Source organism: Cupriavidus phytohabitans, from assembly GCF_017815025.1.
Taxonomy (GTDB): Bacteria; Pseudomonadota; Gammaproteobacteria; order Burkholderiales; family Burkholderiaceae; genus Cupriavidus.
Window position 1 is genome coordinate 1 of the sequence record NZ_JAGIQB010000053.1, and the last position, 47400, is coordinate 47400.

Genomic DNA, 47400 nt, shown 5'->3' on the forward strand with positions numbered 1-47400 from the left:
TGTGAAAGTAGGTCATCGCCAGGCTCTTATTGTGCAAAACCCCTCGACAGCGTTCGCTGCGAGGGGTTTTTGCTTTTTGGATTTTGATTTTTGTTGCAAGGTGGTTGGTGGCATGTCACCAACAGCGACAGCGCGCGCGCTTAAACACCCGACAGCATGTCGCCAACAGCGATCGCCGAGGCACAGCTCAAAAACCTCCGATACCATAAACTTGGCAATCCCCGCCACGCCAAGCAAAACCATGCTAGCCATCCTGCGCAAAACCACCGACGCGCTGTTCGATACAAACCGGCGCTTTCGGCAAGCCAGGCTGTTCCACGCCACGCGCGTCGCGCTGGCATTGCTGGCATCAATTGCCCTGACCACCGGCATCGATATCCCCCACGGTGAGTGGGCCACCATCACCGTACTGGTTGTCATCGGCGGCCTCCAGCACCACGGCAATATCCGGCGCCGCGCCGCGGAACGCGGGATCGGTACCCTGATCGGGGCACTCATCGGCCTGGCGCTGATCGTGCAGCAGTCCTTCTTCGGCTGGCCGCTGCTGACCTATGCGCTGCTGGCGCTGATCTGCGGTTATTGCGCGTACCATGCCATTGGCCAGGGCGGCTATATCGCACTGCTGGCGGCGATTACCGTGGTGATCACAGCTGGCCATGGCGAACAGAATATCGCCGATGCGTTCTGGCGCACCGCTGACGTGTTTATCGGTACCGCGATCGCCCTGGTGTTTTCCTTTGCATTGCCCGCCTACGCCTCATATTCCTGGCGCATCCGGCTGGCGGGTCTGTTGCGCGCCAGCATGGCGGTCCATACGCGGATGCAGCACGGTTTTGCCGACGCCGCCGAGCTGCGCGCCGCGATGGTGGATTTGGGCGTGAAGCTGATCCCGCTGCGCGGGCTGATTCCCTCTGTCGCCAAGGAGACCGGCGTGCCAGCCGCCGAGTTCGAGGAAATCCAGCATGGCGTGCGTGTCTGTATCAGCGCGCTGGAACTGATGGCGACTATCGAGTTTGAAGGTGGTTTGCGCGAGGGCGGCGATCCGGGTATCGACACGACCTTGCTGGCCCTGGCCGATGCGCTCGAGACCGGCAAGACGCCATTGCCGACGCCATCGCCGCGAGCCGCAGTAGTGGAAGCGGAGCCAGGGCCGCTGCCGATCATGGCACGGCAGCTGGCCGGCGAACTGGCCACCCTGCGCGCCAGGCTTGACCGGCTAAGCAGGCAGTATGGCTTTCCGTACGCCGTACGCCTCTAGCCCTTGTCAACGCGGTTTGTTGGCCTGCTCGTCGACCTGCGCGCGCAGCCGCTCTTCCTGTTCGCGCAATTCGGGCGTGAATTCGGCGCCGAAATCCTCGGCCTCAAACACCGGACGGATCTCGATCTCGGACTCACCCTCCATGGGATTGGGGCAGCGCTTGACCCATGCGATGGCCTCGTCCATCGACTTGACCTGCCACAGCCAGAATCCCGCAATGAGTTCGTCGGTCTGCGCAAACGGGCCGTCGGTCACGGTCCGCTCCTTGCCCGAGAAGCGCACGCGCTTGCCCTTTACGCTCGGATGCAGGCCCTCGCCGGCGAGCATGACGCCAGCCTTGACCAGCTCTTCGTTGAAGTTGCCCATTGCCGCCAGCAATTCAGTGCTCGGCATCTTGCCGGCTTCGGAATCGCTCGTTGCCTTGACGATCACCATGACGCGCATTGTCTTGCTCCTTGAAGGGCTGGCTGCCGCTACACGGCAGCAGGAGCAAGTCAGCATAGGAGAAATTCAAAGCACCTTCAAATGACGCCACGGGCACATGGGAAGGCCGCGACTCACCCGGCGATCACCCCGCGATCAGCTTGAGGCCCGCGGGCAGCGCTTCTCCGAATACCCGTCCCTCGTCCGCGGCACTGAGCTCGACGACTTCGCGGACCATGGCGATCCAGCTTTGTGGCGCGTTGACGGCTTCGAGCCGGCGCAGCACATCGGCCCGGGTCTCGTCGGGCAGGTCGCGGGTGCGGTCGCCGGTCATGCGCGCGATCTGCACCGCGGCGAAGGCGGCCGGCTCGACCTTCTTCCAGTCGAGCGCGAGGATTGCGTCGATCCATTGCGTGGCGATCTCCGCCGGCACGACGCTGTGCGCGCTGCCATAGAACGGCATGCGCGCGCCGATGCGGCCCACCGCCCACCAGGCCAGGTTGTTTTCCGATGGCTTGCGCAGCCGTGTCAGCAGCCAGCCGGCAAGCTCGATCTTGGTGTCGGCCGACAGGCGTTCGAGCGATCCCGCCAGGCGAACCATGTCGGCATACCCGCCCCGAGTGGGACCGGGCGGTTTCTTGTAGTGTCCGCTGCCGGGCGGCTGCAGGTAGAACGCCATGTCCTCGAACAAGCGCAGTTGCGCGCTTTCATCGAGACCACCGGCGGCGCGCCGCCACAGCGTCCACCATTCCGACCAGTTCTGGGTTTCGTTGACATACTGGATGCCCTGGTCGTACTGCGACCAGAGCTGCTCGACGCGCCATTCGTCCAGCGGATAGCCGAAGCCCGGCCGCACGCAATAGCCGGCCAGGTTCAGCCACAGGCGTTCATGGTCGGCCGTGCGGCGACGGCGTTTGGCGCGCTCCCAGAAGGCACCGAACAGCTCGCGCAGCAGGGCACTGTCCCATTGCTCGCGCGGGCCCAGCATCTGCTCCAGCTGCGCGCGCAAGCGCTTGACCTCCTTGGGGCCCACATCCTGCGAGCGTGCGCCAAAGGTGCGGTCGATCGCCTCGATGGCTTGCGGCAGCGACGGGTGCGCTGTCGCGGGTGCCGGCGCTTCCGCCGGGGCGTCGTTGCCGCGCAGCTGGAACTCCAGCCGCCAGCGTTGCGCGGCGTCGGCGATATCGATGCAGTGGACTTCGAGCGTGCCCACCTCGGTCAGCGAGGTGCTGATCTGCACCGGCGTCTCGCGCGGACCGCGGGCGCCGCGCGGCGGCACAACGGTGGCGATCGGCGGCAGCCGCACGAAGTCGCCCGCCGACAGGTCGACCAGTTCGCCTGGTTGATAGACGGTATCGGCGACGGACGACACAAGGTGGAATTGCACCGGGTGCCCGACCCGCAGCGCAAAAGTACGGTCGCTGAGGTGGACTTCATGGCCTTCCTCGGTGCCCTTGGGCAGCAGGCAGATGCCTTGCTGGCCCGTCGCACCGTCGTCGAGGACGAGGAAGTAGCTGCGCGGCGAACCGCCACCGATGCGCGGCGCCTGGCCGCTGCGTGCCCTTGCATAAGCGACCGCGCCGCGCGCCACGGCGATGTCGGGGTCGGCGTTATGCAGCACGTGCAGCGGCGCACCGCGCCATGCGCCCAGTGTCTCGGCGATGCGGCCTGCCAGCGCTTGCGCGCGGAACACGCCGCCATTGAGCAGCAGCGTGTCGGGTACGGGCAGGGCATCGTCCTGCACGGGCGGCGCCTCCAGCGCGATGCGCGACTGCGCGGCGTGCTGCGCCAGAAAGCCGGCGACGTGTCGCGTTACGGCGGGGTCGGACGCATAGGGCAGGCCGAACTCGACGATGGCGCCACGCGCGCGGCCGGGTCGTTCTCCGGATGCAACCCTGGGAAAGAAACCGTCGACAACGAGTTGCTCGACTTCCTCCCGCGCCACCTCCACCGATCGCGCGCCGCCGACCAGCTTCGAACCTGCACCGAGCAGCGTGACCGTGACGGAATCCGGCGCCTGCACGCTGAGCAACTGTTCCTTGGCCGCACGGCTGCGAGCCACCAGTTGCGACAGGCTGGAGGCCGACAGCCGCTGGCCCGCGCCGAGGCGCGCTTCGACCAGGTGCGCCAGCGCCAGGTCCATGTTGTCGCCGCCAAGCATCAGGTGGTTGCCCACACCAATGCGCGTCAACTGCGGCTGTCCGTCTTGCATCTCCACCCGGATCAGCGTGAGGTCGGTGGTGCCACCACCGACGTCGCAGATCAGCACCAGGCGCGTCTGCGCGAGCTCCGTATCCAGCGTCTGGCGATGATGGAAGAGCCAGTCGTACAGCGCCGCCTGCGGTTCTTCAAGCAGGCGCAGCGCCGGCAACCCGGCCAGGCGCGCTGCTTCGAGCGTCAGCGCGCGCGCGCCTTCGTCGAACGAAGCAGGCACGGTAAGCACCACGTCCTGCTGCTCGAGCGGCGCATCGGGGAAACGGTGGTTCCATGCCGAGGCGACATAGCCAAGGTAGCTGGCGCTGGCGACCACCGGCGAGATCTTGTCGGCGTCGTCGGGCCCGCCCCACGGCAGGATGGGCGCGGTGCGGTCGACCGATGCGTGCGACAGCCAGCTCTTGGCGCTGGCGACAAGCCGGCCGGGCACCTGCGCGCCCAGCGTCGCCGCCAGGCGGCCGAACACGGTCCGGCGCGCGGCGGCGCTGGCGGCGGTCTGCCAGGGGAGCTGCAAATCGTCACCGCTGAGTTCGCCCGGCGCCGCGTGGTAGCGCACCGAGGGCAGCAGCGGGCGTGCCGCGACTTCGCCGGGGCTGACCAGCTGGTCGATATCGAACACACGGATATCGTCCGACCCGGCCTTCGCGTAGGCGACGACCGTATTGCTGGTGCCGAGGTCAATGCCGACGACGTACTGCTTCGCCGGCGCGGACGCTGCCTCAGGCATCGGCGCTGCCGCGCACGTCGAACTCGACCTTCCAGCGCTCGCCGTTGCCGCGCGGCACGGCTTCCAGCTCCAGCGTGCCGGCTTCGGTCACGCGCGCATGCAGCCTGACCGGCACGACTTCACCGGCGGTGCGGCCTTCGGCGGGCAGGGTCGCCTGGATTTCCTCCAGCTCCTGCAGTTCTTCCGGACCCCAGAAGTCGAGCAAAGTGCCGACCTGGTCCTGGCGGCGCACCGACGAGCCGAAGAAGCGGAAATGCACCGGCTCGCCCACCACCAGGCCGAATTCCTGCGGCGGCAGCGCGGCGTCGGTGCCTTCTTCCATGCCGAACGGCGCCACGCACAGCCCCTGGATCGGCGGTTCGAACCCGGGCACGGCCGGCATCGACGATTCCACCGCGACATAGTAGGAACGCGCGGTACCGCCACGGATGCGCACGCCCTTGCCGCGCCGCACGTAGCCGTAGTACGCCGCGCCGCGTGCCACGGCCAGGTCCAGCTCGGCGCCGCCCAGCAGCCGCGCGGGTGCGGCGTTTTCGCCGGCGAGCCAGCCGTTGAGGGTCTGCAGGATGCGCTCGACCAGCAGTTCCGACTTGAACACGCCGCCGTTGAACAGCACCGCGGTCGGATGCAGCAAGGTCGCGCCTTCCGGCTGCGCGCCCTGGAAGCCTTCCAGTTCGGTCAGCGCGGCTACCTGGCGGCCCAGGAATGCGGCCAGGTGGCGCGTGATGGCCGCATCCTGCGCGTACGGCAGGCCTAGCTGTGTCAGGCCGGCGCGCGCGCGGCTGACCGGGCGTGCCGAGGCGTCGACCTGCGGGAAGAAGCCTTCCAGGATGGTCTGCGTCAGCTCGGCGCGGGTCAGGTCCGTGCGGATCGATCCGCCGATCAGCTTGGAGCCGCGGCTCGGCACGACCAGCGGCACGGTGTCGGTGGTGGGGTCGGTGAGCAGCGTTTCCTTGGCAGCGCGGCAGGCGTAGGTCAGCGCGCGCAGCTGCCACGGATCGGCCTGCGTGCCTTGCGCGGCCAGCTTGCGCGCCACCACGTGGGCCAGCGCCAGGTCCATGTTGTCGCCGCCGAGCAGGATATGGTCGCCCACGGCGACACGGTGCAGCTCCAGGTTGCCGTCGCGCTCGATCACAGCGATCAGCGACAGGTCGGTGGTGCCGCCGCCGACGTCGACGACCAGGATGATGTCGCCGACCTTCACCTGCTTGCGCCACTGGCCGCCGCTTTTCTGGATCCAGCTGTACAGCGCGGCCTGCGGTTCCTCCAGCAGGGTCATGCGGGCATAGCCGGCCGCGGCTGCCGCTTCGGCGGTCAGCTCGCGTGCGGCGGGGTCGAACGATGCGGGGATCGTGACCGTGATGTCCTGCTCGCCGAACGGCGCGTCGGGATGGGCCTGGTTCCAGGCCTCGCGCAGGTGGCTCAGGTAGCGCACCGATGCTTCCAGCGGCGACACGCGCGACACTTCCGGCGGCGCGTCGGCGGGCAGGATCTGCGCGCGGCGGTCGACGCCGGGGTGGCACAGCCAGCTTTTCGCGCTGGACACCAGCCGGATCGGCGTGGCCGCGCCGCGGGTGCGTGCCATCTCGCCCACGGCGAAATCGCGCTCGGCGGTCCATGGCAGCGCCAGGTCGCCGGGCGACAGCTCGCTCGCGTGCGGCAGGTACAGGAAGGAGGGCAGCAGGTCGAGATCCTCGACGGCGCCCGGCGCGGTCAGCTGCGCGATGGCCTGAACGTCCTGGCTGGTCTTCTCGCCATCGCTGGCGGCCAGGTCGACGTAGGACAGCGCGCTGTGGGTGGTGCCCAGGTCGATGCCGATGGCGTAGCGGGCTTCGCTCATAGCTCGACCTCGGCCGGCGCGATCACGGTGGCGTCATGGCGCTCGGCCACGCGCGGCAGGCGCACTTCCTCGACCTTCCAGCCGCGGTGGCTGATGCTGCCGTGGAACGGCGCGCTGCCGACCACGTTGCCGGTGAGGCGGATGGCGGTGGCGTCGAAACCGTCGGCCACCGTCACGCGGCTGCCTTCGGCTTCCTCGCGCACCGGGCGGATGGTGAAGTGCTCGCGCAGCACCGCGCGGCAGCCGTCGTGCACCAGGCGTGCGGCGGCGCCGATTTCCGCGTCGGAATAGCGGGCAATGTCTTCCTCGACGAAGTCGACGAAGCGGGCGTCGCGCTGCAGCAGGCCCAGCAGCTGCAGTGCCGCCACCGGGCTGGCTTCCTTCAGCGTGGGGGCCTCGGGCGCCGCTGCCGGGACCGGCGCGGCGACGGGGGCCGGCGCTGCCGGCGCGGCGCTCTCGCCGCTGCGCAGCCGCTTGATGCCGGCCGCGAGCTGGCCGTCGCCGAGGATGGCGAAGAAGGTGCCCACGGCAAGCGAAACCCTGCCGAAGAAAGATAGGTTCGAGTCAGTCATGAAAAAGCTCCCGTGGCCCCGTCGGGCCACCCAGACCGGGATTTTGCCCTAACAAGTGTGTCAGCCGGCCACATTGCGACGAACCGGCACGGCAGCTTCCCATGCGCCGCCCGGTACACGCCGGCCGGCCGGAGATCAGGCGTCCCGCAGGTAGGTCATCAGGCGGTCGGCGCGGCTCGGGTGCTTGAGCTTCTTCATGGCCTTGCTCTCGATCTGGCGGATCCGCTCGCGCGTGACGTCGAACTGCTTGCCGACTTCTTCCAGCGTATGGTCGCTGGCCATGTCGATGCCGAAGCGCATGCGCAGCACCTTGGCCTCACGTGGGGTCAGCTCGTCGAGCATCTCGCGCACGACTGCGCGCAGGCCCGCCTGCAGGGCGGCATCGGCCGGCGTGGCGTTGTCCGAGTCGGCGATCATGTCGCCCAGGCTGGTGTCGCCGTCCTCGCCCACCGGCGTTTCCATCGACACCGGCTCCTTGGCGATCTTCATGATCGAGCGGATCTTCTCTTCCGGCATGTCCATGCGCTCGGCCAGCACGGCCGGATCCGGCTCCTTGCCGGTCTGCTGCATGATCTCGCGCGACAGGCGGTTGAGCTTGTTGATCTGCTCGATCATGTGGACCGGCACGCGGATGGTCCGGGCCTGGTCGGCGATGGCGCGCGTGACGGCCTGGCGCACCCACCAGGTCGCGTAGGTGGAAAATTTCCAGCCGCGGCGGTATTCGAACTTGTCCACCGCCTTCATCAGGCCGATATTGCCTTCCTGGATCAGGTCCAGGAACAGCAGGCCGCGGTTGGTGTACTTCTTGGCGATCGAGATCACCAGGCGCAGGTTGGCCTGCGTCATTTCGTGCTTGGCCTGACGCATCTGGCGCTCGGCGGCCAGCATCTTGCGGTTGACCGACTTCAGCTCGGCCAGCGACAGCGTGGCGCGGGCCTGGATGTCGATCAGCTTCTGCTGGTGCGACTCCAGGTCGGGCAGGGCGCGCGCCACGGCGGCGCTGTAGGGGCGGTTTTCCGCCACCAGTGCCTGGCCCCAGGCGAGGTTGGTTTCATTGCCGGGGAAGCGGGCCACGACGTCCTCGCGCGGCATGCCGCAGCGCTCGACCAGCAGCTGCAGCACCTGGCGCTCGACGGCGCGCACGGCATCGACCATCGACTGCACGTCGGCGCACAGGCGCTCGATGGTCTTCGCGGTGAAGCGGATCGTGCGCAGTTCTTCGCGCACCGCGTCGCGGGCGGCCAGGAACGCCGGCGACTGGGTGCCGTCGGCCGCCTCTTCGCTGCGCATCACTTCGAACTGCGCGGCCACGCGCGCAAACCGCTTCAGGCATTCCTCGCGCAGCTGCGCCGAGTCGGTCTCGGCGCCGCCGGCCTGCTGGGTCGAGCCTTCGTCGGCATCGTCTTCGTCGCCGTCTTCGTCATCGGCGCTGACGCTGGTGTCTTCGACCTCATCGTCGGCAGCGGGGGCCGCGGCGGCTTCCGCAGTGCTCTCGTCGCTCAGGCCGTCGACCAGGTCGTCGATCGCCATCTCGTTGGCGGAGACCCGTTCGGACAGTTCCAGGATCGTCGCGATCGTCGACGGGCACGCCGAGACCGCATGGATCATGTTGTTCAGGCCGTCTTCGATGCGCTTGGCCAGCTCGACTTCCTGCTTGCGCGTGAGCAGCGTGGCCGAGCTCATCTCGCGCATGTACATGCGCACCGGGTCGGTGGTGCGGCCGAATTCAGAGTCGACCGTGGACAGCGCCACCTCGGCCTCTTCTTCGGCCTGGTCGTCGGAGGCGACCACCGGACTGTCGCTCAGCAGCAGCGTCTCGGCATCCGGGGTCTGCTCGTAGATCTTCACGCCCATTTCGGCGAACGTGTTGACGATGCTTTCCATCGCCGCCGTGTCGGCGAAATTTTCCGGCAGGTGGTCGCTGATGTCGGCGTGGGTCAGGTACCCGCGCTGCTTGCCCAGCTGGATCAGGGCGCGCAATTGCTGGCTACGCGCGGCGGCCTCGGCCGAGGGATCAAGCTGTGCCGCGGACCCGCCGGGGGTCTGGCCTAGGCCCTTGATGGCTCCTGCATCTCGTGATTTGGCTGCCGTACGTTGTGCGCCGCTTGTCATTGACTGCTTTTTCCTTCGTGAATGGCAATTCGACGGCAGCGCGCACGATCACGTGCATCGCGTCCTGCTGTCGAGGCAAAAGAGGGGGTTCGCGATGGCGAGGGGCCGCAAATCAGGGGCGCGCCATGGCCTTCGAATCGGGGTCCGACATTGTACAGCCATTGGTGCGTCGCAGCACCTTGCAGTCGTAAGGAAGGTACTGTCGACTTGCCGGAACGGCGTAATCGGTGTATGCGCGGGGTATGCGCCGGCCCGCTTTTTCGGGTGCTCAGAAAGCCATGAGAGGGCAAGATGCGGCACATCGATGTCGGCTCCGGAGGCGGATCGCGGTTATAGCTTAGGCGACCCGGCTAAAATCAAGCACGCGGCACAGCTGGCTGCCGCGTCGAAAAAGGCCCCCGAATGCTCATGAACCCCAGAACGATCACGATAGCGCTGCTGCTGGCCGCATGCAGCGTCCCGGCCTATGCAAGCCTGGCGTCTGATGCGCGCGCGTTCAAGCACAACGTCAAGGCGGCGGGCAAGCAAGGCGGCCACGCGGTGCGCGATGCGGCGCATGCCGTCGGCCGCGGGGCCAAGGAAGCCGGCCATGCCGTCGGCTCTGCGACAAAGCAGGGCTGGCATGCGACGAAAAAGGCAGTCAAGGGCAGCGACTAGCCCGTGCCGGCCGTTCACCAACGCTCCGAGATGAATGCCATCCGTGCCCGGGACTGGCTGGACTTCAGTGCGCCTGTAGCCGCCGCGCGGGCTGCGGGCCGCCCCGTGGTTGCCCTTGAATCGACCATCATCGCGCACGGCATGCCTTATCCCGAGAACGTGCGCACCGCCCGCGAAGTGGAGGCGCTGATCCGCAGCCTCGGCGCCGAGCCGGCGACCATCGCGGTGATCGGCGGGCGCATCCGCATCGGCCTGTCCGACGACGAGCTGGAACTGCTGGGCCGCTCCGGGCAGGCGCACAAGGTCAGCCGGCGCGACCTGCCGGCGGTGCTGGCCAGCGGCGAACCCGGCGCCACCACCGTGGCGGGAACGATGATCTGCGCCGCGCTGGCGGGCATCGAGGTCTTCGTCACCGGCGGCATCGGCGGCGTGCACCGCGGCGCGCAGGAAACCTTCGACATTTCGGCCGACCTGCAGGAACTGGCCAGAACCTCGGTGGCGGTGGTCTGCGCCGGCGCGAAATCGGTGCTGGATATCGGCCTGACGCTGGAATACCTGGAGACGCATGGCGTGCCCGTGCTCAGCTGCGGGCAGGACAACGTGGCGGCGTTCTACAAGCGCGACAGCGGTTTCCGCGCGGATTACCGGCTCGATGACCCGGCGCAGCAGGCGCGCTTCATCCGCGCCAAGTGGGACCTTGGCCTGGCGGGCGGCGTGGTGCTGAGCACGCCGGTGCCCGAAGCGGCGGCCATGGCCTCTGCGGAGATCGATGGCCTGACCGCACAGGCGCTGGCCGAAGCCGCCGCGCAAGGCATCACCGGCAAGGCCGTGACGCCGTTCCTGCTGGCCCGCATCAAGGCGCTGACCGGCGGCCGCAGCCTGGCGACGAATATCGCGCTGGTCAGGCACAACGCCGAGGTGGGCGCGCGGCTGGCCCTGGCGCTGGCGGCCACCGGCCCGCTGGCCAGCCAGGCCAGCCAGGGCTAGCCATGAGCGCCAGTGCTCCCGCACCGCTGCATTCCGACGACCTGGCCTGCTTTGTCTGCGTGGCCGGCACGGGCAGCATTTCGCGCGCGGCGCTGGAGCAGGGCGCCGACCAGTCCACGGTCAGCCGGCAGATCGCGCGCCTGGAAGCCAGCCTCGATACCCGGCTGTTCCATCGCACCGGCCGCGGCATGATCCTGACCGAGGCCGGCCAGACCCTGCTCGGCTATGCGCGGCAGGTCTCGGCCACGCTGGCCGAGGCGCGCGAGGCGATCCGGGCCTCGACCGCGCAGGGGCCGGCGCAGCTGATCATCGCGGCGCAGCCCACCATCGCCAACACCGCGTTCGCCAGTATCGGCACGGCCGTCAGGCAGCGCTTCCCGGCGACCCGGGTGCGTTTCGTCGAAGGGCTGGCCAGCCCGTTGCTGGCCTGGCTGGCGGAAGGCGAAGTCGATGTCGCGCTGCTCTACCTGCCCGACCAGCACGGCGCGCTCAAGGTCGACGTGCTGCTGGAAGAAGACCTGACGCTGGTTACGCCGACGTCATGGAACCATATCGGGCCGACGTTCCGCTGCGCCAGCCTGGACGAGGTGCCGCTGATCCTGCCCAGCACCGGCCACGGGCTGCGCGTGCTGGCCGAAAACCTGGTGGCGCGCGCCGGCAAGTCGCTGCAGCTGGCGATGGAATGCGATGCGTCGAATACCGTGTCGATGCGGCTGGTCGAGGATGGCTGCGGCGCCACGCTGCTGCCGTTCGCCGCGGTGGCGGACCGCGTGGCGCAAGGGCGGCTGCGCTGCGCCCGGCTGGTCGAGCCGGTGGTGACGCGACAGGTGGCGCTGGCCACCGCGCGCAATCGGCCGCCGGTGCCGGAGCTGTGGGACATCATGCAGACCGTGCGCCAGTCGGTGCGCAATACCGTGATGTCGGGCGCGTGGCCGGGCGCCCGGCTGGTCTGATCAGCGCATCCCCCGCCCGCTACCCTCGGTCGGCAAAGCGGTCCCGCAGCGCCTGCGTGGCCTGGCGCAGCAGCACGTGGTCCAGCCCGACCGCGACGAAGCTGGCGCCCATGTCCAGGTAGCGGCGCGCGTCGGCCTCGACCGGCGTCAGCGTGCCGACAGCCTTGCCGGCCTGCCGCGCGGCCCGGAAGATGCGCCCGACTTCGGCCTGGACTTCAGGGTGGTTGGGGTTGCCGAGATGGCCGCAGGCGGCCGCCAGGTCGTTGGGGCCGATGAAGATGCCGTCGACGCCTTCCACCGCGCAGATCTCCTCCGCGGCATCCACATCTTTCCGGCTCTCGATCTGCACCAGCACGCACAGGTTGTCGTTGATCCGCTCGAAATAGCCCGGCATGGTGCCATAGCGGTTGCTCCGCTGCGTCATCGCCACGCCGCGCGTGCCCAGCGGCGGGTAGCGGGTCGCCGATACTGCCTGGCGCGCCTGCTCGGCGCTTTCCACGAACGGGATCAGGAAGTTGTAGAAGCCCAGGTCGAGCAGGCGCTTGAGCAGGATCGGGTCGTTCCACGCCGGCCGCACCACGGGGGCGCTGACGCTGTCCTTGAGCGCCATCAGCTGCGGCAGCAGCGTCAGCGGGTCGTTGGGGGCATGCTCGGTATCGAGCAGCAGCCAGTCGAAGCCGGCCACGCCGACGATCTCGGTGGTCACCGGGCTGGCCAGCGAGCACCAGCAGCCGATCTGGCGCTGCTGGCCGAGCACGGCGGCGCGGAAGGTGTTGGGCAGGGGCGAATACGGGGCGCGTGGATGGTTAGCCGAGGGCATGCGGTGTGCTTCCTTTGGGTCGGGGTGTGAGGTAATGCTCAGGCCGCCAGCCGCGAGAGCCGCGATAGCGGCCCGGGCGAAGTGCCACGGACCGACTGCACGCGCGCGGCGGCGTCGTCAAGCTGGGCCAGCGTGCCGCTGTCCACCGGGATGGCTTCGGCACGTTCGCGCCGGCGTTGCCGTTCGGGCTCGCCGGGCAGGGCGATGCCGGCCTGGCCGGTCTGCTGCCGCGACGAGCGGATCCAGTCGGCAAAGGCCTGGACCTCGCCGCCGAAGCTGGTGCTGGTGCCGAGCCGCTGCGGGTCGAACACGATCGCCAGCATGTTGTTCCACACCGCGTGGCGGTGCGTCAGTGTCTCGGGCCGGATGGTGTGGCCGCCGGTCACCGCGGCGCCCAGCAGTTCGCACATCACCGCCAGCACATAGCCCTTGTGCTCGCCGAACGCCTGCAGCGCGCCCTGCGCGGCGCCATCGGCGGGGAACATCACCTCGGGCCGCGTGGTCGGTGCACCTTCCGCATCGATCAGGCAGCCGGCAGGCACCTCGATTCCCTTGTTGTGGGCCACGCGCACCTTGCCGAGCGCGATCGCGCTGGTGGCAAAGTCGAGCACCAGCGGCTGCGCGCCCGCCACCGGCAAGCCGATCGTGAAGGGATTGGTGCCGAAGCGCGCTTCGCTGCCGCCGTGCGGGGCGACGATGGGCTTGGACAGCACGTTGACGAAGTGGATCGAGATCATGCCGGCCGCGCACGCCTGCTCGGCCCAGTGGCCGACGCGTCCCAGATGGTGCGACTGGCGCAGTCCCATCACGCAGACGCCATGCTCCCTGGCCCGGCCGATCGCCAGCGCCATGGCTTCCTCGGTCACCGCCTGGCCCATGCCGCGGTTGCCGTCCAGGCTCAGCATGCTGCCGCCGTCGTGCAGCACGCTGACGTTGCGGTTCAGCTGCAGTTCGTCGGCCTGCCACGACAGCACGTATTTGGGGATCATGCCGACGCCGTGCGAATCGTGCCCGCTCAGGTTGGCGCCGACCAGGTGGTCCGCGGTCAGGCGCGCCTCGCGCGCGCCGGAGCCGGCCGCCAGCCAGAGATCGGTGACCCATTGGTGCAGGGCAGGCGTGGAAATGTGGTGTTCGCTCATGTCGTCTCGATTTGTTCTTGGATGGAACGCCTTCCCGATGGCAAGGCGCGGGCCGGGCGAGCGGACATTCTGGCAGCAATCTACCTGCCGGCGGCCACCCCGGCCTTGCATTTCCTGCAAAGCAGGCATGCAGGAAGACGCGAGCGGACGTGGCCGGCCCGGGGCAACAATCGGCGCCGTACCTTTCCCGAGCCTTGATGAACCCCATGCCTGCCGATACTGCCTTGCCTGACGCCCGAGCGACCCATGCCGCCCGGACTGCCGCCCGGACTGCCGCACCGACGCGCCGCACCGGCGGCCGCGCGCTGGTCGACGCCTTGCGCCTGCACGGCACGGACCGCATCTTCTGCGTGCCGGGCGAAAGCTTCCTCGACGTGCTGGACGCGCTGCACGACCAGCCCGCCATCGAACTGGTGGTATGCAAGCACGAGGGCGCTGCCGCCAACATGGCCGAGGCCGACGGCAAGCTGACCGGCCGCCCGGGCATCTGCTTCGTGACGCGCGGGCCGGGCGCCACCCATGCCAGCATCGGCGTGCATATCGCGGCGCAGGATTCGACGCCGATGATCCTGTTCATCGGCCAGATCGCGCGCGAGCACATGGGGCGCGAGGCGTTCCAGGAAGTCGACTACACCGCGATGTTCGGGGGCATGGCCAAGTGGGTGGCGCAGATTGACGATCCGGAGCGCATCCCCGAACTGGTCGCGCGGGCGTTCCAGTGCGCGACCTCGGGCCGGCCCGGACCGGTGGTGCTGGCGCTGCCTGAAGACGTGCTCGACGGCCTGTGCGAGTGCGCCGATGCCGCGCCGTACCGGCCGGTCTCGGCGGCGCCGTCGCAGGACGATGCCGAGGCGCTGCGCGCCGCGCTGGCCGCCGCCGAGCGCCCGCTGGTCATTGCCGGCGGCGCCAACTGGAGCGCCGCAGCCGCGGCGGACTTCGCCGCCTTCGTCAAGGCCTGGGACCTGCCGGTGGCCTGCGCCTTCCGCCGCCAGGACGTCTTCGACAACCGCGACGCGCACTATGCCGGCCACCTGAGCCTGGGCATGAACCCGCGCCTGGCGCAGCGCGTGCGCGACGCCGACCTGATCCTGGCATTCGGCACCCGCCTGGGCGATATCGTCACCGATGGCTACCAGCTGCTGACGCCGCCGCGGCCGCGCCAGCGGCTGGTGCACGTGCATGCCGACAGCGCCGAGCTTGGACGCGTCTACCAGGCGGAACTGGCGATCCAGGCCGGCATCGGCCCGGGGGCGCGCATGCTGGCCGCGCTGGCGGCGCCTTCCTTGTCTTCCTCACGGCGCTGGGCGGAATGGACCCGCGCCGCGCGCGCCGACCACGTCGCCTTCTCGGCCCCGTTGGCGGCCAACGCGCAGGCGCGCGGCGTCGACCTGTGCCAGGTGATGCAGTACCTCGACCAGACGCTGCCGGACGACGCCATCCTCAGCAACGGCGCTGGCAACTACACGGTCTGGCTGCACCGCTTCTTCGCCTACCGGCAGCCGCGCACCGAACTGGCCCCCACCTGCGGCGCCATGGGCTACGGCCTGCCGGCGGCCATCGCGGCCAAGCTGCGCGCGCCGCGGCGGATGGTGGTCTGCTTTGCCGGCGACGGCTGCTTCCAGATGTATCCGCAAGAACTGGCGACCGCGGCGGAGGCGGGGGCCAATGTGATCGTCGTGCTGGTCAACAACGGCATGTACGGGACCATCCGCATGCACCAGGCGAAGCGCTATCCGGGGCGCGTCAGCGGCACCGGCATCCGCAACCCGGACTTTGTCGCCATGGCGCGCGCCTGCGGCGCGTGGGCCGAGCGGGTGGAGCATGCCGACGGGTTTGCCGATGCCTTCGAACGCGCCCGCGCCGCAGGCACGCCGGCCGTGATCGAACTGATGAGCGATCCGCGCCAGATCACGCCGGCAATGTGGGTGGACGAGTGAGGCCCTGTAGAGGCGCCGTGCCGTCAGCGGAAATAGTCGGTGAAGCGCCCGCGGATCTCGTCGATATTCGCCAGTGTGCCGGACAGGTGCGCGCGCAGCGCGCTCTCGGCACGCGCCGGATCGCCGGCCGCGATCGCATCGACGATGGCCTCATGGTCGCGCAGCACCGCCATCGCCTTGCCGGGAATGGGCAGGTGCAGGCGGCGCAGCCGGTCGAGGTGGCCGCTCTGCCGGCGCACCAGGGTCCACAGGTCGGGCACCCGGGCCGCTTCGTAGAGTTCGCGGTGGAAGGCCTGGTCGTTGACGTTGAATTCGTCGAAGTCCTGCAGCTCGAGCATCTTGCGCTGCCGCGCGACCGTGGCGCGCAGGCGCTCGACCAGCACCGGGTCGGCCTGCTGTGCCAGCGTGCGCACGATCTCCAGCTCGACCGAGCGGCGCAGGAAGTGCGCCTGCGTGGCCAGGGCGACGTCGATCGGGCTGACCACGGTGGCGTGCTGCGGAAAGATGTCGACCAGGCCTTCTTCGCCGAGCCGGATCAATGCGTCGCGCACCGGGGTCTGGCTGATGCCGTACTGGTCGGCCAGCTCGGGGCGCGACAGCACGGTGCCCGGGGGCAGGGCCATCGAGATGATCTGGTCGCGCATGTGCTCGAACACCTGCGGCGCCGCGTGGCGCGTGCGGTCGAACTGGAATTTGGCTGCGGTAGGAACGGTTGCGGATGGCATGGGAAGGCTCGGCGCATGCCCGGATCGCCACACCGGTGGCGCCGAGGCGTTGCTGATGCGCTGGATTCTAAGGGATTTCACCCGCAATCTCTTACATTGACGTACTAATATATTAGTGCTTTAATGTTTTCGAGCGATGCCCGGCGGCGCGATCGCCCGGCACAAGACAACAAGGTGGAAGAGACACATGACGGCTCGCAAGAAAACGCCGGACGCGCTGCGCAGCGCGCGCTGGTTCGCACCCGATGACCTGCGTTCGTCGGGGCATCGGTCCCGGATCATGCAGATGGGCTACTCGCCGGGCGAGTGGATGGGCAAGCCGGTCATCGCCATCATCAATACGTGGTCGGACATCAATCCCTGCCACGCCCACTTCAAGCAGCGCGTCGACGACGTCAAGCGCGGCATCCTCCAGGCCGGAGGCTTTCCGATCGAACTGCCGGCGATCTCGCTGTCGGAAAGCTCGGTCAAGCCGACCACCATGCTCTATCGCAATTTCCTCGCGATGGAGGCGGAAGAACTGATCCGCTCGCACCCGATCGACGGCGCCGTGCTGATGGGCGGCTGCGACAAGACCACGCCGGGCCTGCTGATGGGCGCCACCAGCGCCGGCGTGCCGGCGATCTTCGTTCCCGCCGGGCCGATGCTGCGCGGCAACTACAAGGGCAACGTGCTGGGCTCCGGCTCGGACGCGTGGAAGTACTGGGACGAGCGCCGCGCCGGCAATATCACCGACGCGCAGTGGACCGGCATCGAGGCCGGCATCGCCCGCAGCCACGGCACCTGCATGACCATGGGCACGGCCAGCACGATGACGGCCATCGCCGAAGCCATCGGCATGACGCTGCCCGGCGCTTCGTCGATCCCGGCGGCCGACGCCAACCATATCCGCATGTGCTCCGAGGCCGGCCGCCGCATCGTCGACATGGTGTGGGAGGACCTGACGCCGCAGCGCATCCAGACCCGACAGGCCTATGAAAACGCGATCGCCGTGGCGATGGCGATGGGCTGCTCGACCAACGCGATCATCCACGTCATCGCCATGGGCCGGCGCGCCGGCCATGACATCGGCCTGGAAGACTTCGATGCGGCCAGCCGGCGCGTGCCGGTGATCGCCAATATCCGGCCCAGCGGCGACAAGTACCTGATGGAAGATTTCTTCTACGCGGGCGGGCTGCCTGCGCTGATGCAGCGCATCAGCGACCGCCTGCACCTGGACGCGCTCACCATTACCGGGCGCCCGCTGGGCGAAACCATCGCCCATGCCGAGGTCTACAACAACGACGTGATCCGCACGCCGGAGAACGCGCTGTACCAGGAGGGCGCGCTGGCGGTGCTGAAGGGCAACATCGCGCCGGACGGCTGCGTGATCAAGCCCAGCGCGTGCGAGAAACGGTTTTTCCGGCACACCGGCCCGGCGCTGGTGTTCGAGGACTACCCGTCGATGAAGGAAGCGGTGGAGCGCGACGACCTCGACGTCACCGCCGACCACGTGCTGATCCTGCGCAACGCCGGCCCGCAGGGCGGCCCCGGTATGCCGGAGTGGGGCATGCTGCCGATCCCGAAGAAGCTGGTGAAGCAGGGCGTGCGCGACATGCTGCGCATGTCCGACGCGCGCATGAGCGGCACCAGCTACGGCGCCTGCATCCTCCATGTGTCGCCCGAATCGTACGTGGGCGGACCGTTCGCCCTGGTGCGCACCGGCGACCTGATCTCGGTCGATATCGAACGGCGCAGCATCCACCTGGAAGTCTCCGACGAAGAGCTGGCGCGCCGCCGTGCGGAGTGGACGCCGCCGCCGCCGCGCTTCGAGCGCGGCTATGGCTGGATGTTCTCCCAGCATATCCGCCAGGCCAACGAAGGCTGCGATTTCGATTTCCTGCAAACCGACTTCGGCGCGCCGACCGGCGAACCGAGCATCTACTGACGCCACCAGACCGGCAAGGACCACCATGACCCGACTCAGCCCCGCGGTACGGGACCAGCTCAAGACCGTCAGCACCGCCACGCTGTGCACCGCGCTGTTCAAGCGCGGCCTGCGCAACCAGTTTATCCAGGACGTACGCCCGCTGAATCCGGAGGGCGGCACCATGGTGGGCGAGGCCTTCACGCTGCGCTATATCCCGGCGCGCGAGGACCTCAACCCCATCACCGTGTTCCAGGACCCGGCGCACCCGCAGCGGCAGGCGATCGAGCAATGCCCGCCGGGCGCGGTGCTGGTGATCGACAGCCGCAAGGATGCGCGCGCGGCCTCGGCCGGCTCGATCCTGGTCACGCGGCTGATGCAGCGCGGCGGCGCCGGCATCGTCACCGACGGCGGCTTCCGCGATTCGCCCGAGATCGCGCGGCTGGCCATGCCCGCCTACCACCAGCGGCCTTCGGCGCCGACCAACCTGACGCTGCACCAGGCGCTGGAGTTCAACGTGCCGATCGGCTGCGGCGATGTCGCGGTCTTCCCCGGCGACGTGGTGGTCGGCGACGGCGAGGGCGTGATCGTGATCCCGGCGCACCTGGCCGAAGAGATCGCTGCCGAGGCCGTGGAGATGACGGCGTTCGAGGACTTTGTCACCGAGGAAGTGAGCAAGGGCCGCTCGATCATCGGGCTCTACCCGCCGACCAGCGAGCAGGCGCGCGAGGATTTCGTGGCCTGGCGCAAGGCCAACGGGCGCTAGCCGCTTCGCCCCGCCTGACACGCCAACGACAACAACACAGGCCGGCACGACCGGCCATGGCAGGAGACATCATGAAGCAAGGGATTGCAGCCGCAAGGCGCAGCGCCCGCACGCTGGCCGCGTGCGTGGCTTTCGGCCTCGGCGCGCTGGGCGCGCCGGCGCAGGCGCAGGACAAATGGCCGTCGCGGCCGATCACCTGGGTAGTGCCCTTTGCGGCGGGCGGCTCGACCGATATCGTCGCGCGCACCATCGGGCAGGAAGTCTCGCGCGCCCTCGGCCAGCCGGTGGTGGTGGAGAACCGGCCCGGCGCAGCAGGGGCCGTGGGGGCAGGCTACGTCGCGCGTGCCAAGGCGGACGGCTACACGCTGTTCGGCGGCACCATCAGCACCCACGCCATCAACGCCAGCCTGTACAAGAACCTGTCGTATGACCCGGTCAAGGACTTCGAGCCGGTCAGCCTGGTCGGCTATGTGCCGAACGTGCTGATGGTGAACGCGGAGTTGCCGGTCAGCAACGTGAAGGAGCTGATCGCCTACGCGAAGAAGAAAAACGGCCTCAGTTTCGCCTCGTCCGGCGCGGGCACGTCGACCCATCTCGCCGGCGAGCTGTTCGCCGACCTGATCCATGTGCCGATGACGCACGTGCCATACAAGGGCAGCCCGCAGGCCGTGCAGGACGTGGCGGCCGGGCTGGTGCCGTTCCTGTTCGACCAGCTCACCGCGGGCGAGGCCATGATCAAGGCCGGCAAGCTGCGCGCGCTGGCCGTGACCTCGCCGAAGCGCTCGGCGCTGCTGCCCAAGGTGCCGACCATGGCCGAGGCCGGCGTCAGCGGGTTTGAGATGGTGTCGTGGCAGGCGCTGTATGCCCCGCATGGCACGCCAAAGGAAATCGTCCAGCGCCTGAATGCCGAAGTCATCCGTGCGCTGAAGCAGCCCGCGGTGCAGCAGCGGCTCAGCCAGCAGTTGGGCATGGAGATCGTGGGCAGCACGCCCGCGGAGCTGGCGGCGCTGATGGACAAGGAGATTCCGCGCTGGGCTGCGTTGGTGAAGAAATCGGGGGCGAAGGCGGAGTAAGCAGCCGTCGCCAGGTCAAACCAGACGCTCAATTTCAGCGCGAGCCTCAGCGCACCCCTCTCCCGCAAACGGGCGAGGGGAGCAAACCGCCGGCTCCGATTCATGAACAATCAGGCAGGAGACACCATGGCAATCAACTTCCGATCCTCCCGGCTGGCCGCGGCGCTTGCCGTGACCGCCCTCAGCATCGCCTTCACCCCCACCGGCGCCCACGCCCAGAGCTATCCCACCAAGCCCATCACCATCGTCGTCCCGGCTTCCCCCGGCGGCGCCATCGACCTCGTTGCGCGCCTGGTCGGGCAGAAGCTGACCGAGGCCTGGGGCCAGTCGGTCGTGGTCGACAACCGCAGCGGCGCCACCGGCATCGTCGGCACTGACGTGGTGGCAAAGGCTGCCCCGGACGGTTACACGCTGGCGCTGGTGGCAAGCAGCCACGCCATCAACCCCAGCATGGTGCGCAAGCTGCCGTACGACACCGTCAAGAGCTTCGAGCCGGTCGCGCTGACGCACGTGGTGCCGCTGATGCTGGTGGTTTCGCCCTCGGTCCCGGCGAAGTCGGTCAAGGAACTGATCGCCTACGGCAAGGCGCATCCCGGCCAGCTGTCGTTCGCATCAAGCGGATCGGGCGGTGCCCCGCATTTCTCCGGCGAACTGTTCAAGAGCATGGCCGGCCTCGACATGGTCCACATTCCCTACAAGGGCAGCACGCTGGCGCATCCCGACCTGACCAGCGGCCGCGTCTCGCTGATGTTCGACACCGTGGCCGCGATCAACCCGCAGGTCAAGGCCGGCAAGGTGAGGGCGCTGGCAGTCAGCACGACCAAGCACGCGGCCATCGCGCCGCAGCTGCCGACCATGGCGGAAGCCGGCCTGCCGGGCTACGACACCAGCACCTGGGGCGGCGTGCTCGCGCCCGCCGGCACGCCCAAGGCAGTGATCGACAAGCTCAACGCCGGCATCAACCAGGCGCTGGCCGCGCCGGACGTGCGCGAACGCCTGCTTGCGGCAGGCATCGAGCCCGCCGGCGGCAGCCCCGCGCAGTTCTCGGGCTTTATCCAGACCGAGATGGTCAAGTGGGCCAAGGTGGCCAAAAACGCCGGCATCCAGCCGGAATGACACGGCGACGCTTCCCCCGACAACGCCAACCGAACGAGACAGCCATGCCAGACCGCATTCCCTCCACCGCCCGGCGCCGGGCGCTGCTGGCTCTGTGCCTTGCCGCCGCACCGCTGCTTGCCCCGGCGGCTCACGCGCAAGCCAACGCCAGCTGGCCGACACGGCCGGTCACGATCATCCTGCCGTTCACGCCCGGCGGCGGCACCGACATTGCCACGCGCCTGGTAGCGCAGCGCCTGTCGCAGCTGTGGGGCCAGCCGGTGCTGGTGGACAACCGGCCCGGCGCGGCCGGCAACGTCGGCCTGGAGCTGGCGTCGCGCGCCAGGCCGGACGGCTACACGCTGGTGGCGGGCAATGTCGGCACCCAGTCGATCAATCCCACGCTGTACACCAAGCTGTCTTACGATCCCAACCGCCTGGTTCCGGTGACCGAGATGGCCGAGTTGCCGTTCGTGCTGGTGGTGACGCCCAAGCTGCCCGCAAAGACCGCGAAGGATCTGGTGGCATTGGCCAAGGCGCAGCCGGGCAAGCTATCCTTCGCCAGCTCGGGCACGGGCGGGTCGCCGCACCTGTCGGGCGAGATCTTCAAGGCCGCGACCGGGACCGACATGCTGCACGTGCCATACAAGGGCGGCGGCGCCGCCATGAGCGACCTGATGGCGGGCAATGTCGACATGCTGTTCGCGTCGGTGCTGGAAACCGCCGGGCACGTCAAGGCGGGCAAGCTGCGCGCGCTGGCGGTCACCGGCACGGTGCGCTCGCCGGCGCTGCCAGACGTGCCCACGCTGGCGCAGGCCGGCATCACCGGCGCCGAGTCTGGCTCATGGGTCGGCTTGCTGGCGCCGGCCGGCACGCCCAAGGACATCGTCGACAAGATCGCCGCCGGGGTGAAGCAGGTGGTGGCACTGCCCGAGGTGCGCCAGCAACTGGTGGAGCAGGGCGCGATTCCCGTCGGCAGCACGCCGCAGCAGTTCACCGAGCTGATTTCCACCGACCGCAAGCGCTACGCCAAGGTCATCGTCGACAACAAACTGCGCGCCGACTGACGCGCGCGTCTCTCCTCAAAGGACCCCTTGCGCATGAAACCCCGCCTGTTGCAGCACGGCCGCCTGCCTGAAGCCACCGAAGCGCGCCTGGCCGAGCACTACGACGTCCACCCGTTCTGGACTGAAGCCGATCCCGCCGGCTTCCTGGCCCGCCACGGCAGCGAGTTCGTCGCGCTGACGACGCGCGCCGCGATCGGTGCCGATGCCGCGCTGCTGGCCGCGCTGCCGTCGCTGCGCGTGATCTCCAGCTTCGGCGTTGGCCTGGACAAGCTCGATCTCGACACCGCGCGTCAGCGCGGCATCGCCGTGGGCTATACGCCAGACGTGCTAAACGACTGCGTTGCCGATACCGCGTTTGCGCTGCTGCTGGATGTCTCGCGCAAGGTCAGCGCCGCGGACCGCTTCGTGCGCCGCGGCGAATGGCCCAAGGGGCAGCCGTTCCCGCTGGCGACGCGCGTCAGCGGCAAGCGGCTCGGCATCCTTGGCATGGGCCGCATCGGCCGCGTGATCGCGCACCGCTCGGTGGGATTCGACATGGAGGTGCGTTATCACAGCCGCAACCCGGCCGCGGATGCGCCTTACCCCTATGAAGCGTCCCTGGAAGCGCTGGCGCGCTGGGCCGATTACCTGGTCGTCGCCACGGCGGGCGGGCCCTCGACCCGCCATCTGGTGTCGGCAGCCGTGCTGGACGCGCTGGGCCCGCGCGGCTTCCTGATCAATATCGCCCGCGGCACGGTGGTAGACGAGGCGGCGCTGGTCGAGGCGCTATCGCGGCAGCGCATCGCCGGTGCCGGCCTTGACGTGTTCGAGGATGAACCGAATGTGCCCGAGGCGCTGTTCGGCCTGGACAATGTCGTGCTGCTGCCGCATATCGCAAGCGCCACGCATGAAACGCGGCAGGCGATGGCGGACCTGGTGTTCGAGAATCTGCAGCAGTTCTTTGCAACCGGCGCGGTGAAGAAGTCGGCGATCTAGCCCTGGGGATATGCTGCCATCTGCTGCGCGACCTGCTCCGAAGGCGGCAGCAGGCGAGATCAAGCCGAGGTATTCCGGGCCTTTTCAGGCGCCTCGGGCTGTTCGGCTGGCAGCACTGGCATGTCGACGCATGCAACCGGCGACACGGTGTCGGTGGGTGGCATGGCACGGGAGCAATCAATGCGCTGGATGATGTCGCCGTTCTTGTCATGCACGTAGAGCATCGCCCGTCGCTCCACGGCGAGCGATGTGGCGAGGGCAATGGCGCTGGTCATGTCGAGGCCGACCTGGAGGCGTCCTTCGCCCTCGGCCGCGATCGCCCAGTGCCCATCGAAAACGACATGCACATTGCAGTTCTGAACAGGCATTGGCTGCTTCCTCCGTGGCGGGGCCCAGCGGACCCCTCGAGACATTTGTAGACACAAGCTACCACGGGACTGCCCTGAGCGGGTGCGCCCGGAACTCGCGAGATTCGTACAGATCGGGTCTGATGATTTGACTTCATCGCGCCCCGAACATTCCATGCAAGTGCCATACCGGGGCACGATCGCCCGGCCATCCTGCAGGCAGGCAAGCCCCGCCACGACTTCGACGACCGGAGCAGTCCCCGAACGCTTCTGAAAGGATTGCATGAATTGCCCCGGCTCGTGTAGGGATTTCACCAAGCGATCCGGCTGGCAACGGTACGCCAGCGCGTATGTGCCGCAGCCAGCATACCCGGGCCACCGCCGGCACTGCTTCAGCGCTGCCCGCAGCCGGCACTTTGCCGTTCCGCCGTTGCCGTCTACAACTGAAGCATGGGGCCGGAAAGGCACCGGGCCGCACTTGTGAGGAGACACATCATGTGCCGCTGGCTGGCGTACTCGGGCAGGTCCGTTCCGCTGGAGGCGGTGCTATTCCAGCCGGAACATTCATTGATCGACCAGAGCCTGAATTCCAGGCTCGGCCATACCACCACCAATGGCGACGGCTTCGGCGTCGGCTGGTACGGAAGGCATTCCGAGGTGCCGTTCCGCTACCGCTGCCTGCATCCGGCATGGAGCGACACCAACCTGCGCGAGACGGCGCGCGCGGTGCGGGCGCCGCTGTTCCTGGCCCATGTGCGCGCGGCCACCGGCACGCCCACGCAGGAGACCAACTGCCATCCGTTCCGCTTCGGCCGCTGGTTGTTCGTGCATAACGGGCTGATTCGCGAATATCCGCTGCTGCGGCGCGACCTGATGATGGCCGTGGCGCCGCATCTGTTCCGCTGGATCGAGGGATCGACCGACTCGGAGGTAATGTTCTTCCTGGCGCTGACTTTTGGCCTGGAGCGCGACCCGCGTGGTGCACTGGAGCAGATGGCGGGGCTGATCGAGGAGGTCGGCCATCGCTATGACGTGCAGTTCCCGCTCAACATGACGGTGTGCGTCACGGATGGCCAGCAGGTCGTGGCGGTGCGCTATTCGAGCGAGACGGCGTCGCGCTCGCTGTTCCACAGCACCTCGTTCCGGCAGCTGCGAGAGCTGTATCCCCAGGACCCGCGCATCATCGCCGCCGGCGACGACGCGTTCCTGGTGTTGTCGGAGCCGCTGATCGACGTGCAAGGGGTTTGGGAGGAGATCCCGGAAGCGACCATCCTGATGGCCCGGAATGGCCAGATCGACCACAAGCGCTTTGTGCCGAGGATGCCTGAGCCGTCCGCGTAGTCACCGGGAAAGGCGCCTTCCCAGGAGGCGCCGGCGATGGTCAGGCGGGCTTGCCGGCCTGCGACGGTTCCGCCGCCTGTGCTGGCTGTTCCTGCTGCGCTTGCTGAGCCTGGTGTTCCTGCTGAGCTTGCGCAGCTTGCTGCACTGGTTGCTTCGACTGCGGCCGGGTAGCACGGCTGCGCTGCAACTGACGCGCGCGCCGGGCATCGGCCTCGGTGACCTGTCCGGCGGGCTCGCCGGCAAGGTCCACGCGCGCAGCGCCCTCCACCATGCCGTTCCAGTAGCGTGCGCCGCGGCACCAGGTCCGGATCGCGTCGCGCAGCTCGGCCTCGGTCAGCTTCAGTTCCTGCGCGTGCTGCACCAGGTCCTGGAAGATGCCGACCTTGAGCGGCACTTTCGGAGCCGGGTTCTTGGGGAAGACGGCGGGGAAGCGCTTTTGCAGCCTGGAGATGGCGAGGACCACCGGATCGACCGGCTTTTCCGGCGCGGCATCGCGTACGCGCGACGGCTTGTTGCCCTTGTTGCCTTTGGCGCCGTCAGTACCCTTGCCGCCGTTAGCACCCTTTGTGCCGTTGGTGCTCTTGTTTCGCTTTGCAGACTGGGCCGCCTTTTCGGCCTTTGCCTGTTCCACGAGTTTTGCCTTCAGCGCCGCCAGTTGTTCGAAGCCCATTGTGTCAAGACATGTAAACGTGGCGGCATTGTATCAGGGTGCCGTCCTGGATCACCGCGTCAGCGCTCGCGCGACAGGTTTTCAAGCCACAGGCTCATCAACCCGGCCCGGCCCCTGACACCGAATTTGCGGAAGATCGTGGTGACATAGGAATGCGTGGTGGAGACGGCGAGGCCGAGGCGGTGGGCAATCTGCTTCTCCGAAGCGTCGGTCAGCAGCAACTGAAGGACCTTCTGCTCATGGGGCGCGAGCGGCACCGGCGAAAACGCCAGGCCCAGTTCGACCACGCTCTTCTTCCTCAGCGCCGTGACATCGCGCGCGACCCCGACGCGCATCCGTTCCGATTGCAGCCATCCAGCCGACCACATGATATGGACATCGTTGCCGCCTTTGTGCCGGTAGCGATTCTCGAAGCCGATCCGCTTCTTGCCGGCCATGACTTCCTTGGCCTCGATCAGGGTCCGGTCGCGGTCGTCCGGTGCCACCAGGTCGATGATGGACTGCCCGGTGATCTCCTTCGGCGTGTAGCCGAGGATGCCTTCGCAGGCAGCGCTTACGTACTGGATGCGGCCGTTGGTATCGACCATGAACACGGCATCCAGCAAATGATCCGCAAATTCGGTGCGGTCCTTCCCGATCTCGTTCCTCATGGCAGTCTGGAAATATGCCGAAGCTGCTGTGCTGCGCCGATCCCGCGTGCGGCCGGGTTCCCATGCAGGTGAAGACTAGACGACACCCTCGCACCTGTAAATAACGCCAAAGGGGCAGAAATTGTCAGGGAGAGGGCAAAAAGGGGACCGCAGCTCGCATCAGCGCCCCTTGAACACCGGATGCCGCGCGCACACCGACAGCACGATGCGCTCGGACTGCGTCAGGTAATCGTTCAGCGCCACTGCGCATTCGGCCAGCTTGCCCGCCTCGAACAGTTCCAGGATGTGCTGGTTCATCTCGACGTAAGGGCCGTGCAGGAATTCGGGGTCATGCAGCATGCCGAACGCCAGGCGCAGTTCGGCGAGCAGGTGGGAGAACATCACGTTCAGGCGCTCGCTGTCGGCCAGCTCCACGATCGCCATGTGGAATTCCATATTGGCAGTGCCAGCGCCCTGCCAGTCGCCGTTGTCGCGGCAGCGCAGCCCCATTTCCACCGCTTCGCGCAGGTGCTTGCGGGCCGGATGGCTGGGGTAGGCCTGGGCAATGGCCTGGCATTCAATCAGCCGGCGCACCCGATAGATGTCGATGATCGACGCAATGCTGGGAATCGCCACCGACACGCCCCGGTTGGGCTCGTGCTTGAGCAGGCCTTCCTTGGTCAGCACGCGGAAGGTCTCGCGCAGGGTGTTGCGGGAAATCTGCAGGCTTTCGCTCAGCGCCGCTTCCGACAGGCGCTGTCCCGGCTCGAACTCGCCATGCACGATGCGCTGGCGGATCTGCTCCGTGACTCGTTCTGCCAAATTCTTGACGTCAGGTGTGGAGGACATGGTGGATGGATCGGGCACCGGCTCATTCCGGTGAAGCCCGTGACCGGATGTTAACGCACTTTGTTCAACAATAAGCACAGGATTGGTGCGGACGATGGGCTGCAACGGTGCCTTAGGTGTATACCATGATCGATCAACACCAAAGATTGTTCAACAATATGTGTACGGTGGTTGAGTGATACGTGCCGATAGGTCAACATGGCATGCGATTTGCTAAACAACGCCGATGAAAACGAACATCGTCGTGAGTCAGTGCGACGAGCTTTTTCCCACGCTTTGTCCTTGTCCTAGTGAGCGCAACCATGTGGCTTAAAGAAACTACCGGAGCAGAGCGCAAGACGCTCTTTGCCGCCTTCGTCGGCTATGGCGTCGATGCCTTCGACTACATGATCTACACCTTCATGATCCCCACGTTCATCCTCGTGTGGGGCATGACCAAGGCCGAAGCGGGCTATATCGCGACCGGCGCGCTGATCAGTTCGGCCGTCGGCGGCTGGCTGGCCGGCATCCTGGCCGACAAGTACGGCCGCGTGCGGATCCTGCAGCTGACCGTGCTCTGGTTCAGCTTCTTCACCTTCCTGAGCGGGTTCACCAACTCGCCCGAGCAATTGTTCGTCACCCGCATGCTGCAAGGCCTGGGCTTCGGCGGCGAATGGTCGGTCGGCTCGGTGCTGATCGCCGAGATGATCCGCGCCCGCCACCGCGGCAAGGCCGTTGGACTGGTGCAAAGCAGCTGGGCGGTTGGCTGGGGACTTTCGGCGATCGCGTTCTGGGCGGTCTATGCCGCGTTCGAGCAGCAATACGCATGGCGAGTGCTGTTCTGGATCGGCGTGCTGCCGGCGGTCTTTATCCTCTACATCCGCCGCAATATCTCGGAACCCGAGGTGTATCAGGAAACCAAGGCCAAGCTGGCCCGCACCGGGCAAAGCAATAACTTCATGCTGATCTTCAAGCCTGGCGTGCTGCGCACCACGGTGCTGGCCAGCCTGCTCGCGACTGGCATGCAGGGTGCCTACTATTCGGTGACGACCTGGCTGCCGACCTATCTCAAGATGGAGCGCAACCTGTCCGTGCTCAATACCAGCGGCTATCTGATGGTGCTGATCGCAGGCTCGTTCGCCGGCTATCTGACCAGCGCCTGGCTGTCCGATCGCCTGGGACGCCGGCGCTGCTTCATGCTGTTCGCAGTGAGCGCAGCCATCCTCGTGACCTGCTATACGCAGCTGCCGATCACCGACTCGGCGATGCTGCTGCTTGGCTTCCCCTTGGGATTCTTCCTGTCTGGCATCTTTTCGGGCATGGGAGCTTACCTGACGGAGCTATATCCGAGCCATATCCGTGGCTCCGGACAAGGCTTTTCCTACAACTTCGGGCGCGCGGTCGGCTCGGTGTTCCCGGCCATGATCGGGCACATGAGCGCATCGATGTCGCTGGGCGTGGCCATCGGCTATCTTGCCGCGGGCGCCTATGGGTTGGTCGTTATCGCGTGCCTGCTGTTGCCGGAAACACAGGGACGCGAACTACTCGGCGAGACCGAGGCTGGCACGGAAGGACCGGCTGTCGCACCAACTTCGCGGACGGCAGCCTGACGCCATGCATATCGATCTCAACAGCGACCTCGGCGAGAGCTTCGGCGCCTGGAGCATGGGCAACGATGCCGCCATGCTGGATATCGTCAGCAGCGCCAACGTGGCCTGCGGCTTCCATGCCGGCGACCCGGCCGGCATCCTGCAGACGCTGAAGGCCGCGGCGGAGCGCGGCGTTGCCGTGGGCGCGCACGTTTCGTATCCCGACCTGCAGGGCTTCGGCCGACGCAACATGGACGTGGCCAGCGCCGACCTGGTGGCCGACGTGATCTACCAGATCAGCGCGCTGTCGGGCATGGCCGCCACCGTCGGCACCACCGTGCGCTATGTCAAGCCACACGGCGCGCTCTACAACACCATCGCCAGCGACGAGCGCCAGGCGCGCGACGTGATCGCCGCCATCCGCGCGGTGAATCCGGAGCTGGCGCTGGTGGCGCTGGCGGGCTCGCCGCTGGTGGGCTGGGCGCGCGAGGCCGGCCTGCGTGTCGTTGCCGAAGCGTTCGCCGACCGCGCCTACACGCCGCAGGGCACGCTGGTGTCCCGCCGCGAGAAGGGCTCGGTCCTGCATGACGCCACCGACGTGGCGCAGCGCATGCTGCGCCTGGTGCGCGAAGGCACGGTGCTCGCCATCGACGGCAGCGTGGCGCGCGTGGAGGCGCAATCGATCTGCGTGCATGGCGACAGCGACGGCGCGCTCGAGATGGCACGCGCCGTGCGCGCCGCGCTGGAGCGCGACGGCATCACGGTTCGCGCCTTCGCCTGAGCCGCCGGGCCCTGAACACACTGGAGAAACACACATGCAAGCATCCGCACTGGAACGCGCCCGCATCGCCGCGGTGAATGCCGCCCGCGAAGCGCGCGCGAGCTATCGCGCCGGTACCGTGCAGCCGACCGCCGGCATTGCGCCGGGCATGACGCAGGCCAATATGATCGCCTTGCCGCGCGACTGGGCCTGGGATTTCCTGCTGTACGCGCAGCGCAATCCCAAGGCCTGTCCGGTGCTCGACGTGATCGAGGCGGGTGCGCACCAGACCCTGCTGGCCGAAGGCGCGGACGTGCGCACCGACATCCCGCTGTACCGCGTCTGGCGCGACGGCAAGCTGGCGGAAGAGGTGGCCGATGCCACGCCGCTGTGGGCCGAGCATCCGGACCTGGTCACCTTCCTGATCGGCTGCAGCTTCACCTTCGAGACGCCGCTGCAGGAGGCCGGCATCGAGGTGCGCCATATCGCCGACGGCTCCAACGTGCCGATGTACCGCACCAGCCGCCAGTGCCGTCCCGCCGGCCGCCTGCATGGCGAGCTGGTGGTGTCGATGCGGCCCATCCCCGCGCACCGCGTTGCCGATGCCGTCTCCATCAGCGGGCGTTTTCCCTCGGTGCACGGTGCGCCGGTCCACGTGGGCGATCCGGCCGCGCTGGGCATCGCCGACATCGGCAAGCCGGACTTCGGCGACGCCGTGCGCATCGAGCCGGGCGAGATCCCCGTGTTCTGGGCCTGCGGCGTGACGCCCCAGGCGGCCGTGATGGCGTCCGGCGTGCCGTTCGCCGTGACCCACGCACCGGGCCATATGTTCATCACCGACGTGCCGGACAGCACGTACCACGTCTGAGACCGCCGGGTCCTTTGCGGAGCTAGTCTTGCGTTTCCTGCCCGTCACCTCGAATGCCCTGCTGGTAGAGCTGGCCGACCTCGGCCAGACACTGGCCCTGCTGGCCTCGCTGCAGCGCGATCCGCTGCATGGCGTGGCCGAGCTGGTGCCCGCCGCGCGCACCATCCTCGTTCACTTCCGCCCGTCGGCGACCAGCGCCGCCGCGCTGGTGCGGGCCATCGCCGCGCGCGACCTGTCGCAGCGCGTCGAGCGCAGCGACATCCTGGTCGAGATCCCCGTGCACTATGACGGCGAGGACCTGGCCGAGGTCGCCGGGCTGCTCGGCATCACGCCGGAGGAAGTCGTGCGCCGCCACACCGGCAGCGAATATACCGTGGCCTTTACCGGGTTTGCCCCGGGCTTTGCCTACCTCAGCGGCGGCCATTCCAGCTTTGACGTGCCGCGCCGCAGTACGCCGCGCACGCGCATTCCCGCCGGCGCCGTCGGCCTGGCCGGCACCTTCAGCGGCGTGTATCCGCAGGCCAGCCCCGGCGGCTGGCAGATCATCGGCGTGACGCCGGTGGCGATGTGGGACCTGGAGCGCGATCAGCCCGCGCTGTTGCAGCCTGGATATCGCGTGCGCTTTGTCGATATCGCGCGGCTCAATGGCGTGGCGGATCCCACCGGCGCCATTGCTGCCGTCGCGCCGCAGCGCGCGGCAAAGCCGGCGGACCAGGCGCCTGCTTCCGCGTCGTTGAACGTAAAGGGCACTGGCCTGCAGACCCTGTTCCAGGACCTGGGCCGGCACGGCCAGGCGGGGCAGGGCGTGTCCGCCTCGGGCGCGATGGACCAGGCCGCGCTGAAGGCCGCCAACCGGCTGGTAGGCAACGCCAGCGATGCCGCGGCGCTCGAGACCATCGGCGGCGGCCTGCAGCTGCAGAGCATGGGCGAAAGCGTGCTGGCCGTCACCGGCGCCGACGCACCGCTGACCGTGCGCACCGCCGATGGCCGGCAATGGGACGTCCCGAACCACCAGGCCGTGGCGCTGGCCGATGGCGACACGATTGCCATCGGCCAGCCGCTGGCCGGTGCGCGCTGCTACGTGGCCGCGCGCGGCGGGTTCGCGGTGGCGCCGGTGCTGGGCAGCTGCGCCACCGACACGCTGGCCAGGGTCGGCCCCGCGCCGCTGGCGGCAGGCGATGTGATCGACCTGCGGCAGGCTCCGGCCGGTGCCATCGTCGGCGCACCCGAGATGCCCGCCGAGAACCTGCCCACGGTGGAGCAGGAGGTCGTGCTGGACGTGGTGCTCGGGCCCCGCACCGACTGGTTTACCGCCGAATCCGTGGAACGGCTGGCCGCGCAGCGCTGGCAGGTCACGCCCCAATCCAACCGCGTGGGCCTGCGCCTGGCCGGCGAAGCGCCGCTGGAGCGCGCCATTGCCGGCGAGCTGCCCAGCGAAGGCACCGCGCTCGGCGCGCTGCAGGTCCCGCCGAGCGGCCAGCCCGTATTGTTCCTGGCCGACCATCCGCTGACCGGCGGCTATCCCGTGATCGGTGCCGTGGCGCCTTATCACCTCGACCGCGCCGGGCAGATCCCGGTCGGTGCCTGGCTGCGCTTCAATCCTGTCGGCGCCTTCGAAGAACTGCAACCGTAATTGCCATGAAGAAAGTCCTGATTGCCAACCGTGGCGAGATCGCCGTTCGCATCATCCGCGCCTGCGCCGACTATGGCGTGGCCTCCGTCGCCGTCTATGCCAACGCCGATATCGACGCGATCCACGCGCGCCTGGCCGACGAAGCCTACGGCCTCGACGGCGACCGCCCGGCGGACACCTACCTGAACATCCCCAAGCTGCTCGAGATCGCCCGGCGCAGCGGCGCCGACGCCGTGCACCCGGGCTATGGCTTCCTGTCGGAAAGCGAAGCCTTCGCCCGCGCGGTGATCGATGCCGGCCTGACCTGGATCGGCCCGTCGCCGGAAACGATCGCGCGGCTGGGCGACAAGGTGGAAGCCCGCAAGATCGCGCTGCAAGTGGGCGCGCCGCTGGTAGCCGGCACGCCCGATCCGGTGTCTGACGCCAACGAGGTGCTGGCCTTTGCCGAGCGCCACGGCCTGCCCATCATCATCAAGGCCGCGTTCGGCGGCGGTGGCCGCGGGATGAAGATCGCCTGGCGCATGGATGAAGTCGAAGAGCTGTACGCGTCCGCCGTGCGCGAGGCGGTCACCGCCTTTGGCCGTGGCGAATGCTTCGTCGAGCAGTTTCTCGACAAGCCGCGCCATATCGAAGCCCAGGTGCTGGCCGACAAGCATGGCAACGTGGTGGTGCTCGGCACGCGCGACTGCTCGCTGCAGCGGCGCAACCAGAAGCTGGTGGAAGAGGCCCCCGCGCCGTTCCTGAGCGACGAACAGCGCGCCCGTATCCACGCCGCCGCGCGCGACATCTGCGCCGCCGCCGGCTACACCAGCGCCGGCACCGTTGAATTCCTGCTCAGCGCCGGCGGCGCGATCTCGTTCCTGGAGGTCAACACCCGCCTGCAGGTCGAGCACCCGGTGACCGAGCAGACCACCGGCGTCGACCTGGTGGTCGAGCAGCTGCGCGTGGCCGACGGCCTGCCGCTGTCGATCACCGAAACCCCGGCGCCGCTGGGCCATTCGATCGAATTCCGCATCAACGCCGAAGACGTCGGCCGCGGCTTCCTGCCGACGCCCGGCCCGGTGCAGCGCTTCGAAGCCCCGTCAGGCCCGGGCGTGCGCGTCGATTCGGGCGTGCAGACGGGGTCGGTAGTGCCCGGCACCTTCGACTCGCTGATGGCCAAGCTGATCGTGACCGGTGCCACGCGCGAGCAGGCGCTGGCGCGCGCGCGCCGCGCGCTGCGCGAGTTCCGGATCGAAGGCGTGGCCTCGGTGCTGCCGTTCCACCGCGCCGTGATCGATCATGCCGATTTCCTGGGCACCGACGGCTTCAAGGTCCATACGCGCTGGATCGAGTCCGACTTCACCGAGCCGCTGGCCGCCGCCGTGCGCGCCGAGCCGCAGCCGGATGGCAGCCTGCTGCGCACCGCGATCGAGATCGACGGCCGCCGCATGGTGCTGGGCCTGCCGGCGCAACTGCTGCGCGGCCTGGCCGAAGCGCCGGGGCAGGGCGGTGCCGCAGCTCCGGCGCCGGCCGCGACGACCAACGCCGCCGACCTGCCTTCGCCGATCGCCGGCACCGTGCAGGCCTGGAAGGTCAACGCGGGGGACGAGGTTAAGGAGGGCGACCTGATCGCCGTGATGGAGGCGATGAAGATGGAGATGCAGGTCCACGCCCATCGCAGCGGCCGTGTCACGTGGCAGGCCGAAACGGGCGTGTTCCTGGCCGCGGGGGCGCGGCTGGCCAGCGTAGAGTGAGCGCGGCCGGGCGCCGGCCTGTTCGTCGGCGCCGCCCATCTTGCGCAGTCCCTTGAACACGAACGGTGCTGCCAGCGCGGCTGCGGCCCGCGCCGGCAGCGCCGCCGGGCCGGGGTGCGACACGAACACCAGAGGGTCGCCCAGGGTCATCTGCATCGCGCGGCAGGACCCCTGGCATTCGGGATAGCTCGCAATGGCGCATCGCGGGCGGCGGCACGGCAAGCGTCAGCCGGCCGGCTGCGACAGCGTCCGGTGCAGGATCAGCGGGATGACGCCGCCACGCCGCAGCAGTTCGACTTCCAGCTGCGTTTCCACTGCTGCGGTAGCGTCGATCTCGTCGATCGCGCCGTCGGCGCGCACGATGCGGACCGCAATATGGCAGCGCGGCGCGATGGCCTGCGCGGGCGCCTCCACGTGGATCTTGTCTCCTGGCTTGATGTCGAGGGTGCGCGGGCCGGTGCCGCGCGGCAGCCGGACCGGCAAGATGCCCATGCCGATCAGGTTGGAGCGGTGGATGCGCTCGAAGCTCGGCGCGATGACCGCGCGGATGCCGAGCAGCCGCTGGCCCTTGGCGGCCCAGTCGCGCGACGAGCCGGTGCCGTAGCGTTCGCCGGCGATTAGCACCACCGCGTCGCCGGCGGCGCGGTAGCGCTCGGCGACTTCGAAGATCGGCTGGACTTCGTTGCTGGGCACGTGCAGCGTGTGGCCCACCGGCGCGGCGGGATGCAGCAGGTTGGCCAGCGTCTTGTTGTAGAACGCGGCGCGCATCATCACTTCCCAATTGCCGCGGCGCGAGGCGAACACGTTCAGGTCGCTGGGCGACGACATCACCACCGACCATATCTCGCCGGCCAGCGCGATTCCGAAGGACAGCTTCATCGCCGACTTCCTGGCATTCCCTGAAAGTGCCTGATCATTCTCCTGGGCCCAGCGCCACGCGCCGGCAACTGCGCCGGGCGCTGCGCAGTCAGCCGGCAAGCTAGCCGCCTGTGGCCCGCTGCACGCCCGGCCTCCGGTCCTCCACCACGAACGCCGCCTGCGTGCCGACCGGGCTGTCCGCGCGCGTCACGTCTTCCACGGCGCGCAGCGTGGCGGCCCAGCGCGCGGGCGTGGCCTCGACCACGGTGTAGCCGCGCTGGTCCGGCCGGGCATGCACAATATGCGGATTCTGGGCCATGATGTTCTCGACACTCTGCATGCTGCTGCCCGAGGCCGAGGCGATGGAGGTCGTGCAGAACTCGCTGGCGATCACGCGGGATGACGGGTCGCTGAAGTCGGCGAGTACGTTGCAGGCGTAGTGCTGGTGGATATCGCCCCCGATGAACACGCTATTGCGCGGCGCCGCCGCCGCGATGCTGTCGAGCAGGCGCTGGCGCGCGGCGGGATAGCCGTCCCAGGTGTCGCTGTGGAAGGCTTCCTCCGGCGGCGCCTTGTAGTTGCGCCGCGAGAAGATGGTCTGCTGCGCGATCGCGCTCCAGCGCGTCTGGTCGCGCTGGTCCTGCGTCAGCCCCTGCGCCAGCCATCGTTCCTGCGCGCTGCCCAGCATGGTGCGGCGCGAGTCGTAGAGCGCGCTGCATGTTTCGGGGGACACAGCGCCTTTGCGTGGCTGCCCGGGTTCGCGGCAGGGCTGGATATCGCGATACTGGCGGTCGTCCAGCACATGGAAATCGACCAGCCGGCCCCAGCGGTGGCGTGTGTGGATGCGCAGTGCATCGGGCGTGCCAAGGCCCGCCGCGCCGTGAACCAGCGTGCTCGCGCGGATCGGCATGTTTTCGTAGAACGCCTGGTAGCCGGCCGTGCGCCGGGCGAGGAACGCTGCCGCGGGCTCGCTGCCCGCGAGCGCCGCGTAGTCGTTCTGGACTTCATGGTCGTCCCAGGTGACCAGCCACGGGCACGCCGCGTGCATGGCCCGCAGCAGCGGGTCGCTCTTGTACAGCGCGTAGCGGTCGCGGAAGTCCTGCAGGCTGGTCGCGGTGGGCAGGCTGTGCGTGCGCGGCAGGTGTGCACGCGCGTTGGCGGGCACCGCGGTTTCGTAGATGTAGTCGCCCAGGAACACCACCAGATCCAGGTCTTCCTGCCGCATCTGCCGGTAGGCGGCGTAATAGCCTTGTTCCCAGCGCTGGCAGGAGGCAAAGGCAAAGCGTACGCGCGGGGCCAGTGTGTCGGCAGCCGGCGCGGTGCGGGTGCGGGAAGGGGCGGTAACTGCGTCGCCGTGCATGAACCGGTAGAAGTACCAGCGATCGGGGCGCAGCCCGTCGACTTCCACATGGACGGAATGGCCCAGTTCGGGCAGCGCCTGCGCATGGCCGCGGCGAACGATGCGGCGGAATGCTTCATCTTCGGCGACTTCCCACTGGACGGTCAGCCGCCCCTGCAACGGCGTGGTGCCATGGGTATCGGCCTGCGGTGTACCCGGGATGGCGCCGTCGAACAGCCGCGTCCACAGCACGAATCCGTCCGGCGTCGGGGCCCCGCTTGCCACGCCCAGCGCGAACAGGTCGCGCTGGCGCAGCGTGGCGGAGATGGCCCAGCGCGGCAACTGTGTGGCAAGTGCGGCAGAGGCTGCCAGCGTCAGGAATGTTCTTCGTTGCATGGCGGTTCCGTACAGTCAGGAGGGACGATTGCAGCTCGGCTCGAAGCATCCGATGCTCGCGTCCCAGCCAGTGTTTCAATGCCGAATCAGCCCGCATTCCCCCGTTTGAACGATGGGAGCGGGTGCCCTCGTGCACTACGCTTCGACGAAATATCACACCACTGAATCCGGGGGGAATCATGGGTGAGTCGAACCCGTGCGGGCAATACGAGCCTGCTGATCTTTCATTGTGCGAGTTGCCTGAGCCAGACACAGTTGGAACACCGAGGCCAAAGCCGACGGAAGAGCGGCCCAAACCGCCACAGGCCGCACCACGCAAGATAACACCCATCGTGCAGCCCGAAACTCCAGACCTGGACGCCATGGCAGATCACCGGGAGCGGCATGCCGGCACGCGCGGTTCGACGGCCGCGGATGATCCGCTGCTGGGCTGCCTGTTATTGCTTAACAGGGCGCGGCAGCAGGCAATACCGCCTGCCGTCCTGCTGAAAGGGCTGCCACTGGAAGGGCAGCCCCTCACATTGGCGCTCCTGAGCGACGCGGTGGAGCGCGCCGGCTGGTCGGCCCGGCTCGTGGAGCTGGATCTTGACGATATCCCTGACAGCGTGCTTCCGGCGATCCTGCTGCTGGACAGGCGCAGGCCGTGCGTATTGCTGGAGTGCCGCGAGTACGGAAGTTTTCTGGTCGCGCTCCCCGGATGGGGCGGCGGGATCCAGGAGGTGAGCCGGGAAGAGCTGCTGGCCGCGTACAGCCGGTACGCCATCGTCGTGCAGCCTGCTCCTCAGGCGGAAATCCAGGCAGACATGGGGCGGGTGCAGCCTGGCCAGTCGGCAGATGCGCGTAACGCATTCGCACCGATACTCGAGTCTTTGCCTCGTCCAGCCTGGTAAAGCTGGCCTCGCCTGCATTCCCGGCGCCCGCAATGTTGCACCAGGCGATACATTGGCCGGGAATGTTTTGCGTTATATCGGCATCCCGTTCCTCTTGCTTCCCTCCGATTTCTGCACGCCAGTGCAGAAGCCGCTCGTCGTGCTGTTTCATCTCTTCCACGCCCTGCATAAACCGGGGCCAAGTGAAATTCAATCCAGTGTGAGCGGAAGGAGCGCCGTGTCGGCGGGTACGCATAGGCGCCGGGAACCCGCGCTCGACCTGTCCCAGGCATCGTGATTTTCTGTCGCGGCCCACCTGTCGACCACGACGTTTCATTTTCAAAACATGCTTTTGGTGGAGTTTTTCCGGCGCTTTTTCATTTGCTGTATTGCTGCAATATTTCCCCGCTGTCGAGGGGTATCGAATATCGATGCATGCGTGCGCCGCGCTCTCTGAAATAAATCCGAGCCGCCTGCATGGCCTTGTCCGGCAAGGCTTTGCGGGCAGCCGCACCATTCGTGTCCATGACTCTTCGTCATGCCGCTTCCGTACGAGCCGGCCTGATGAATTCGCCGCGCATCTCGTCCATCTGACCGTTCCAAGGGCCTCACCAGGCCGATTTGCCGCTCGTCCATAGGACCGATTTTCCATTCCAATTCCGCCAACTAGATTGATCTCGCTGGCGCTTGAAAAAGCTACGGAAGCAATTGCTTAAACATCGGGAAAACGGGGGCATCCATGAAACACATCCACATGAAGCTGGCGGCCGTGCCGCTCGCTTGTCTGATCGCCATGGTCGCGGCTTGCGGGGGAGGCGGCGGCGATTCGGCGCCTGCAAGCACCGCCGCTGCGGCAGCGGATACGGGAACGTCTACGCCGGCGCCCGCGCCGGCTTCGCCAAGCAGCGCCATGCTGTCGGGTACCACCGACCCGGGGCCGGATGTCGGCAAGGACGGTGACTTCTACCTCAATACGGCGACCTGGATGTTGTTCGGGCCCAAGGCAAACGGTGTGTGGCCCGCCGGGGTTTCGATCGCCGGGCCTGCGGGCGGAACCGGCGCGCAGGGCGACACCGGGTCTGGCGGCAACACAGGACTGTCCGGTAACACCATCCTGTCGGGTTCGGTCGACCCGACCGATGGTGTTGGCAACGATGGCGATTACTACATCAACACGTCGACCTCGACGCTGTTCGGGCCCAAGGCGGATGGCACCTGGCCGCCGGGCGTGCCGCTGGGCGGCGGAAGCGGATCGGGCGGTGGCACCGTACTGACCGGCGCGGGCGCTCCGGACAACAGCGTCGGCAACAACGGCGACTACTACCTCGATACCAACACCTGGACGCTATATGGGCCCAAGGCCAATGACCAGTGGCCGGCGGGTGTCCCGCTGACTGGCCAGTCGGGCGGCGGCGGATCCGACGGCACGGGTGGCAGTGGTGGCAGTGGTGGCAGTGGTGGCAGTGGTGGTACCGACGGTGGCACGGTCGGCAACGGCGGCCACCTCCTGTACGGCAGCGGCGCGCCGAACGACAGCATTGGCGTCGATGGCGACTTCTATTTCGATACCTCGACGTCGACGCTTTACGGACCCAAGCAGGACGGCAAGTGGCCGACCACGGGCGTGACCATGACGACAGCCACGGTCTACAACGGCAACTTCAACGTGCCGGCCACGCTCAGCCGCGGCCACTATGCGATGACTGGCTCGGGCGGCGCCGTGCCCTTGCCGTCGGACTTCGGCGTCGTGATTCCCTACGACTGCAGCAGCGTCACGCTCACTGCCGGCACGCTGGGCAAGGTGCAGGGCTCGCTCGACATCAGCCTGTACAAGGTCACCGGATCCGGCACATCCGTGACCCTGGCACCGGTCGATGACCTGAGCTGCAAGATCACCAACGGGCTGCAAAGCTGCAGCCGGACGGTGCCGTCTGGAACCATCAACCACAGCGACAAGCTGCAGGTCCAGGTGGATAACAACCAGGCCACGGACTGGGGAGGCCTTACCGTCAACGTCGCCTGCGTGAAGTAGGCCCGTTGGAGCGGAGCGCGCCCATGCCAAGGGGGGCGGGCGTGCGTTGGAACGGCGGCCGGACATAGTGTCCCGCCGCTGTTTTTTTTTCGTCTGGATTACTCATGAGGCGCCTTGTCATCAGGCTTTGCGCCGAGCCAATGGTCGGCTTGTGCGCGATAGCAGGCGCCGCGGGTTTCTCCCGCTTGACAGTACATGACAGGCTTTTATCATTCTGTGTCACTGTTTCACTGAGGTCTGCAATGTCGTCTCTTGTCCGCGCCGCGGCCCTCACCAACTACAGCGAGGTTGCCCTGGCCGCCGGACTGGATCCGGTGCGGATGCTGCTTGATGCGGGCTTGAGTCCCAGCGTCCTGCGCGAGCCGGACTTCATGATTCCAGGGGAGCGCGTCGGACGGCTGCTGCAAGCGTCCGCCACCATGTCGGGCAACGAAAGCTTCGGCCTGTGCATGGCCGAATCGCGGCTGTTGTCCAACCTCGGGCCGGTAGGGTTGCTGATCCGCGACCAGGCGACGCTGCGTGACTCGCTGTGCGTCCTGATGCGCTATCAGACCCTGCTCAACAGTGCGCTCTCGCTGGCGGTCGAAGAATGCGACGGGCTGGCGATCATTCGCGAGGCGGTCATCGCCGGCAACGCCCACCAGCCCACGCGCCAAAGGGCGGAGCTCGCACTCGGCGTCATCGTGCGATTGATCCGGCAGCTGCTGAGGCCGGACTGGGAACCGCGACGCGTCTGCTTCGAACATCCCGCGCCACGCGACCTCAGTACACACCAGCGGTTTTTCGGCGCTTGCATCGAGTTCGACCATGAATTCAACTGCATCATCTGCACGAAGGCCGATCTCGATGCCCGCAATCCCGCTGCGGATCCCGCCATGGCGCGTTACGCGCAACAGTTGGTAGACGCTTCCGCCATTGCCCGGCAAGTGACCATGCTGGAGGACGTGCGGCGCATCATCCCGTTGCTGCTGCCCAGCGGGCGCTGCACCATCGAGCAGGTGGCGGACCATCTCGGCGTGGTGTGCCGCACGGTCCAGCGGCGGCTGGCGGAAGAGGGGCAAAGCTTTTCCTCGATCGTCAATGGCATTCGCACGGAACTTGCCGCGCGCCATGTCATCGAGAGCGATCGTCCATTGACCGAGGTGGCGACCTTGCTCGGTTTCTCCGCGCCAAGCGGATTCTCGCGCTGGTATCACGTGCAGTTTGGCTGCAGCCCGAAGGAAAGCAGGGCGGCGCGGGGCACAATGCGCCGGCGGGCAGGCCATCCGCAAGCCAACGCATAGCACTTCACGACGCCATGCCAGATGCCACGTTCTGGTTGCCGCCGAGGGCTGGGTGGACTTAGTATTGTCGACAAAAACCTAACCAACGAGCGGAACCAAGGATCACCACGCATGGGTCGACTCAAGACCACCAACACACCAGACCTGCAATCGCTGCTGGCGCTGCAAACACCGCAAAACCCGGTCATGCTTGCCGTCGAGCACGCGCTCAAGCACGGCCGCGACTGGTCGGCATCAGTCGCGGACCAGATTGCGGTGCGGCTGGCGGGCCTGATCACCGTCGATGCGATCCACGCGGGCCAACGCCTGCTCGAGAATGACATCTGCGAGGTGTTGGAGGTCAGCCGCGCGCCGGTGCGCGAAGCTTTGCGCATTCTGGAGCGGGAGCGCCTGGTCGAGTTTCGCGCGCGGCGCGGGGCCATTGTTACCGAGCCCAATGCCCAGGATCTGCGCGATATCTACGTCGTTCGGGATGCGTTGTTTGCAATCCTGCTCAGGCAGCTGGTGCAAGAGCGTGCGGACGCGCTGGATGCCTGGTTCGAGAAGTTCATGCCGCAGTTCGGCAAGGCCGTCGAGGAATCGGTGGACGCCTATATCAGCGTCACCTTTGTGGCGAACATGGCCATGGCAGACCTGTCGAGCAACCGGCTGGTCGGAGAGTTGCTGAATTCCATCTCGCTGCGGGTGCTGCGCTACGTGCGGCTCGGGCTCGCATGCCGTCCCGGCTCGCTGGAGAATTCCCTGAAGACCTGGCGAGCCCTGCAGCGTGCCGTTTCCAAGCGAGACATCGATGCGGTCTTGCAGACGGCGCACAAGCGCATCGCAAATTCGCGTGAAGCGGCCATTCGCGCCCTGGGAAGCCACCAGCGCTAGCGTGCCATCAATTGCGCCATCATTTCCGCCAGCGAGCGGGAATGCGTTGGCGTTCCCGGCCCCTGGAGAAGTGCACTAAGCTAGAGAACAAGACCTTTCGATGGGGCGCCAATGCAACTCCACCTCTTGTTCTCACGCCTCGGCATGGGCCATGCCCTGGCCCAGTGCGCGGTCATCGCCTGTCTCTCAGCCGGCCTGGCGGGATGCGAAGGCGTTCCGCGGGATACCAGGGGGACACCGCCACCGCCGCGCGAGCCTATCGCGGCTGGTGACGAGGTGTATCCGGCGCCAACGTCGGTACGAGATACGCGGCCTTCGACTCGCGCGCCATAGACGCCTGCCGCGGATCAGCGTTGCCTGGCACGCGCACGATGCTGCACCGGTGGCCAGCGCGGAGCAGGACAGGGATCCGCTGGCCAGCGCTGTCCGGCATATCCGGCAGTGCCCGCTCAGGCTTGCGTCCCACGGTTCGCCTCATCCATTGCCGCGAATACCTCCTCGGCCATATGGAAGGCCGAGTTGGCCGCCGGCACGCCGCAGTAGATGGCGGTCTGCAGCAGCACTTCCTTGATCTCGTCGCGGGTCACGCCATTGTTGGCGGCGGCGCGCAGATGCAGCTTCAGTTCGTCCGAGCGGTTCAGCGCCACCATCATGGCAATGGTCAGCAGGCTGCGCGTGTGCCGCGGCAGCCCTTCACGGGTCCAGATTTCTCCCCAGGCATAGCGTGTGATCAGGTTCTGGAATTCCTCGTTGAGCGGTGTCAGGCGCGCCAGCGACCGGTCGACGTGAGCGCTGCCCAGCACCGCACGGCGCACCGACAGACCGGCCTCGTAGCGCGCCGCGTCATCGGTGACGGGCAGGCGGCCCAGGATGAAGTCGAGCAGCGCCGCGGTAAAGCGGCCGGGTTGCTCGAAGCTGGAGATATGCGCGGCCGGCAGCTCGACGAAACGCGCATCCGGCATCGCGGCGGCCAGGTCGCGGCCTTCCTGCGCCGTCGTGGACGGGTCGTCGCTGCCCGCGATGACCAGCACCGGCACGGTAATGGTGCGCACGGCCTCGCGGAAATCCGCATCGCGCACCGCGGCGCAGCTGGCGGCATAGCCGCGCGGGTCGAGTGCCGCCAGCACCGCGCGCAGCGGATCCAGCGCGCGCTCCGCGGTGGCGGCAAAGGCAGGGGTGAACCAGCGCTGGATGGAGGGCGCCACCATCACGCCCATGCCATCGCGCAGCACGCTGTCGATGCGGGTGTTCCAGCCGTCGGCATTGCCTATCTTCGCCGCGGTATTGGCCAGCACTATCTTCGGGAAGCGTTGTGGCGCATGCACGCCCAGCCACATGCCGGTCAGTCCGCCCATCGACACGCCGCAGAAGGCGGCCTGTTCGATGCCCAGCGCATCAAGGATGGCCAGCACGTCGCTGCCTAGCTGCTCCATGGTGTAGGCATCGCCGGGCGCGGTCGAGCGTCCGTGGCCGCGCGTGTCATAGCGCACCACGCGAAAGCGCCCGGCCAGGGCATCGGCCTGCGGCTGCCACATGGTGTGGTCGGTGCCCAGCGAATTGGAAAAGACGATGGCCGGCGCATTGTCCGGGCCATCCACGGTATAGAAGAGCCGGGCTCCGGCGTGATCGAGATAGGGCAAGGCTGTTTCCTGGAATCCTGTCTGTGGTGGTGTGCAATCAGCGGGCGCCGCGCTGTGCCAGCGCCGCCTGCCAGGCCTGCACGGCGGCATCGGTGAACGCCGCGGACTGGCCGGAATAGTTGGCGGGGTCGGCCAGGCGGTCGAGCGCGGCATCGTCGAGCAGCCCCGCATGGGCGGGATTCTCATCGAGCGTCTGTGCCAGCGCCCCGCGCAGGGTGATGCCGTGCGTCACCGCGCGGCGCGACGCCTGCTCGACCACGTGGTGCGCTTCCAGTCGTCCGATGCGGCCGCCGAGTTCCAGCATGGCGGCCTCGCCAAGGATCAGCCCGTGCGTGAGACCGAGGTTGGCGCGCATGCGCGCGGTGTCCACCTGCAGGCCGGCGGCCACCTCGCCCATCTGGCGCAGCGCTCCCGCGGCGAGCGTGACGATCTGCGGCAGCGTGTCCCATTCCGCCTGCCAGCCACCCAGCGCGCGTTCGTGCTCCTGCACCATGCCCGACAGCATGGTCGCGACCAGCGGCGGTACCCGCACCGCGGCGGTCAGCACGGCGGCGCATCCCACCGGGTTGCGCTTGTGCGGCATGGTGCTGGAGCCGCCGCGCCCTGGGCCGGACGGCTCGGCCACTTCCGCGACTTCGGTCTGCATCATCAGCGAGATATCGCGCGCCATCTTGCCCAGCGCGCCGGTGAGCATGCCGAGCGTGGCGGCCACCTCGACCAGCCGGTCGCGATGCGCGTGCCAGGGCAGGGCGGGCAGGCCCAGCCCCAGCTCGCACGCCAGCGCGCGGGCCACGTCGGGGGCAGCCCCGCCGAGGCTGGCCAGCGTGCCGGCCGCGCCGCCGAACTGCAGCGCGCGGGCGCGGCCCCGTGCCGCGTCCAGCCGGCCCAGGTCGCGGCGCAGCGCGTCCAGCCAGCCCGCGGCCTTCAGGCCGAAGGTGGTGGGCAAGGCATGCTGCAGCCAGGTGCGGCCGACCATCGGCGTATCGCGATGCGCTGTGGCCAGTGCGGCGCAGGCATGGCCCAGTGCGAGCAGGTCTGCTTGCAGCAGGGGTAAGGCATCGTCCAGCTGTAGCACCAGCGCGGTGTCGAGGATGTCCTGGCTGGTGGCGCCCCAGTGGACAAAGCGCGCGGCTTCGGCATCGCGCGCCGCCACGGCGGCGGTCAGCTGCTTCACGAAGGGAATGGCGAGGTTGCCGGCAGCAACGGCGGCCTGCGCCAGGGCGTCCAGGCCGATGACGGCAGGATCCGCGCAGACTTCGGAGATGACCGATGCAGCCGCCGCGGGAATGACGCCGCAGCGGGCCTCGGCACGGGCCAGCGCGGCTTCGACCGCGAGCATGCGCTGCACCGCGCCGGTATCGGAGAAGATCTCCAGCGCGGCCGTGCTGCCGAACATGGGATCGGTGAGGCGGGTCGAGCTTGGCATTTGGGGGCGTGGGAAATGCGTGCCGCCACGATATCAGCGGCGGCACGATGTTGCGAGATGCGTCAGATGTCGAAGAATACCGTTTCGGCCGGACCCTGCAGCACCACGTCCCAACGCAGCGTGCCATTGCCCTGGGCCGAAGCGACGAGCGTGCCGCGCCGCCCGGCCGGCACTTGCGCCAGCACGCTGTCGGCGGCATTGGCCTCGGCTTCGTCCGGGAAGTACAGGCGCGTGGCCACATGCTTGACCAGGCCGCGCATGAACACCGACACCATGATGTGCGGGGCCTGCGGCTTGCCGTCCGCGCCCGGCACCACGCCCGGTTTGACGGTGACAAAGCGGAAGGAGCCGTCTTCGGCGGTGGGCACGCGGCCGAAGCCGGTGAAGCCCGGCACCAGCGGCAGTTCGCGCGTGTCCTCCGGATGGCGGTAGCGGCCGGCCGGGTTGGCCTGCCAGATCTCGACCATGCCGTCGGGCACCGGGGCGCCGGTGCCGTCGGTCACGCGGCCTTCGATGACGATGCGCTGGCCGGCCAGTTCAGGGGCGTCGGCGGTGAGGTCGGCGCAGTTCAGGCCGGTCAGGCCGATGTGCAGGTAGGGGCCGACAGTCTGGGAAGCGGTGGCATACAGCATGGTCTTACTCCATCGGCGTGGCATCGCGGCCACGCAGCACGATATCGAAACGGTAGCCCAGCGCGTACTCGGGCTGCGTGGTCTCCCAGTCAAGCGTGGCGATCAGTCGCTGGCGCGCCTTCTCGTCGGGCACGCACTGGAAGATCGGGTCGAACGGCAGCAGCGGGTCGCCCGGGAAATACATCTGGGTCACCAGGCGCGTCGCATACGCGTTCCCGAACAGCGAGAAGTGGATATGCTGCGGCCGCCAGGCGTTGTGGTGGTTGCGCCAGGGGTAGGCGCCGGGCTTGATGGTCTTGAACTGGTAGCGGCCGTCGGCGTCGGTCACCGTGCGGCCTTCGCCGGAGAAATGCGGGTCCAGCGGGGCATCGTGCTGGTCGCGCTTGTGCACGTAGCGGCCGGCGGCATTGGCCTGCCAGACCTCGATCAGCGCATGCGGGACCGGGCGGCCGTTCTCGTCCAGCACGCGGCCGGTGACAAGGATCCGTTCGCCGATCGGATCGCCGCCGTTGCCGACGGTCAGGTCGTTGTCGCCCTCACGCATAAACTCGGCGCCGAAGGTCGGCCCCGTCACTTCGGACAACGTCTGCGGGATCCGTACCAGCGGCTGCGACGGCGAGCGCAACACGGTCGAGCCATAGGGATCGAAGCGGTATTCGGGCTGGGTGTCCCAGTAGGGACGGCGGTACTGGGCAAGGCTGGGCATGCTGCTTGTCTCCATGGTGTCGGGGGGTGGAATGACTTTAAGACACACTCAAATTCAAGTAAATTGAGATATTCGGAAAATTAGATGAATTTTAGATATGGAACGACAAGGACAGGGCACCCAGGACATCTTCCGCAACCGTGTGCGGCTGCGGCACCTGTCCTGCTTTGTGGCGGTGTCGCAAACGCAGCATCTCGCACGCGCCGCTGACCGTCTCGGGCTGACCCAGCCGGCCGTTTCCAAGACACTGAGCGAACTGGAGGAACTGGCCGGCACCCGGCTGCTGGTGCGGCGGCGTGCAGGCACCGAGCTGACCACCGCGGGGACCCGCTTCCTGCAGCATGCGCTGCGCATCCTGGCCGACATCGATGCCGCCGCCGGCAGCGTCACGGGCGAGGCGGCGCAGACGCACGAGCGCATCCGCCTGGGGGCGCTGCCAAGTGTGGTGCCCGCCGTGCTCACCGATGCCGTGCTGCGGTTTCGCGCCAGCTTTCCGGAAGTCGGCCTGGACATTCGCACCGGCATGAACCGCAACCTGATCGACCAGCTCAAGGCAGACGTGCTGGACCTGGTGATCGGCCGCATGGACGACCCGGTCGCCATGGAAAGCCTGTGGTTCGAGTCGCTGGGGCCGGACTCCCTGGTGCTGGCCGTGCGTCCCGGCCATGCGCTGGCGCAGGCCTCGCGCGCGACGATGCTTGACTGCCTGGCGTGGCCGCTGGTGATTCCCGCCGTGGGCTCGATTCCCCGTCACAACACCGAAAGCCTGCTGGCGCGCCACGGACTGCGCCTGCCGGACGGCTGCGTGGAGACCTCGGACGCCTATCTGGGGCGCCTGCTTGCGGAGCAGAGCGACTGCGTCTGGGCCGCGCCGACGTCCGCCGCCCGCCGCGCGCTGGACGAAGGTGGCCTGGTGGCATTGCCGATCGATACCTTCGGCACCGAGGAGCCGGTCGGCCTGCTGCGGCACAAGGACCGCACGCTGACGCCGATGGCGGAGGCGCTGGCGGACTGCGTCCGGGCGGCGGCGCATCGGGACGCTTCATGGCACGGCCGGCCGGCGCCGTGACGGACGATCTGTATTTTCGGACCGAATGTTCGTGTCACGCAGGAGCGCGTCAACCGGTTTGGCGAACTTTTGATTGCCGGGGCCGGTGTGTTATCGAGAGCGCCCGGCAAGCGTGAAACCAGGGCCTGGTCATCAGGCTCAGGTTCCACGGCGGACGGGCTTCGCGACTTACTCGGCAACGACATGCGCAACCTTGATGGTCTGCGCATAGCGAGCCGCCTCGTCGGCAATGACCTTCGCGTAGTCCGCGCTCGATCCTCCCACGGGTTCGATACCGGCAATGCATAGTGAGAAGCGCGCCTGACTGCATGCGCGACGAGTCTATTAAATGGGAAGAATCGGCTTGAGGCGCTTTTCGAGCAGGATGGGGGCGATGCGGCGTACAAATCCGGCGCGCTGACAGGCGTGCATCGCCAGCGAGCGGGGCTTGCCGCCCCCTTCGTACACGTTGACTTTCTACCGCCCGGAAGTCTTTCCGCGGTGTGAAAAGAATTGGCGAAAGAATGCCCTAGGCAGATGCGGTGGGGGGCGCACTAACCGGCGCCGTGACGCCTCACACCGCGCGGCGGACCATCAGCTCCTTGATCTTGCCGATGGCCTTGGTCGGGTTCAGACCCTTCGGGCACACGT

40 protein-coding genes and 2 pseudogenes are annotated in these 47400 nt (G+C 67.8%); 22 read left to right on the plus strand and 20 right to left on the minus strand.

Annotation, left to right across the window (positions count from 1 at the left end; all coding sequences use genetic code 11):
• Nucleotides 1–1258, plus strand: a 1258-nt coding sequence (locus J8I34_RS27810) for an FUSC family protein (protein ID WP_500784440.1), incomplete at its 5' end; no start/stop codon positions are given.
• Nucleotides 1259–1264: 6 nt separating this feature from the next.
• Here J8I34_RS27810 and J8I34_RS27815 read toward each other — a convergent pair.
• From J8I34_RS27815 to rpoD, 5 genes are all read right to left on the minus strand, one after another.
• On the minus strand, nucleotides 1265–1702 hold the full coding sequence (locus tag J8I34_RS27815; RefSeq protein ID WP_209807512.1) for a YciI family protein: 438 nt from the start codon (nucleotides 1700–1702) through the stop codon (nucleotides 1265–1267).
• Nucleotides 1703–1826: 124 nt separating this feature from the next.
• Entirely contained in the window at nucleotides 1827–4622 is a 2796-nt protein-coding gene (locus J8I34_RS27820; RefSeq protein WP_209807513.1) for an Hsp70 family protein, read from the minus strand.
• On the minus strand, nucleotides 4615–6462 hold the full coding sequence (locus J8I34_RS27825; RefSeq protein ID WP_209807514.1) for an Hsp70 family protein: 1848 nt from the start codon (nucleotides 6460–6462) through the stop codon (nucleotides 4615–4617). Before J8I34_RS27825 ends, J8I34_RS27820 begins: the two co-directional genes overlap by 8 nt.
• Complete coding sequence (locus tag J8I34_RS27830; RefSeq protein WP_209807515.1) at nucleotides 6459–7034, minus strand: DUF2760 domain-containing protein; 576 nt, start codon at nucleotides 7032–7034, stop codon at nucleotides 6459–6461. Before J8I34_RS27830 ends, J8I34_RS27825 begins: the two co-directional genes overlap by 4 nt.
• A gap of 135 nt (nucleotides 7035–7169) precedes the next feature.
• The gene (gene rpoD, locus J8I34_RS27835; RefSeq protein WP_029049088.1) at nucleotides 7170–9146 is read right to left on the minus strand and encodes an RNA polymerase sigma factor RpoD; all 1977 of its coding nucleotides are present in this window, start codon (nucleotides 9144–9146) and stop codon (nucleotides 7170–7172) included.
• A 408-nt stretch (nucleotides 9147–9554) separates the two neighbouring features.
• Here rpoD and J8I34_RS27840 point away from each other — a divergent pair, with 408 nt between their 5' ends.
• The 3 genes from J8I34_RS27840 to J8I34_RS27850 are packed head-to-tail and all read left to right on the plus strand — an operon-like array spanning nucleotide 9555 to nucleotide 11743.
• Entirely contained in the window at nucleotides 9555–9803 is a 249-nt protein-coding gene (locus J8I34_RS27840) for a hypothetical protein (protein ID WP_029049087.1), read from the plus strand.
• Between the two features lie 30 nt (nucleotides 9804–9833).
• On the plus strand, nucleotides 9834–10790 hold the full coding sequence (locus J8I34_RS27845) for a pseudouridine-5'-phosphate glycosidase (protein ID WP_209807516.1): 957 nt from the start codon (nucleotides 9834–9836) through the stop codon (nucleotides 10788–10790).
• A 2-nt stretch (nucleotides 10791–10792) separates the two neighbouring features.
• A complete protein-coding gene (locus J8I34_RS27850) occupies nucleotides 10793–11743 on the plus strand; it encodes a LysR family transcriptional regulator (protein WP_209807517.1) in 951 nt (316 codons plus the stop codon).
• Between the two features lie 19 nt (nucleotides 11744–11762).
• On the opposite strand, the gene garL is transcribed toward J8I34_RS27850, so the two are convergent.
• Nucleotides 11763–12563: a 2-dehydro-3-deoxyglucarate aldolase gene (garL, locus tag J8I34_RS27855; protein ID WP_209807518.1), complete on the minus strand. Its 801-nt coding sequence runs from the start codon at nucleotides 12561–12563 to the stop codon at nucleotides 11763–11765.
• A gap of 38 nt (nucleotides 12564–12601) precedes the next feature.
• Nucleotides 12602–13702 (minus strand): malate/lactate/ureidoglycolate dehydrogenase, encoded by a 1101-nt coding sequence (locus J8I34_RS27860; protein WP_209807519.1) that lies wholly within the window; start codon nucleotides 13700–13702, stop codon nucleotides 12602–12604.
• A gap of 206 nt (nucleotides 13703–13908) precedes the next feature.
• Between J8I34_RS27860 and J8I34_RS27865 the strand changes: the two genes are divergently transcribed.
• Nucleotides 13909–15639 (plus strand): thiamine pyrophosphate-binding protein, encoded by a 1731-nt coding sequence (locus J8I34_RS27865; protein WP_209807520.1) that lies wholly within the window; start codon nucleotides 13909–13911, stop codon nucleotides 15637–15639.
• Between the two features lie 23 nt (nucleotides 15640–15662).
• On the opposite strand, the gene J8I34_RS27870 is transcribed toward J8I34_RS27865, so the two are convergent.
• Nucleotides 15663–16364 carry a GntR family transcriptional regulator gene (locus J8I34_RS27870; RefSeq protein WP_209776857.1) on the minus strand — a complete coding sequence of 234 codons (702 nt, stop codon included), beginning with the start codon at nucleotides 16362–16364 and terminating at the stop codon, nucleotides 15663–15665.
• A 187-nt stretch (nucleotides 16365–16551) separates the two neighbouring features.
• On the opposite strand from J8I34_RS27870, the gene araD reads away from it, so the two are divergent.
• The 6 genes from araD to J8I34_RS27900 all read left to right on the plus strand — a co-directional run bounded on the left by araD (nucleotide 16552) and on the right by J8I34_RS27900 (nucleotide 23246).
• On the plus strand, nucleotides 16552–18291 hold the full coding sequence (gene araD / locus J8I34_RS27875; RefSeq protein ID WP_209807521.1) for an L-arabinonate dehydratase: 1740 nt from the start codon (nucleotides 16552–16554) through the stop codon (nucleotides 18289–18291).
• Between the two features lie 25 nt (nucleotides 18292–18316).
• Nucleotides 18317–19036, plus strand: a complete 720-nt coding sequence (locus J8I34_RS27880) for a ribonuclease activity regulator RraA (protein WP_029049079.1) — start codon at nucleotides 18317–18319, stop codon at nucleotides 19034–19036.
• Nucleotides 19037–19107: 71 nt separating this feature from the next.
• Nucleotides 19108–20109 (plus strand): Bug family tripartite tricarboxylate transporter substrate binding protein, encoded by a 1002-nt coding sequence (locus tag J8I34_RS27885; RefSeq protein ID WP_209807522.1) that lies wholly within the window; start codon nucleotides 19108–19110, stop codon nucleotides 20107–20109.
• A 126-nt stretch (nucleotides 20110–20235) separates the two neighbouring features.
• Entirely contained in the window at nucleotides 20236–21225 is a 990-nt protein-coding gene (locus J8I34_RS27890) for a tripartite tricarboxylate transporter substrate binding protein (RefSeq protein WP_035878393.1), read from the plus strand.
• Between the two features lie 44 nt (nucleotides 21226–21269).
• Entirely contained in the window at nucleotides 21270–22271 is a 1002-nt protein-coding gene (locus J8I34_RS27895) for a Bug family tripartite tricarboxylate transporter substrate binding protein (RefSeq protein WP_035878392.1), read from the plus strand.
• 33 nt (nucleotides 22272–22304) lie between these two features.
• Nucleotides 22305–23246 carry a 2-hydroxyacid dehydrogenase gene (locus tag J8I34_RS27900; protein WP_209776867.1) on the plus strand — a complete coding sequence of 314 codons (942 nt, stop codon included), beginning with the start codon at nucleotides 22305–22307 and terminating at the stop codon, nucleotides 23244–23246.
• Between the two features lie 59 nt (nucleotides 23247–23305).
• Here J8I34_RS27900 and J8I34_RS27905 read toward each other — a convergent pair whose 3' ends face one another.
• The gene (locus J8I34_RS27905) at nucleotides 23306–23614 is read right to left on the minus strand and encodes a DUF2188 domain-containing protein (RefSeq protein ID WP_029049074.1); all 309 of its coding nucleotides are present in this window, start codon (nucleotides 23612–23614) and stop codon (nucleotides 23306–23308) included.
• A 474-nt stretch (nucleotides 23615–24088) separates the two neighbouring features.
• Here J8I34_RS27905 and J8I34_RS27910 point away from each other — a divergent pair, with 474 nt between their 5' ends.
• Nucleotides 24089–24934, plus strand: a complete 846-nt coding sequence (locus tag J8I34_RS27910; RefSeq protein ID WP_209776872.1) for a class II glutamine amidotransferase — start codon at nucleotides 24089–24091, stop codon at nucleotides 24932–24934.
• A gap of 40 nt (nucleotides 24935–24974) precedes the next feature.
• Here J8I34_RS27910 and J8I34_RS27915 read toward each other — a convergent pair whose 3' ends face one another.
• The 3 genes from J8I34_RS27915 to J8I34_RS27925 form a co-directional block, all read right to left on the minus strand.
• Nucleotides 24975–25565: a ProQ/FinO family protein gene (locus tag J8I34_RS27915; protein ID WP_371748151.1), complete on the minus strand. Its 591-nt coding sequence runs from the start codon at nucleotides 25563–25565 to the stop codon at nucleotides 24975–24977.
• Between the two features lie 98 nt (nucleotides 25566–25663).
• Complete coding sequence (locus J8I34_RS27920; protein WP_209807524.1) at nucleotides 25664–26254, minus strand: helix-turn-helix transcriptional regulator; 591 nt, start codon at nucleotides 26252–26254, stop codon at nucleotides 25664–25666.
• A gap of 159 nt (nucleotides 26255–26413) precedes the next feature.
• Nucleotides 26414–27082: a GntR family transcriptional regulator gene (locus J8I34_RS27925; protein ID WP_029049072.1), complete on the minus strand. Its 669-nt coding sequence runs from the start codon at nucleotides 27080–27082 to the stop codon at nucleotides 26414–26416.
• 302 nt (nucleotides 27083–27384) lie between these two features.
• On the opposite strand from J8I34_RS27925, the gene J8I34_RS27930 reads away from it, so the two are divergent.
• The 5 genes from J8I34_RS27930 to J8I34_RS27950 are packed head-to-tail and all read left to right on the plus strand — an operon-like array spanning nucleotide 27385 to nucleotide 33647.
• A complete protein-coding gene (locus J8I34_RS27930) occupies nucleotides 27385–28671 on the plus strand; it encodes an MFS transporter (protein WP_209776883.1) in 1287 nt (428 codons plus the stop codon).
• A gap of 4 nt (nucleotides 28672–28675) precedes the next feature.
• Nucleotides 28676–29431 (plus strand): LamB/YcsF family protein, encoded by a 756-nt coding sequence (locus tag J8I34_RS27935; RefSeq protein ID WP_209807525.1) that lies wholly within the window; start codon nucleotides 28676–28678, stop codon nucleotides 29429–29431.
• 34 nt (nucleotides 29432–29465) lie between these two features.
• On the plus strand, nucleotides 29466–30278 hold the full coding sequence (locus tag J8I34_RS27940) for a putative hydro-lyase (RefSeq protein WP_209776888.1): 813 nt from the start codon (nucleotides 29466–29468) through the stop codon (nucleotides 30276–30278).
• Nucleotides 30279–30306: 28 nt separating this feature from the next.
• A complete protein-coding gene (gene pxpB, locus J8I34_RS27945) occupies nucleotides 30307–31911 on the plus strand; it encodes a 5-oxoprolinase subunit PxpB (protein WP_209807526.1) in 1605 nt (534 codons plus the stop codon).
• Nucleotides 31912–31916: 5 nt separating this feature from the next.
• Nucleotides 31917–33647 (plus strand): acetyl/propionyl/methylcrotonyl-CoA carboxylase subunit alpha, encoded by a 1731-nt coding sequence (locus tag J8I34_RS27950; protein ID WP_209776893.1) that lies wholly within the window; start codon nucleotides 31917–31919, stop codon nucleotides 33645–33647.
• A 225-nt stretch (nucleotides 33648–33872) separates the two neighbouring features.
• On the opposite strand, the pseudogene J8I34_RS27955 reads toward J8I34_RS27950, so the two are convergent.
• A pseudogene (locus J8I34_RS27955) lies at nucleotides 33873–34463 on the minus strand (aconitate hydratase AcnA); the annotation flags it as partial.
• A 163-nt stretch (nucleotides 34464–34626) separates the two neighbouring features.
• Nucleotides 34627–36240, minus strand: a complete 1614-nt coding sequence (locus tag J8I34_RS27960; RefSeq protein WP_209807528.1) for an alkaline phosphatase D family protein — start codon at nucleotides 36238–36240, stop codon at nucleotides 34627–34629.
• A 332-nt stretch (nucleotides 36241–36572) separates the two neighbouring features.
• On the opposite strand from J8I34_RS27960, the gene J8I34_RS27965 reads away from it, so the two are divergent.
• Complete coding sequence (locus J8I34_RS27965) at nucleotides 36573–37130, plus strand: cysteine peptidase family C39 domain-containing protein (protein ID WP_371748152.1); 558 nt, start codon at nucleotides 36573–36575, stop codon at nucleotides 37128–37130.
• Nucleotides 37131–37486: 356 nt separating this feature from the next.
• Here the strand turns inward: J8I34_RS27965 and J8I34_RS27970 are convergent, their stop codons facing one another.
• Complete coding sequence (locus tag J8I34_RS27970; protein WP_156914451.1) at nucleotides 37487–37636, minus strand: hypothetical protein; 150 nt, start codon at nucleotides 37634–37636, stop codon at nucleotides 37487–37489.
• A 212-nt stretch (nucleotides 37637–37848) separates the two neighbouring features.
• Here J8I34_RS27970 and J8I34_RS27975 point away from each other — a divergent pair, with 212 nt between their 5' ends.
• From J8I34_RS27975 to J8I34_RS27985, 3 genes are all read left to right on the plus strand, one after another.
• A complete protein-coding gene (locus J8I34_RS27975) occupies nucleotides 37849–39141 on the plus strand; it encodes a hypothetical protein (protein WP_209807529.1) in 1293 nt (430 codons plus the stop codon).
• A 242-nt stretch (nucleotides 39142–39383) separates the two neighbouring features.
• A complete protein-coding gene (locus J8I34_RS27980; RefSeq protein ID WP_029049063.1) occupies nucleotides 39384–40424 on the plus strand; it encodes an AraC family transcriptional regulator in 1041 nt (346 codons plus the stop codon).
• Between the two features lie 111 nt (nucleotides 40425–40535).
• Nucleotides 40536–41297, plus strand: coding sequence for a GntR family transcriptional regulator (locus J8I34_RS27985; RefSeq protein WP_209807530.1), 762 nt, complete (start codon nucleotides 40536–40538; stop codon nucleotides 41295–41297).
• Between the two features lie 449 nt (nucleotides 41298–41746).
• Here J8I34_RS27985 and pcaDC read toward each other — a convergent pair whose 3' ends face one another.
• The 4 genes from pcaDC to pcaH form a co-directional block, all read right to left on the minus strand.
• Nucleotides 41747–42937 carry a bifunctional 3-oxoadipate enol-lactonase/4-carboxymuconolactone decarboxylase PcaDC gene (pcaDC, locus tag J8I34_RS27990; protein WP_209807531.1) on the minus strand — a complete coding sequence of 397 codons (1191 nt, stop codon included), beginning with the start codon at nucleotides 42935–42937 and terminating at the stop codon, nucleotides 41747–41749.
• A 37-nt stretch (nucleotides 42938–42974) separates the two neighbouring features.
• A complete protein-coding gene (locus tag J8I34_RS27995; RefSeq protein WP_209807532.1) occupies nucleotides 42975–44363 on the minus strand; it encodes a 3-carboxy-cis,cis-muconate cycloisomerase in 1389 nt (462 codons plus the stop codon).
• Between the two features lie 62 nt (nucleotides 44364–44425).
• The gene (pcaG, locus tag J8I34_RS28000) at nucleotides 44426–44995 is read right to left on the minus strand and encodes a protocatechuate 3,4-dioxygenase subunit alpha (protein WP_209776921.1); all 570 of its coding nucleotides are present in this window, start codon (nucleotides 44993–44995) and stop codon (nucleotides 44426–44428) included.
• A gap of 4 nt (nucleotides 44996–44999) precedes the next feature.
• The gene (gene pcaH, locus J8I34_RS28005; RefSeq protein ID WP_029049058.1) at nucleotides 45000–45701 is read right to left on the minus strand and encodes a protocatechuate 3,4-dioxygenase subunit beta; all 702 of its coding nucleotides are present in this window, start codon (nucleotides 45699–45701) and stop codon (nucleotides 45000–45002) included.
• Nucleotides 45702–45798: 97 nt separating this feature from the next.
• Between pcaH and J8I34_RS28010 the strand changes: the two genes are divergently transcribed.
• Entirely contained in the window at nucleotides 45799–46770 is a 972-nt protein-coding gene (locus tag J8I34_RS28010) for a LysR substrate-binding domain-containing protein (protein WP_209807533.1), read from the plus strand.
• A gap of 553 nt (nucleotides 46771–47323) precedes the next feature.
• Here J8I34_RS28010 and sdhB read toward each other — a convergent pair.
• Nucleotides 47324–47400 (minus strand): annotated as a pseudogene (gene sdhB, locus J8I34_RS28020) (succinate dehydrogenase iron-sulfur subunit); the annotation flags it as partial.

What these genes read in the sequence shown, in the direction of transcription:
- J8I34_RS27815 (WP_209807512.1), bottom strand. Translation starts at nt 1,702, where the DNA reads ATGCGCGTCATGGTGATCGTCAAGGCAACGAGCGATTCCGAAGCCGGC.
- J8I34_RS27820 (WP_209807513.1), bottom strand. Translation starts at nt 4,622, where the DNA reads ATGCCTGAGGCAGCGTCCGCGCCGGCGAAGCAGTACGTCGTCGGCATT.
- J8I34_RS27825 (WP_209807514.1), bottom strand. Translation starts at nt 6,462, where the DNA reads ATGAGCGAAGCCCGCTACGCCATCGGCATCGACCTGGGCACCACCCAC.
- J8I34_RS27830 (WP_209807515.1), bottom strand. Translation starts at nt 7,034, where the DNA reads ATGACTGACTCGAACCTATCTTTCTTCGGCAGGGTTTCGCTTGCCGTG.
- rpoD (WP_029049088.1), bottom strand. Translation starts at nt 9,146, where the DNA reads ATGACAAGCGGCGCACAACGTACGGCAGCCAAATCACGAGATGCAGGA.
- J8I34_RS27840 (WP_029049087.1), top strand. Translation starts at nt 9,555, where the DNA reads ATGAACCCCAGAACGATCACGATAGCGCTGCTGCTGGCCGCATGCAGC.
- J8I34_RS27845 (WP_209807516.1), top strand. Translation starts at nt 9,834, where the DNA reads ATGAATGCCATCCGTGCCCGGGACTGGCTGGACTTCAGTGCGCCTGTA.
- J8I34_RS27850 (WP_209807517.1), top strand. Translation starts at nt 10,793, where the DNA reads ATGAGCGCCAGTGCTCCCGCACCGCTGCATTCCGACGACCTGGCCTGC.
- garL (WP_209807518.1), bottom strand. Translation starts at nt 12,563, where the DNA reads ATGCCCTCGGCTAACCATCCACGCGCCCCGTATTCGCCCCTGCCCAAC.
- J8I34_RS27860 (WP_209807519.1), bottom strand. Translation starts at nt 13,702, where the DNA reads ATGAGCGAACACCACATTTCCACGCCTGCCCTGCACCAATGGGTCACC.
- J8I34_RS27865 (WP_209807520.1), top strand. Translation starts at nt 13,909, where the DNA reads ATGCCTGCCGATACTGCCTTGCCTGACGCCCGAGCGACCCATGCCGCC.
- J8I34_RS27870 (WP_209776857.1), bottom strand. Translation starts at nt 16,364, where the DNA reads ATGCCATCCGCAACCGTTCCTACCGCAGCCAAATTCCAGTTCGACCGC.
- araD (WP_209807521.1), top strand. Translation starts at nt 16,552, where the DNA reads ATGACGGCTCGCAAGAAAACGCCGGACGCGCTGCGCAGCGCGCGCTGG.
- J8I34_RS27880 (WP_029049079.1), top strand. Translation starts at nt 18,317, where the DNA reads ATGACCCGACTCAGCCCCGCGGTACGGGACCAGCTCAAGACCGTCAGC.
- J8I34_RS27885 (WP_209807522.1), top strand. Translation starts at nt 19,108, where the DNA reads ATGAAGCAAGGGATTGCAGCCGCAAGGCGCAGCGCCCGCACGCTGGCC.
- J8I34_RS27890 (WP_035878393.1), top strand. Translation starts at nt 20,236, where the DNA reads ATGGCAATCAACTTCCGATCCTCCCGGCTGGCCGCGGCGCTTGCCGTG.
- J8I34_RS27895 (WP_035878392.1), top strand. Translation starts at nt 21,270, where the DNA reads ATGCCAGACCGCATTCCCTCCACCGCCCGGCGCCGGGCGCTGCTGGCT.
- J8I34_RS27900 (WP_209776867.1), top strand. Translation starts at nt 22,305, where the DNA reads ATGAAACCCCGCCTGTTGCAGCACGGCCGCCTGCCTGAAGCCACCGAA.
- J8I34_RS27905 (WP_029049074.1), bottom strand. Translation starts at nt 23,614, where the DNA reads ATGCCTGTTCAGAACTGCAATGTGCATGTCGTTTTCGATGGGCACTGG.
- J8I34_RS27910 (WP_209776872.1), top strand. Translation starts at nt 24,089, where the DNA reads ATGTGCCGCTGGCTGGCGTACTCGGGCAGGTCCGTTCCGCTGGAGGCG.
- J8I34_RS27920 (WP_209807524.1), bottom strand. Translation starts at nt 26,254, where the DNA reads ATGAGGAACGAGATCGGGAAGGACCGCACCGAATTTGCGGATCATTTG.
- J8I34_RS27925 (WP_029049072.1), bottom strand. Translation starts at nt 27,082, where the DNA reads ATGTCCTCCACACCTGACGTCAAGAATTTGGCAGAACGAGTCACGGAG.
- J8I34_RS27930 (WP_209776883.1), top strand. Translation starts at nt 27,385, where the DNA reads ATGTGGCTTAAAGAAACTACCGGAGCAGAGCGCAAGACGCTCTTTGCC.
- J8I34_RS27935 (WP_209807525.1), top strand. Translation starts at nt 28,676, where the DNA reads ATGCATATCGATCTCAACAGCGACCTCGGCGAGAGCTTCGGCGCCTGG.
- J8I34_RS27940 (WP_209776888.1), top strand. Translation starts at nt 29,466, where the DNA reads ATGCAAGCATCCGCACTGGAACGCGCCCGCATCGCCGCGGTGAATGCC.
- J8I34_RS27950 (WP_209776893.1), top strand. Translation starts at nt 31,917, where the DNA reads ATGAAGAAAGTCCTGATTGCCAACCGTGGCGAGATCGCCGTTCGCATC.
- J8I34_RS27960 (WP_209807528.1), bottom strand. Translation starts at nt 36,240, where the DNA reads ATGCAACGAAGAACATTCCTGACGCTGGCAGCCTCTGCCGCACTTGCC.
- J8I34_RS27970 (WP_156914451.1), bottom strand. Translation starts at nt 37,636, where the DNA reads ATGGACACGAATGGTGCGGCTGCCCGCAAAGCCTTGCCGGACAAGGCC.
- J8I34_RS27975 (WP_209807529.1), top strand. Translation starts at nt 37,849, where the DNA reads ATGAAACACATCCACATGAAGCTGGCGGCCGTGCCGCTCGCTTGTCTG.
- J8I34_RS27980 (WP_029049063.1), top strand. Translation starts at nt 39,384, where the DNA reads ATGTCGTCTCTTGTCCGCGCCGCGGCCCTCACCAACTACAGCGAGGTT.
- J8I34_RS27985 (WP_209807530.1), top strand. Translation starts at nt 40,536, where the DNA reads ATGGGTCGACTCAAGACCACCAACACACCAGACCTGCAATCGCTGCTG.
- J8I34_RS27995 (WP_209807532.1), bottom strand. Translation starts at nt 44,363, where the DNA reads ATGCCAAGCTCGACCCGCCTCACCGATCCCATGTTCGGCAGCACGGCC.
- pcaG (WP_209776921.1), bottom strand. Translation starts at nt 44,995, where the DNA reads ATGCTGTATGCCACCGCTTCCCAGACTGTCGGCCCCTACCTGCACATC.
- pcaH (WP_029049058.1), bottom strand. Translation starts at nt 45,701, where the DNA reads ATGCCCAGCCTTGCCCAGTACCGCCGTCCCTACTGGGACACCCAGCCC.
- J8I34_RS28010 (WP_209807533.1), top strand. Translation starts at nt 45,799, where the DNA reads ATGGAACGACAAGGACAGGGCACCCAGGACATCTTCCGCAACCGTGTG.